We start from the raw sequence: 46,286 nt of genomic DNA, 5'->3' as shown, positions 1-46,286 counted from the left end.
GGGTCATCTTCTACTTGGTTTTTCTCGGGGTGTTTTTTTTGTTTTTCTTCGCGCTTTTTTGGGGGGGCCCCCCCCCCCCCCCCCCTGGGGGGGGGGGGGGGGGGGGCCCCCGCGATGGCCCCCCACCACCCCACAAAACTGCGACAGCTTCGGTTATCCTCAGGCCATTCCAGCTTCAGGAGCCAACATGTCTCTCCCTCGCCTGCTTGTTCCCGCCGCCCTGGCCCTGCTCACCGCCTGCGCCCAGCAACCGCAACGCACCGTCGAACTGGACGGCGAAAGCGAGTGCCCCAAGCGCCTGGTCGTCGGCCAGACCATGACCCTCACCCTGCCCAGCAACCCCACCACCGGCTACCGCTGGCTGCTGCAGAACCCGGCTTCGGAGATCCTGCGCAGCCTCGGTCCCGAGGTCTACAGCTCCCCGGAACAAGCCGGCATCGTCGGCAGCGGCGGGCTTTCCACCTGGCGCTTCCAGGCCAAGGCCGCCGGCGAAGGCCACCTGATCCTGGTCTACCAGCAGCCCTGGGCCCCTGAAGTGCGACCGGTGCAGACCTTCGACTGCGCCATCCGGGTGAAGTGAGCGCACGGCGCCGGTCAGCGAGTCATGCAAGCTTGCCGTGGTTTGGCTAGAATGCCGCCCCTGTAGATTGCCAGCCGCCTGGACCCGCCCGTGAGCAAACAACCCGACCGCCTTTTCGCCCAGCCCCTGGAGCAGGTGCCCGACTTCGTCTTCAACGAAGACGTGGTGCAGGTGTTCCCGGACATGATCAAGCGCTCGGTGCCCGGTTACCCGACCATCGTCGAGAACCTCGGCGTGCTGGCCGCGCGCTTCGCCCAGCCGAACTCCGTGCTGTACGACCTCGGCGCCTCGCTGGGCGCGGTGACCCAGGCGCTGCGCCGCCATGTGCGCACGGACGGCTGCCGGGTCATTGCGGTGGACAACTCCGCGGCCATGGTCGAGCGCTGCCGCCAGTACCTCACCGCCCAGGACTCGATGTTCCAGGAGCTGCTGCCGGTACAGGTGCTGGAGGCGGACATCCTCACCCTGCCCTTCGAACCGGCCTCGGTGGTGGCGATGAACTTCACCCTGCAGTTCGTCGCCCCAGAGCAACGCCTGGAGCTGCTCGGCCGCATCCATCAGGCCCTGTTGCCGGGCGGTGCGCTGATTCTCTCGGAAAAACTGCGCTTCACCGACGCGCAGGAGCAGGACCTGCTCAACGAACTGCACCTGGACTTCAAACGTGCCAATGGCTACAGCGAACTGGAAATCGCCCAGAAACGCAGCGCCATCGAGAACGTGATGAAGCCCGACACCCTGGAAACCCATGAGCAGCGCCTGCGCGCCGCCGGCTTCTCCAAGGTCGTGCCCTGGTTCCAATGCCTCAACTTCGCCTCGCTGATAGCCCTGCCATGATCGATCTGTCCCCCCTCGTCCGCCGCCTGGCGGGCACGCCCCTTGCCACCTGGTCCCAGGGCCTGCAGGCGCAACTCGAAGCCAAGCTGGAAAAGGGCCACGGCGACCTCGACCGCTGGCGCGGCGCCCTCGAGGCACTGCCGCGGCTGACCCCCAGCGAAATCGACCTGGTCGACGGCCTGCGCCTGGACTGCGCTTGCGACGACGCCACCCGGGCGCAGATGCGGCAGGCACTGATGGGCCTGTCGCCCTGGCGCAAGGGCCCGTTCGACCTGTTTGGCGTGCATGTCGACACCGAGTGGCGCTCGGACTGGAAATGGTCACGGGTCGGCCCACACCTGGACCTCAAGGGCAAGCGCGTGCTCGATGTGGGCTGCGGCAACGGCTACTACCAGTGGCGCATGCTCGGCGCCGGCGCCGACATGGTCATCGGCGTGGACCCCAACTGGCTGTTCTTCTGCCAGTTCCAGGCCGTGCAGCAGTACTTGCCTGAACTGCCGGCCTGGCACCTGCCGTTCGCCCTCGAGGAGCTGCCGGCCAACCTCGAAGGCTTTGATACCGTATTTTCCATGGGCGTGTTCTATCACCGCCGCTCGCCCATCGAGCACCTGCTGGCGCTCAAGGACTGCCTGGTCAAGGGCGGCGAACTGGTGCTGGAAACCCTGGTGATCGAGGGTGACGAAAACCAGGTGCTGGTACCCGAGGATCGCTACGCGCAGATGCGCAACGTCTGGTTCCTGCCGTCGGTACCGGCCCTGGAGCGCTGGTTGCGCCGCGCCGGCTTCAGCGATGTGCGCTGCGTCGATGTCAGCGTCACCAGCGTCGAGGAGCAGCGCAGCACCGAGTGGATGCGCTACCAGTCGCTGGGCGACTTCCTCGACCCGAACGACCACGGCAAGACCATCGAAGGCCTGCCAGCCCCGCGCCGCGCCACGCTGCTGGCACGCAAATAAAAAGGGCGCCCGTTCGGGCGCCCAGGCTCACCTGCGCCGAGGAGCTGTCGTGGCGCAGGTGTGTGGTACTCAGTCCTTGGCCAGTTCGCGGGCCTTTTCCTCGGCCTTGCGCTCGCGCTCAGCCAGCGCCTGCTGCTTGTCGCCGTACAGGCGCGCCTGGTCGTCGCGGAACGCTTGCCAGAATTGCTTCGAACGCTCCGCGCCTCCCTCGGCGAAAGCGCTGGTGCTGCCCAGGGCGAGAATCGCCAGCAGCAGGTACTTGGTCAGGTTCATCGTGCTTGCCTCGTGATAACCGTTTCGACAGGGCCATCATCGCAAGCGGGAGCTAACACCAAGGTGAGGCGGACATTACAGTCTTGCAAGAGAGCCGTATCGCGGGACAAGCCCGCTGCCACAGGATCACCCTGTCAGGCACATGACCCGCGCATTACAAATCCGTTATTCCCGCCGCTTGCCTATTCGCATCCAGTAACATCCTCGCCGCTTGACCCTGATGTCACTACAGGGTCGAGAATCGCCCCCTTTCCACACAGAGCCCGACCATGCGCCTACTGATCATCGAGGACGAACCCCGCACCGCCGACTACCTGCAACAGGGCCTGCGCGAGAACGGCTACGTGGTCGACTGCGCCCATACCGGCACCGACGGCCTGCACCTGGCCCGCCAGCAGGCGTACGACCTGGTGATCCTCGACGTCAACCTGCCCGGGCTCGATGGCTGGGGCGTGCTGCAGCGCCTGCGCGCCGAATCCTCGACGCGGATCATGATGCTCACCGCCCATGGCCGTCTGGCCGACCGGGTCAAGGGGCTGGACCTGGGCGCCGACGACTACCTGCTCAAGCCCTTCGAGTTTCCCGAACTGCTGGCGCGCATCCGCAGCCTGCTGCGGCGCAACGACCAGCACCTGCAGCCGAGCACGCTGAAGGTCGCCGACCTCGAACTCGACCCCGGCCGCCACCGCGCCTGGCGCGGCGGCCAGCGCATCGACCTGACCGCCAAGGAGTTCGCCCTGCTGCACCTGCTGATGCGCCAGAGCGGCGAGGTGCTGTCGCGTACACAGATCATCTCGCTGGTGTGGGACATGAACTTCGATTGCGACACCAACGTGGTGGAAGTGTCGATCCGCCGCTTGCGGGCAAAGATCGACGACCCGTTCGAGGACAAGCTGATCCACACCCTACGCGGCGTCGGTTATGTGCTGGAGGCGCGGACGTGAAGCGCCCCAGCCTGTCGCTGCGCCTGGGCCTGACCGTCACCCTGCTGGGGGCGGCGCTGGTCTTGCTGCTGGCGTGCCTCGCGGTATTCGCCCTCGATCATGAGCTGGACAGCCGGGCGCGCAAGGACCTGGCGCGCAAGATGCTGCAAGTCGAGCACAACCTGCGCGTCGATCTGCGAAGCGACGACCTCGGCGCTCGCGCCCACCCGCTGCTCGACCTGGTCATGGGCCATGACAACCTCAGCCTCAGCGTGATGGCCATCAACGGCCGCCACCCGGCCCTGCTCAGCCTGGGGCCGGCGCTGCAGTCGCAGCACCTGCTGGACCTGGAGGCCGACAACCGGCTGACCTTCCACACCTGGCGCGACGACGATGGCAACCAGATACTCACTGCCAGCCGCCTGATGCGCCTGCGCGACAACACCCCGGTCAAGGTGCTGATGTCGCTCAACCGCAGCGACGACAACAGCCTGTTGCAGGCCTACCTGCACTCCACCCTGCTGGCCCTGCCGCTGCTGCTGGTGCTGATCGGCATCGCCGCGTGGAAGCTGGTGCAGCGAGGTCTGCGCCCGCTGCGGCACTTTCGCCGGATCGCCGGGCAGGTCTCGGCCCAGGACCTTGGGCATCGTCTGCCGGACGAAGGTCTCCCTACCGAACTGGCCGATCTTGCCCGCGCCATCAACGTGATGCTCGACCGGCTCGACCAGGGCGTGCGTCAGCTGTCGCAGTTTTCCGACGACCTGGCCCACGAACTGCGCACGCCCATCGGCAACCTGATGGGCAAGGCCCAGGTCACCCTGGCCCGCGAGCGTGATGGCGACAAGTACCGCGAGGCGCTGGAAGACAGCGTCGAGGAGCTGACTCGGCTCAACCGCATCATCAACGACATGCTGTTCCTGGCCCAGGTCAGCCAGCCGCAGGCCCAGGTGGCCCTGGTTCCCGTGGCGCTGGCGGACGAAGTGGCGCGGGTGAGCGAGCTGTTCGCCTTCAGCGCCGAGCTCAAGGGTATCTCCCTGCACCTGCAAGGCTGGGGTACCGCGATGGCGGACAAGCTGATGTTCCAGCGGGCGCTGTCGAACCTGCTCAGCAATGCGATTCGCCATGGCCCTGAAGGCCAGCCAGTGGCCGTGGGCATCGAGCGAATCGGCGACCAGATCGGTGTGTGGGTGGAGAATCGCGGGCCGGGGATTGGCGAGGCATACTTGCCGCACCTGTTCGAACGGTTCTACAGGGCTGGGGCCGGGCGTTCACGATTGGAAGGCGGGACGGGGTTGGGACTGGCGATCGTCAAGTCGATCATGCAGCTGCATGGGGGACGGGTCGAGGTGAGCAGCCAGGTCGAAGGGCCGACTCGCTTTACCCTCCTCTTCAAAGCCGAATGACGCTGGGGCTGCCTTGCAGCCCCAGGGGCTGAATCAGCGCGAAGCGGCGACGATCAGCGCCTTCATCTCCGCCACCGCCGCCTTGAAGCCGACAAACAGTGCATGGGCCACCAGCGCATGGCCGATGTTCAGCTCGTTGATGCCCTTGATTGCCGCCACCGCCTCGACGTTGTGGTAGTGCAGGCCATGGCCGGCATTGACGATCAGGCCCTGGCCAACACCAAACGCCACGCCATCGACGATGCGCTTGAGCTCCTCGGCGACCTCGGTCGGCGTCTCGGCATCGGCATAGCGGCCGGTGTGCAGCTCGATGGCCGGCGCACCGACACGGCGCGAGGCTTCGATCTGCCGCTCGTCGGCATCGATGAACAGCGACACCTCGGCGCCGGTGCGCGACAGACGCTCGACCGCCGCCTTGATCCGCGCCTCCTGGCCGGCCACATCGAGGCCGCCTTCGGTGGTCAGCTCCTGGCGCGTCTCCGGCACCAGGCAGATATGCGCCGGGCGGATTTTCTCGGCGAAGGCCATCATCTCCTCGGTGACGCCCATCTCGAAGTTCATGCGGGTCTGCAGCACGTCCTTGAGCAGCAGCACGTCGCGCTCCTGGATATGCCGGCGGTCTTCGCGCAGGTGCACGGTGATGCCGTCGGCACCCGCTTCCTCGGCGTCCAGGGCGGCCTTGACCGGGTCCGGATAGCGGGTGCCCCGGGCCTGGCGCAGGGTCGCCACGTGGTCGATGTTGACGCCGAGAAGCATGCGGTTGCTGTGAGTCACGAAAGGGCTCTCCTGAAGATTTAGCCCCACAGCATACGTCGTGCTCAGCGCTTGCGAAACAGTTCCCGACTGACCAGCGGCTTGGGCCCCAGGTGAACCGCCAGGGCCTGGCGCATCAGGCGCTTGGCGGCGAGCAAGGCACCAGGCGCTTCCCAGTCGGCCTGGGCCAGGGCCAGCAGTTCGCTGCCCTTGAACAGTCCGGGCTGGAACAGCTCGACGCGCTCCAGGCCGGCGTCCACCTGCAGGCGATAGAGCCCTTCGGCGGCGACGGCAGTGTCGTTGACGTCATGATCCAGGGCGAAGGCATAGCCCAGCTCGTCCAGCAGGCGCCATTCGAAGGAGCGCAGCAGCGGCTCCAGCGGGCGTCCGGCGGCCAGGGCCTGCAAGGTCAGGGTGTAGTGCTCGAACAACGCCGGATGCGGCGCCTCGGCGGGCAGCAGGCGCATCAACAGCTCGTTGAGGTAGAGCCCGCTGAACAGCGCATCGCCATGCAGCCAGGCCGCGATGCCAATGCTGTCCATGCGACCGACGTTCTTCAGTTCGCCGCGCCCGCGCAGTTCGACTTCCAGCGGCACGAACGGCCGCACCAGGCTGCCACCCTTGCCTCGCGCCCGGCGCAGCACCGCCCGCACCAGCCCCTGGGGGGTGAGGAAGTCCACCAGCGCGCTGGTTTCCTTGTAGGCGCGGCTGTGCAGCACGTAGGCGGGTTGGGGGGTGGGTTGGTCCATTCGGATCTCTCGATGCCAGAAATGCCTGTGGGAGCGGGCTTGCCCCGAGATCGCCATCGCGGTGCAGGCCCGCTCCCACAGGAGCAAAAGCAGGGTTTGAGGCTTACAGGTCGCCGTAACCCAGAGAACGCAAGGCGCGCTCGTCGTCGGACCAGCCACCCTTGACCTTCACCCACAGGTTGAGCATGACCTTGGAGTCGAACAGCACTTCCATGTCCTTGCGCGCCTCGGAACCGATGCGTTTGATACGCTCGCCCTTGTCGCCAATGATGATCTTCTTCTGCCCGTCACGCTCGACCAGAATCAGCGCATGGATGTGCAGCACGTGGCCCTGCTGCTTGAATTCCTCGATTTCCACGGTGATCTGGTACGGCAGCTCCGCACCGAGCTGGCGCATGATCTTCTCGCGCACCAGTTCGGCGGCGAGGAAGCGGCTGCTGCGGTCGGTGATCTGGTCTTCCGGGAAGAAGTGCTCGTTTTCCGGCAGGTGCTTGGCGATCTGGGCTTCCAGCGCCTCGAGGTTGTGCCCCTGCTGCGCGGAAATCGGCATCACTTCGGCATTCGGCAGTTGTTCCTGCAGCCATTGCAGATGCGGGATCAGCTCGGCCTTCTCTTCCATGCGGTCGGTCTTGTTGACCGCGATGATCAACGGGCCAGTCACGTACTGCACCCTCTCCAGCACAAGCTGGTCCTCGTCGGTCCACTTGGTACGGTCGACCACGAAGATAACCACATCGACGTCCTTGAGGGCCGCTGAGGCGTTGCGGTTCATGTAGCGGTTCAGCGCCTTGTCGTTGGCCTTGTGCATGCCGGGGGTATCGACATAGATCGCCTGCACGTCACCTTCAGTCTTGATGCCGAGCATGTTGTGGCGGGTGGTCTGCGGCTTGCGCGAAGTGATCGCCAGCTTCTGCCCGAGGATATGGTTGAGCAGCGTGGACTTGCCCACGTTGGGGCGACCGACGATGGCGACATAGCCGCAGCGGGTCGAAGTGTTCTCAGTCATTGCCATTCTCCACGCCCAGGGCGATCAATGCGGCGGCAGCGGCGACCTGCTCGGCGATACGCCGGCTCACGCCCTGGCCGCGGCTTTTCTTGTTCAGCAGGACCACTTCGCACTCGACGAAAAAGGTCCGGCAGTGCGGTTCGCCCTGGATATCCACCACTTCATAGCGCGGCAGTTCGCAGGCACGCGACTGCAGGAACTCCTGGAGGCGGGTCTTGGGGTCCTTGTTGGTGTCGACCAGGGTCAGCCCATCGAACTCATCGGTCAACCAGGCCAGGATTCGCTCGCGGGCGGTCTGCATGTCGGCGTCCTGGTAGATGGCGCCGATCAGGGCCTCGAGGGCGTCAGCAAGGATCGACTCGCGGCGAAAGCCGCCGCTCTTGAGTTCGCCCGAGCCCAGGCGCAGGTACTCGCCCAGGTCAAAGCCGCGAGCCAGTCGGGCCAGGGTCTCGCCCTTGACCAGGCGTGCGCGCAGGCGCGACAGCTGGCCTTCGCGGGCTTGCGGAAAGCGCTCGAACAACGCCTCGCCGACCACGAAGTTGAGGATGGCATCGCCGAGGAATTCCAGGCGCTCGTTATTGCGCCCGGCATAGCTGCGATGGGTCAGGGCCAGCAGCATCTGGTCCTGGTTCTTGAAGGTGTAGCCGAGCTTGCGCTCCAGGCGGGCCAGGGAAGCGCTCATGGGGCCACCCGTGCAATGTTCAACGCGTTGTTCAAATCAACATCCTGAAAGACGGTTTGACTGCGGTCTGTCGCCGGAAACGGCGAAAGCTCTCGCTCCTTGAGAACACAGCCTATGTCAGAAATGCAATCGGCGCTGTCCGTGGACAGCGCCGTCGTTACTCAATGGATCAGCCCGACCCGCGACAGGTTCGGGAAGTGGCTGAGTTTTGGCTCGGGCCAGCTCATCCAGACCGCGAACGCCTTGCCGACGATATTGTGGTCCGGAACCATGCCATGCAGCTCCTTGGGAATGTTCGGGTCATCCCAGAAGCGGCTGTCGTTGGAGTTGTCGCGGTTGTCGCCCATCATGAAGTAATGACCGGCCGGCACGGTCCATTGCTGGTCCGGCGGCATGCGGTAGCGGGTCATTTCCTTGCGGATCAGGTGCTCGGCTTCACCGAGTTTCTCCTTGTACAGCTCGGCGCTGCCCAGGGTGCCCGGCTCGCTGCCGACCAGTTGCTCGGCGATCGACTGGCCGTTGACGAACAGTCGCTTGTCGCTGGTGTAGCGCACCACGTCACCCGGCAGGCCGACCACACGCTTGATGTAGTTGACATTGGGGTCGCTTGGGTAGCGGAACACCATCACATCCCCGCGTTGCGGATCGCCCACCTCGATGACCTTCTTGTCGATCACTGGCAGCCGAATGCCGTAGGAGAACTTGTTCACCAGGATGAAGTCGCCCACTTCCAGCGTCGGCTTCATCGACCCCGACGGGATCTGGAACGGCTCGACCAGGAAAGAACGCAGCACCAGCACGATGAACAGCACCGGGAAGAACGACTTGCCGTATTCGACGAGCAAGGGCTCCTTGTTCAGGCGTTCAACCACGGCCATTTCGGGCTGGCTGACGCTGCCCTGGTAGTTGGCGATCGCCGCACGCCGGCGCGGGGCCAGGAACAGCAGGTCGATCAGACCCAACAGACCGCAGACGGCGACGGCGATGACGAGCAACAGCGGGAAATTTAGCGACATAGGACCTAGCTATCCAACCTGAGCACGGCAAGGAAGGCTTCCTGTGGAATCTCCACGTTACCCACCTGCTTCATGCGTTTCTTACCGGCCTTCTGCTTCTCCAGCAGCTTCTTCTTACGGCTGACATCGCCACCGTAGCACTTGGCCAGTACGTTCTTTCTGAGCGCCTTGACGGTTGTCCGCGCGATGATCTGGCCGCCGATAGCTGCCTGGATCGCCACATCGAACATCTGCCGAGGGATCAGTTCCTTCATCTTTTCGGTCAACGCGCGGCCTTTATAGGCGGCGTTGTCGCGGTGCACGATCAGGGCCAGGGCATCGACCTTGTCGCCGTTGATCAGTACGTCCAGCTTGACCAGGTTGGCCGACTGGTAGCGATCGAAATGGTAGTCCAGCGACGCATAGCCGCGGCTGGTCGACTTCAGGCGGTCGAAGAAGTCCAGCACCACTTCGTTCATCGGCAGGTCGTAGCGCACCTGGACCTGGCTGCCGAGGAACTGCATGTCGCGCTGCACGCCACGCTTCTCGATGCACAGGGTGATGACGTTGCCCAGGTGCTCCTGCGGCACCAGGATGGTCGCGGTGACGATCGGCTCACGGAAGTCGTTGACCGCCGAGACGTCCGGCAGCTTCGACGGGTTGTCGACAGTGATGGTTTCGCCGGTCTTGAGTTCGAGCTCGTAGATCACGCTTGGCGCCGTGGTGATCAGGTCCAGGTCGTACTCGCGCTCCAGGCGCTCCTGGATGATCTCCATGTGCAGCATGCCGAGGAAGCCGCAACGGAAGCCGAAGCCCAGGGCGTCGGAGCTTTCCGGCATGTACTGCAGCGACGAATCGTTCAAGGTCAGCTTCTGCAGGGCGTCGCGGAAGTCCTCGAAGTCGTCGGAACTGACCGGGAACAGGCCGGCGTAGACCTGCGGCTGGATCTTCTTGAAGCCTGGCAGCACTTCGACTTCGGGGGTGTTGGACAGGGTCAGGGTGTCACCCACCGGGGCGCCGTGAATGTCCTTGATGCTGGCGATGATGAAGCCCACTTCACCGGCTTTCAGATCGGCGGTCTGGGTGTGCTTGGGCGTGAACACGCCGACGCTGTCGACCAGGTGCACCTTGCCGGTGGACTTGACCAGGATCTTGTCGCCCTTCTTGACGCGGCCGTGGCGCACGCGCACCAACGAGACCACGCCCAGGTAGTTGTCGAACCAGGAGTCGATGATCAGCGCCTGCAACGGCGCGTCGATATCGCCTTCCGGCGCGGGGATGGTCTGCACCAGGCGCTCGAGCACCTCGTCGACGCCCATGCCGCTCTTGGCGCTGCAGGCCACGGCGTCGGTGGCGTCGATACCGATGATCTTCTCGATCTCGTCCTTGACGCGGTCCGGGTCGGCCTGGGGCAGGTCCATCTTGTTCAGGACCGGCATCACCTCCAGGCCCTGCTCGATGGCGGTATAGCAGTTGGCCACCGATTGGGCCTCGACGCCTTGACCGGCGTCCACCACCAGCAGCGCACCCTCGCAGGCGGCCAGCGAGCGCGAGACTTCATAGGTGAAGTCGACGTGGCCGGGGGTGTCGATGAAGTTCAGCTGGTAGACCTTGCCGTCCTGCGCCTTGTAGTTGAGCGTGACGCTGTGGGCCTTGATGGTGATCCCGCGCTCGCGCTCGAGGTCCATGGAGTCCAGGACCTGGGCTTCCATTTCGCGCGCCGACAGGCCACCGCACATCTGGATGAAACGGTCGGCCAGCGTCGACTTGCCATGGTCGATGTGGGCGATGATGGAGAAATTGCGGATATGACTCAAATCACTCACGGGTCAACACTCGAAAAGGCTGCGAGCCGGACGCCCGCCGAAAAATAGCCGGGAATTGTACCTCAAGCCGGAGGGATATGGGAGAACCCTTGTCACCTGCCTATCGGTTAGCGTGGGAGCGGGACCATCAAGCCTGCTGCTCATGAAAAAGGGCAGCCGAAGCTGCCCTTTACCTACCGCACCACCCGCTTATTCAGCCAGTTTGAAGGTGATGAAGCTGGCACGCCCCTGTCGCAGCACGCGCATGGACACCGAACGGTTCTTCGGCAGTTCCTTGGCGATCTCGGTGAACTGCTTGGCCGAGGCGATGGCCTGGTTGTTCAGGTGGCTGATGACATCGCCCGGACGCAGGCCGATCATGGCCGCCGGACCATCCTGGACTTCCTTGATGACCACGCCGCCCTTGAGCTCCAGCGACTTCTTCTGCTCGGCGGTCAGGTCGGACACGGACACACCCAGGCGGTTGCTGCTGCGCTCTGCGCTGCCATCGGCACCCGCGCCCAGGCCGATGTCGGCGTCATCCTCGGGCAATGCGCCAATGGTGACGTCCAGGTTCTGGCGCTTGCCATTGCGGATGATCTCCAGCTTGGCCTTCTCGCCGTCCTTGAGGCTGCCGACCAGGTGCGGCAGGTCGGCGGACATGACGATCGGCTGGCCGTTCATGCTCAGGATCACGTCGCCCACCTGCAGGCCGCCCTTGGCTGCCGGGCCGTTTTCCAGGACCTGGGCGACCAGGGCGCCGGCCGGCTTGTCCAGGCCGAAGGATTCTGCGAGGTCCTTGTTGACCTCCTGGATCACCACGCCCAGCCAGCCGCGGCTGACCTTGCCGTCTTTTTTCAACTGGTTCGACACATCGATGGCGACGTCGATCGGGATGGCGAACGACAGGCCCATGAAGCCACCGGAACGGGTGAAGATCTGCGAGTTGATACCTACCACCTCGCCCTTCATGTTGAACAGCGGACCACCAGAGTTACCCGGGTTGATCGCCACGTCGGTCTGGATGAACGGCACATAGGTGTCGTTGGGCAGCGTACGGCCCTTGGCGCTGACGATCCCTTTGGTCACCGAATGGTCGAAGCCGAACGGCGAGCCGATGGCCAGCACCCACTCACCAACCTTGAGTTTCTCCGAGTCACCCAGCTTGACGGTCGGCAGGTTCTTGCCCTCGACCTTGAGCAGGGCCACGTCGGTACGTGGGTCGGTGCCCACCAGCTTGGCCTGCAATTCACTGCGATCGGACAGACGGACGATGATCTCGTCAGCGTCTGCGACCACATGATTGTTGGTCAGCACATAACCGTCACTGGAGATGATGAAGCCCGAACCCAGTGACTGCGCCTCGCGCTGGCGATCGCCACGAGGCGAACGCGGCTGCTGCGGCATGTTGCGCTCGAAGAACTCGCGGAACATCGGCGGCAGGCCTTCGAGGTCCGGCATCTGCCCGGCGGCGACGCGGCGGTCCGGCAGTTTCTGCTTGGTGCTGATGTTGACCACCGCCGGCGAGGCCTGCTCGACCAAGGTGGTGAAGTCCGGCAGGGACTCTTCGGCCTGCGCGGTGAGCACCTGGCCAAGCATGAGCACGGCGGCGAACATCGATAGGTAGGTTTTCAAGCGTGGTATTGACATACGGCTCCCGTCACAACGAGCGTAGTTAGCAGTAAGGTTCCCGCAGACGCAGGAAAGGCCAGACTCCGAGAAGCCTGACCTATAGAAAATTTGCGGCAGGATTGCAAATGACAATGCCTTAATTTCATGTCAGCTCTGTGTAACAAGAGCTGTCAGAGGGCGCGCCGTCATTGGCGCGCCTGGGCATCCTGGGCCCGCATCGACAGGGCGACACGCTCGGCGGTGCCCAGCGGGATCTCGCCGACCACAGTGACCATCACCTTGCCCTTGGGCGTGGTAAGACGCCGCGACACCGCGACGGTGGGGCCGAGCTGGGCACGGGTATCGACACCAGCCTCGTTGCCGATCGGCTCGAGGAACACCGAAAAACGGGCCAGGCCATCGTCATACATGAGGCTGCTGACGGTATTCTTGCGCTCCGGATCGCGGCGGACCGAACTGTTGACCAGCTCGAACCCCGGCGGCAGCCAGTCCGAACGCCACCCGGCGACGGTTTCGGCGGTGCCGGACTGCGTGCGCTCAACCGGCTTGCAGCTGGCGCTGGCGGCCAGTTCGGCGTCGGTTGGCGCAGCGTCAGTGTCAAGGCGGGTCATCTGGAAGCGCTCGAGCAACTGGCCCTTGTCGTTGAGCATCAACGAACGCAGGGGCAGGCCGGTGCGGCGGTCCAGATGCAATTCGAAAGCATAACGATGCTGGTCACGCGGTGTGAGCGCGACAATCACCGCATCGCGCCCGGCGACACGTGACTTGCCTGACACGCTCAGGTCGTACCAGCTCATCAGCTTCAGGGGGTCGAGCACCCGCGGGGCGCTGTCCGGTGGTGTGCCCACGCTACTGGCAAGGTTGCCACTGACACATTGCACCTTGCCGTCGACCCGCACGATTTCCTGGGCCGAGCCGTCGAGCTGCAGCAGCCGCTCGCTGACCTTGCCGTCCTGGACGCGATGCCAGATGTCATGGGATGAGAAGCTGCCGTTGCGTTCGTAGACGAAGGATCCCTGGTAACTCTGCTGCTGCTCGGCCCGTGCCAACTTGTTCAACCACTCGCTCGCCTCGGGCGAGGAATTGGCGGCCAGGGCCTGCACCGTCAGGCTGCTGCCAAGCAGCAGCGACAGGAGAGGTAGCGCGCGCATGATCCTCCTTAACTTAGCGATTTTCCAGGCTGGCGGCGCGGGCGTAAGGCAGCGCGGTCTCGTTGCCCTTCAGCGCGGACTCCTGGGCGTGCTGGCGCAGGTAGCCCGGCAAGCGTTGATCCCAGCCGGCCTGGTTCTGCAGCACACCGTTGGCCATTGGCCCGGTCGGTTGCTCGTTGCTTTCACTATAGCCTGCCAACACGGCCGGACCTTGCGCCTGCGGCATGCTCAGACCCTGCTGGGCAGGCTGCTGGGCGGCCAGTTCGGCACCGCTGATCTCGTCCTGGTTGTAGAAGCGCACGCCGGCCAGCACGGCAACGGTCACCGATGCGGCCACGGCCAGGCGACCGAGGCTGCGCCAAGGGCCCTGCTTGACCTTGGCCGGCACGGCCTCATCGGCCAGCGCTGCGGAAACCGCCGAGGCGATGTCCAACTTGGGCAGCAGCAGCTCCTTGTGCATGGCTGCGCGAGCAATCTGGTAACGCGACCAGGTAGCACGGGTTTCGGCATCGTCGACGGCATTCAGCACGCGACGCAGTTCCAGTTCGTCCGCTTCGTTATCCATCACCGCGGACAGCGATTCCTGCAAAGCTTCACGACTCATGGCGGTTCCTCTCTTGGCTGTCGCCGCTGTCTCAGGTTTCCTGCAACAAGGGTTGCAGGGCTTTGTCTATGGCCTCCCGAGCGCGGAAGATTCGAGAGCGCACGGTACCCACTGGACATTGCATGACGCTGGCAATGTCCTCGTAACTCAATCCATCGAACTCACGCAGGGTCAGCGCCGTACGCAAATCTTCCGGCAGTTGCTGGATGGTTCGATGGACGGTGCCTTCGATTTCATCCCGCAACAACGAGCGCTCTGGGGACTCGAGATCCTTGAGACCATGATCGCCGTCATAGAACTCCGCATCCTCGGAGCTCACATCACTGTCTGGTGGCCGCCTTCCGCGGGACACCAGGTAGTTCTTCGCCGTGTTGATGGCGATGCGGTAAAGCCACGTATAGAACGCACTGTCACCGCGAAAATTCCCAAGCGCACGGTATGCCTTGATGAAGGCTTCCTGCGCCACGTCCTGCGCCTCATGGGTGTCGTGTACGAAACGCACGATCAACCCGAGAATCTTGTGCTGATACTTCAGCACCAACAGATCGAAAGCTCGCCTGTCGCCACGCTGCACGCGCTCTACAAGCTGCTGATCCTCTTCCTGGGTTAGCATGAACACTCCTCAGTGATCTCGAAGGAGCGCTGCATCAGCCATCGTTCAGGCTTGCAACCATAGACTCGGGCTTTGCGCAAAAGTTCTCCCCCTCCAAGCAAGTTTCCTGCGGCCCTTGGTCGGCTCGCACGAAAGACGCAGCGCGGTCACGGCCGGCTGCGTCGATAATCTGGTTTCGTTACGCAGGTGTCAGCCCAAGATAGAGCTGCCGCCTTGCGTCGCCGCGGCAATCTGTGGCGTATGGGCAGCCTTCATAGGATTTCCAAGAGTATCGGAAAGTTCCTAAAAAGATCGCCACCACCCCGTATGCGCCATTGGAAATCAGGCGCCCGGGGCTGCTATAAAGGCATCCCGGCCAGGTTTCACGATAGTTTCACAGTGCCATCTGCGCTCGACTATTGTGCCGTGCCCCCTCCAAAGATTACTAGTGTCCCGACATGAGCCAACAATTCCAACATGATGTCCTGGTGATCGGCAGCGGTGCCGCCGGTCTCAGCCTGGCACTGAACCTTCCCCGCCACCTGCGCATCGCCGTACTGAGCAAGGGCGACCTGGCCAACGGCTCGACCTTCTGGGCCCAGGGCGGCGTTGCCGCGGTGCTTGACGATACCGACACCGTGCAGTCCCATGTCGAGGACACCCTTAACGCCGGTGGCGGGCTGTGCCACGAAGATGCCGTGCGCTTCACCGTCGAGCACAGCCGCGAGGCCATCCAGTGGCTTATCGAACAAGGCGTGCCATTCACCCGCGACGAGCACTACAGCGTCGACGACGGCGGCTTCGAGTTCCACCTGACCCGTGAGGGCGGTCACAGCCACCGGCGCATCATCCATGCCGCCGACGCCACGGGCGCGGCGATCTTTACCACCCTGCTGGAACAGGCCAGGCAACGCGCGAACATCGAACTGCTCGAACAGCGCGTGGCCGTCGACCTGATCACCGAGCGCCGCCTGGGCCTGGACGGCGACCGCTGCCTGGGCGCCTACGTGCTGGACCGCAACACCGGCGAGGTGGACACCTTCGGCGCGCGCTTTACCGTGCTGGCCACCGGCGGCGCGGCCAAGGTCTACCTGTATACCAGCAACCCAGACGGCGCCTGCGGCGACGGCATCGCCATGGCCTGGCGCGCCGGATGCCGGGTGGCGAACCTGGAGTTCAACCAGTTCCACCCGACCTGCCTGTACCATCCGCAGGCCAAGAGTTTCCTGATCACCGAGGCACTGCGCGGCGAGGGCGCCCTGCTGCGCCTGCCCAATGGCGAGCGCTTCATGCCCCGCTTCGATCCACGCGAAGAGCTGGCGCCACGGGACATCGTCGCCCGCGCCATCGACCACGAGATGAAGCGCCTCGGAGTGGACTGTGTCTACCTCGACATCAGCCACAAGCCGGCCGATTTCATCACCAGCCACTTCCCGACGGTGTACGAGCGCTGCCTGACCTTCGGCATCGACATCACCCGCCAGCCGATTCCGGTGGTGCCCGCAGCCCACTACACCTGCGGCGGGGTGATGATCGACGAGCACGGTCACACCGACGTGCCCGGCCTGTATGCCATCGGCGAGACCAGCTTCACCGGCCTGCACGGCGCCAACCGCATGGCCAGCAACTCGCTGCTCGAATGCTTTGTCTACGGTCGCGCCGCCGCCGCCGACATCGAGGCGCGCCTGGACCAGGTCGCCATGCCCCGCGCCCTGCCTTGCTGGGACGCAAGCCAAGTGACCGACTCGGACGAGGACGTGATCATCGCCCACAACTGGGACGAGCTGCGGCGGTTCATGTGGGACTATGTCGGCATCGTGCGCACCAGCAAGCGCCTTCAGCGCGCCGAGCACCGGGTGCGCATGCTGCTGGACGAGATCGACGAGTTCTACAGCAACTACAAGGTCAGCCGCGACCTGATCGAGCTGCGCAACCTGGCGCAGGTGGCCGAGCTGATGATCCGCTCGGCCATGCAACGCAAGGAAAGCCGAGGCCTGCACTACACCCTGGACTATCCGGGGATGCTGCCCGAAGCCCGGGACACCATTCTGGTGCCGCAGAACCACGAGTGAGGTTGCAGTCTGCGCGATCCCTGTAGGAGTAGCCTTGCATCCTGATCACACGAGCGTCGGGTCGATCACCAGCACCAGCTTGCCGGATACCTGGTTGCTCGCCAGCTCCGCATAAGCCGCCTCGGCGAAGGCTACCGGGTAGGTGTCGACCAACTGTGGCGACAGGCGTCCCTCGGCGAACAGCGGCCACACTTGCTGACGCAGCTCCTGTAACAACTGCGCCTTGAACGCGTCATCGCGATTGCGCAAGGTCGAACCGGTGATTTCCAGGCGCTTGCCCAGCACCAGCGCCAGGTCCAGCTCGACCTTGCGACCGCCCATCAGGCCGATGATCACCCAGCGCCCGTCACGTGCCAGCAGCTTGAGGTTGAGCGGGCCATAGCTGGCGCCCACCGGGTCGAGGATCACATCGAACGGCCCGAGCTGTTCCAGATCATCAAGATTGCCATTGCGTACCACGCCGCCCACGGCGCCGAGGGACTGACAATAGGCCAGGCGCTGCGGCGACCCGACACTGACCCACACCGGGTTGCCGAACGCCTTGCACAACTGGATGGCTGCAGAACCCACGCCACTGGCACCGGCATGCACCAGCACTTTCTCACCGGCTTTCAATGCACCCAGCTGGAAGATGTTCAGCCAAGCCGTGGCGTACACCTCGGGCACAGCCGCCGCCTCGTGCAGGCTCAGGCCTTCGGGCACCGGCAGCACGTGCCGGGCGTCGACCACGACTTCCTCGGCCATGCCGCCACCGGCCAGCAACGCGCATACCCGGTCGCCCACGCGCCAGTCGGCGCCGGCCCCGACCTGCTCGACGATCCCTGAGCACTCCAGGCCCATATAAGGGCTGGCCCCGGGCGGCGGCGGGTACAGCCCGGCCCGCTGCAGCAGGTCGGCGCGGTTCAACCCGGCGGCGGCTACGCGAATACGCACCTGCCCGGCATCACAGGCCGGGCGCTCAGCCTCAACCCACGCCACATGTCCGTCAACGCCTTGCAATGCCTTCACAGTGCCTCCATAGTTGAATCATATGACCGAGCCTGGGAACGCCAAGTCCCAGGCTTTTTGCAGTATGCGTCCGGCTCCGATGGAACCGGCGAACGGAAAAGACGGCCTACTATGCGTGATCAATTGCCTCCACGTCGAATCAGCATGAAGCATTTCCTCCCCAGCACCGCCCTCGCCCTCATGATCGGCCTGGGCAGCCTCACGCTCGGTGGCAATGCGGCCGCCGCCAACAAGTGGGACAGCCTGCAGCCGGACCGCGACGAGGTCGTGGCCAGTCTCAACATCGTCGAGCTGCTCAAGCGCCACCACTACAGCAAGCCGCCGCTGGACGACGCCCGTTCGGTCATCATCTACGACAGCTACATCAAGCTGCTCGACCCGTCGCGCAGCTACTTCACCGCAGCCGACATCGCCGAATTCGACAAATGGAAGACCCAGTTCGACGACTTCCTCAAGAGCGGCAACCTCGAACCTGGCTTCACTATCTACAAGCGCTACCTGGACCGCGTGAAGCAGCGTCTGGACTATGCCTTGGGCGAGTTGAACAAAGGCGTCGACAAGATCGACTTCAGCGTCAAGGAAGACCTGCTGGTCGACCGCAAGGACGCGCCGTGGATGAAGAACCAGGCCGAGCTCGACGAGCTGTGGCGCAAACGCGTGAAAGACGAGGTGCTGCGCCAGAAGATCTCCGGCAAGGAGCTCAAGCAGGTCCAGGAAACCCTGATCAAGCGCTACAAGAACCAGCTGGCGCGCCTGGACCAGACCCGCGCGGAAGACATCTTCCAGGCCTACATCAACACCTTCGCCCAGTCCTACGACCCACACACCAACTACCTGTCGCCGGACAACGCCGAGAACTTCGACATCAACATGAGCCTGTCGCTCGAAGGCATCGGCGCGGTGCTGCAGAGCGACAACGACCAGGTCAAGATCGTGCGCCTGGTGCCGGCAGGCCCTGCCGCCAAGACCAAGCAGGTCGCCCCGGCCGACAAGATCATCGGCGTGGCCCAGGGCAACAAGGAGATGGTCGACGTGGTCGGCTGGCGCCTGGATGAAGTGGTCAAGCTGATCCGCGGCCCGAAAGGCTCGGTGGTACGCCTGGAGGTCATTCCGGCCAGCAACGCGCCGAACGACCAGACCAGCAAGATCGTCTCGATCACCCGCGAAGCGGTCAAGCTCGAAGAGCAGGCGGCGAAAAAGTCGGTGCTCAAGCTCAAGCAGGACGGGCGTGACTACAAGCTGGGGATCATCGAGATCCCGGCCTTCTACCTGGACTTCAAGGCCTATCGCGCTGGCGATCCGGACTACAAGAGCACAACCCGCGACGTGAAGAAGCTGCTCACCGAGCTGCAGAAGGAAAAGGTCGACGGCGTGGTCATCGACCTGCGCAACAACGGTGGCGGCTCGCTGCAGGAAGCCACCGAGCTGACCAGCCTGTTCATCGAGAAAGGCCCGACCGTGCTGGTGCGCAACGCCGACGGCCGTGTCGACGTGCTCGAGGACGAGAATCCGGGCGCCTTCTATAAAGGCCCGCTGGCGCTGCTGGTCAACCGCCTGTCGGCCTCGGCGTCGGAAATCTTTGCCGGTGCCATGCAGGACTACCACCGCGCGCTGATCATTGGCGGCCAGACCTTCGGCAAGGGCACCGTGCAGACCATCCAGCCGCTCAACCACGGCGAGCTCAAGCTGACCCTGGCCAAGTTCTACCGGGTTTCCGGGCAGAGCACCCAACACCAGGGCGTACTGCCGGACATCGCCTATCCGTCGATCATCGACACCAAGGAAATCGGCGAAAGCGCGCTCCCCGAGGCCATGCCGTGGGACACCATCCGCCCGGTGGTCAAGCCTGCCTCCGATCCGTTCAAGCCGTTCCTGGCCCAGCTCAAGGCGCAGCATGACGCGCGCAGCGACAAGGATGCCGAGTTCGTCTACATCCGCGACCGCCTGGCGCTGACCCAGAAGCTGATGAACGAGAAGACCGTCAGCCTCAACGAGCAGCAGCGTCGCGCCCGCCACGACGAGATCGAGGCCAAGCAGCTGACGCTGGAGAACATCCGCCGCAAAGCCAAGGGCGAAGAACCGCTGAAGGAGTTGAAGAAGGAAGACGAGGACGCCCTGCCCGCCGAGCCGGACGACACCAAGCCCGAGGACGATGCCTACCTGTCCGAGACCGGTCGTATCCTGCTCGACTACCTGAGCCTCAGCACGTCGGTGGCCAAGCACTGAAGTGATGGCGAAATAATGTGACCTGTCATCAAACAGTCACTGGACTGTCGTGAAATGGAAGGGCCGGACGTGCAAGCGTCCGGCCTTTTTCACTTCAGGAAGCAGTCCATGACCGTCACCGAACAGCTCAGCGCCTTGAGCGCCATCCTGGCTCAACGCAGTATCCACTGTCTGTTCCAACCCATCGTCTGCCTCTCTGAAAGGCGCATCCTCGGCTATGAGGCCCTGAGCCGCGGCCCATCCAACAGCCCGCTGCACTCGCCGCTGAACCTCTTCGCCATCGCCCGCCAGGCCGGTCGCCTCGCCGAACTGGAGGTGCTGTGCCGTGAAACCGCCTGCCGCCGTTTCACCGAGCTGAACCTGCCGGGCCAGTTGTTCCTCAACGTCTCCCCCGAGTCCCTGGTCGAGCCCGACTACCCGTCCGGGCGCACCCTGAAAATGCTCGAACAGGTCGGCCTGGCGCCAAGCCGCGTAGTCATCGAGCTGACCGAGCAGACGCCTACCGAAGATTTCCAACTGCTGTACAACGCCCTGCACCACTACCGCGACATGGGTTTCTCCATTGCCCTGGACGACCTGGGCGCCGGTTACTCGAGCCTGCGCCTGTGGTCGGAGCTGCGCCCGGACTATGTGAAGATCGACCGTCATTTCATCGATGGCATCCACCAGGACCCGCTCAAGCGCGAGTTCGTCGGTTCCATCCTGCAGATCGCCCGGGCCTCCCGCGCTCAGGTGCTCGCCGAGGGCATCGAACTGGCCGAGGAACTGACAGTGCTGGGCGAGATGGGGGTGAACCTGGTCCAGGGCTACCTGCTCGGCCGCCCCCAGGAGTTTCCAGTTGCAGACTACCTAGGCTTGCCACCCCCGGCGCCAGACTCGGTTGTAGCGCTGGGCGAGGACAGCCGCGACCTCAGCGCCCTGCTTCTCCAGCAGCCTTCGGTCACCCTCGATACTGCCACGCAACAGGTACTGGACGCCTTCCGCCGCCAGGCCAACCTCAACTCCCTCGCCGTGCTGGACGAGCAAGGCAGCCCTTGCGGCATCGTCCATCGCCACTCGCTTGCCGATGCCCTGCTCCAACCCTTCGGCACCGACCTGTTCGCGCGCAAGCCGATCAGCCGGCTGATGAGCCAGGACTTTCTCGCCGTCGAGCGCGGCCAGTCGCTGCAGCAGGTAAGCCGCCTGCTTACCAGCCGTGCGCGCCAGCGTATCGAGGAAGACTTCATCATTACCCAGAATGGGCGTTACCTGGGGCTTGGGCGGGTGATCGACGTGCTCAAGCTGATCACCGAGCAGAAGATCCAGCAGGCAAGGCACGCCAATCCGCTCACGTTGCTACCGGGCAACGTGCCGATCCAGCAGTGCCTGGCGCGCCTGTTGCTGCAGCGGCGCGAGGCCGCCGTGTGCTACGTGGACATCGACAGCTTCAAGCCTTTCAACGATATCTATGGCTATGCCCGTGGCGATGAAGTGCTGTTGTGCCTGGCCCAGTGCCTGAACGACTGCGTGGACCCAAGCCGGGATTTCGTCGGCCATATCGGCGGCGACGACTTCATGCTGGTGCTGGGCTCGGCGGACTGGCGCGAACGTCTGCAATTGCTGCTGGAGACCTTTGGCCGGCAATGCCGGCGCTTCTACCGCAGCGATCATCTCGAGGCCGGTTGCTTCATCGCTCATAACCGCCAGGGGCAGCGGGAGACCTTCGCCTTGCTGTCGCTGTCAATCGGCGTGGTCTGGCTGGAGCCCGGCAGCAGCGACGGGCTGGATGCCGGTCAATTGGCCGAGCTTGCCTCCCAGGCCAAGCGTCAAGCCAAGGATGACGGTGGCTCAGGGCTGAGCCTGATCGATACAACCGTGCTGAGTTAAACCAGGGGACCGCTCTGCGGTCCTTTCGCCGGCAAACCCGCTCCCACAACCAAGCCTACAGCCACGATTTCAGGCCTCTTCCGGATAGCGATACTCGAACACCCGCACCACTTCAGAGGCATGCCAGGACGCCGCCTCCATGCCATCCACCGGTCCGGAAAACCGTCCCAGGCGCTCGACGCACTCGAAGAAGCCGGTGCGCGGCAGGCGGCTGGCCCCCTGGCTGATCACCAGCGAACTGCGCAGTGGCTGTTCGGCGCGGGCGTCAAGCGCCGCCAGGTATTCAAGCGCCGCGGTCAGGGTCTGCATCGCCGGACTGGGCAATTGCAGGCGCTCAAGCAGCGCACGGTACGTGAGCAGGTGGCGTTGACGGCGGGCCAGGTCGAGCTCGTTCAGCAGGTTCTGCCATTGCTGACGGCTGATCCTGACCTGGCTCATGACGGCTCGCTCCAGCCGGCCACGCCAAGGTGCCAGGCCAGGCTGCGCAGGATCGCAGCGTCCGGGCGGCGCTCCCCGGACTCGATCATCGCCAGGTAGGCCGGGCTGATGCCGACGCTGCGTGCCAGTTGCTCCGGCGCCAGCCCCTTGGCCTGACGCAAGGACGCCAGCTGGTCCAAGGAGGACAGGCTGGCGCTTGGTTGAGTGCTCTCGTTGTGACTGGTTGAGTCGGGAGCCGCGGCCGGCGCCTGGCCTGCGGCCGCCAGCAACTTCTGATATTGCTCCCAGGGAACCACTGCGTACTCGGGCTGACCGTCCCGGCTGATGACCTGAATACCCATACAACCCCCTTGACGTTGGATTACGGCATGTAATCCGTAGGCATAACCCTTATGCCAATTATATTACCAAGCTCGGGGGTCTGTGCGGAATCAGCTGCCGGGCCGCTCGAGACGCAGCGCCTCCGGGGTGTCCGGAAGGCGCTCGACCACCCGCAACCGTTCCGGCGACTGGGCGTCGCGCCAGGCCTTGAAGCGGCCCAGCTCATCGGCGACGGTCTTGAGCACCCAGCCCAGCACGGCGATGTCATCGAGCAGGCCGACGCCCAGCAGCCAGTCAGGGATCGCATCCAGGGGGCTTACGAAGTACAGCAGTCCGGCGACGATGATCACCAGTGCCTTGGGGCTGACGGCGCGGTACTCGCCACGCCACCAGGCCAGGCACAGCGCCTGCATCAAGCGCAGATCCTCGCACAACTGGCCCAGTTTCGGCCCCTTGCGGGCCACCGCGAACAACAGGGCCGGCAGCCGCCCGCGGCTGAGCAGGCGTTCGGCCAGGGGCAGGAAGCGGGCGAAATTCCAGGGTGCGCTCATGGGACCTCCAGAGGAGCAGGGGTTATCCACATTTATTGTGGATAACCTTGTGAACAGGGCGACATTGGCGCCGCGTGGTGCCCGCCGGGCAAGGGCCAGGTACGAATCGGGCGTTTTTTACACAACCGTTTCAATCGCGCAAACGTTTTGCGACACCGGCCCCCGTGTCTGCGTGGGTACTGCTTGCGACAGTGAATGACGCCGACGGTTCGCGTCAAGCCGGACTGAAAACGACGACGCCCCGTCGAAACGGGGCGTCGTCTTGCAACGGGCCGGGTATTACTTGGCCGGTGCCTGGTCGGCCTTGGCCGGATCCTTGATGGCAATCAGCTCCAGGTCGAAGACCAGGACCGAGTTGGCCGGGATCAGCGGGCTCGGGCTCTGTGCGCCATAGGCCAGCTCGGCCGGGATGTACAGCTTGTACTTCTCGCCGACGTGCATCAGTTGCAGACCTTCGACCCAGCCCGGGATCACGCCGCTGACCGGCAGGTCGATCGGGCTGCCGCGCTCGACGGAGCTGTCGAAGACCTTGCCGTCGGTCAGCTTGCCTTCGTAGTGGACGGTGACCACGTCGGTCGGTTTGGGTTGCGGGCCGTCGGCCTTCTTGACCACTTCATACTGCAGGCCCGAAGCGGTGGTGATCACGCCAGGCTTCTTGCCGTTTTCCTCGAGGAATTTCTTGCCGGCGGCGGCAGCTTCCTCGCTAGCCTTGGCCAGGCGTTCTTCGGCGCGCTTCTGCAAGGCGGTGAAGGCTTCGACCAGCTCTTCGTCCTTGATGCGCTGCTCTTTCTTGCCTACCGCGTCCTCGATGCCCTGGGCGACGGCTTTCGAATCCAGGTCGTCCATGCCTTCCTGGGCCAGGCTCTTGCCCATGTTCAGGCCGATACCGTAGGAGGCCTTCTGTGCCGGAGTCTTCAGCTCGACGCTGCTGGTCTGGGCGTCGCAGCCCGCGAGGACCAGGCCTACCAGGGCAACCGCGGCCGCCAAACGATGCTGTTTCATGTAATTTCCTTGTTCATGCGCCATGAGGGCAATCAGGGTAAAGCCGCGAGCTTAGCAGGCGGCCGCGACCAATGGCTACCGGCATAAGAGCGGGTTGCGCGCAGGAAGTTCCTGGGTGAAAGGTTGTTCATGGTCGCAGTTGCAGCCTATGGCCAGCATTGACGGCTCTTGCGCGGCGGGAACGAGCCGATGGAGACCGGATCATGCAATGCCAACCTGGTTGCGCCCGCTGTTCTTGGCCAGGTACAGCCCCTTGTCCGCCGCCGAGATCAGCTGACGGCAATGACTGCCGACACTCGGCGTCAAGGTCGCCAGACCGATACTCACGGTCAGCAGGGAGGCCGCCTCAGGCACGGTGTGGGCGATCTTCAGGCCCATGATGGTCTGGCGCAGCTTCTCCGCCACCAGCCGCGCACCACCAGGGGAGGTGTTAGGCAGCACCAGGGCGAACTCCTCGCCGCCATAACGCGCCGGCAGGTCGGTCGGCCGCGAGCAGCAGCCGCGAATGGCCTCGGCCACCTGACGCAGGGCCTCGTCACCGGCCAGGTGACCGAAGCTGTCGTTGAACGCCTTGAAGTAGTCGACGTCGACCATCAGCAGCGACAACTGCTGCTGTTCACGGATAGCCCGGCGCCACTCCAATTCCAGGTACTCATCGAAATGACGACGGTTGGACAGCCCGGTGAGACCGTCCGAGTTCATCAACCGCTGCAACATCAGGTTGGTGTCGAGCAACTGCTGCTGGCTCACCCGCAGTGCGCGATAGGCCTCGTCGCGCTGCAACAGCGTGAGGTACGAGCGCGAGTGATAGCGGATACGCGCCACCAGCTCGATGGTGTCCGGCAACTTCACCAGGTAGTCGTTGGCCCCGGCAGCAAAGGCCGCGCTCTTGACCAGCGGGTCCTCCTTGGTGGACAGGACGATGATCGGAATATCCTGGGTGGCCGGGTTGTTGCGATACTCGCGCACCAGGGTCAGGCCATCGAGGCCCGGCATGATCAGGTCCTGGAGGATCACCGTGGGCTTGATGCGCATGGCTTGGGCCACCGCCTGGTGCGGGTCGGCACAGAAGTGGAAGTCGATGTTCTCTTCGTGGGCCAGGCCACGGCGCACCGCCTCGCCGATCATCGCCTGATCGTCGACCAGCAGGACCATCGCCGCGCTTTCGTTGATGGTCGTGAAACCTTCGATCGGTAGATCATTCATCCGTAGTCACCCGTTGACCGCCGGCCACGCGGCGCGCCTCAATACATATCTTCATTTCGAAAAGATTTCCATCAGTCGCCCGGCAATTCGCTCCAGCGGACGGATTTCCACCGCCGCGTCGATCGCCGCGGCGGCCTTGGGCATGCCGTACACCGCGCAGCTCTGCTGGTCCTGGGCGATGGTGAGGAAGCCCTGCTGGCGCATCAGTTTCAGGCCCTGGGCGCCGTCGCGCCCCATGCCGGTAAGCAGCACGCCCACCGCGTCGCCTGACCAGTAGCGCGCCACGCTCTCGAAGAACACGTCGATCGAGGGCCGGTAGATTTCGTTGACAGGCTCGGCAGTGTAGGCCAGCTCGCCGTTCCTCAGCAGGCGGATATGGTGGTTGGTGCCGGCCAGCAGCACCTGCCCCGGCTGCGGAGGCTCACCCTCGCGGGCCAGGCGCACCGGCAGACCCGACGCTGTGCTGAGCCATTCGGCCATGCCGGCGGCGAACACCTGATCCACATGCTGGACCAGCACGATGGCCGCCGGAAAACTGCGCGGCAGGCCCTTGAGCAGCACTTCCAACGCCGCCGGCCCTCCGGCCGACGAACCGATGGCCACCAAGGCACGGCGCTGCGAGGTCTCGCGTAGCGGCGCGGCCACCGTACGAGCGGCGCTGGGACGCTGCTGGCCGATCAGCCAGCCAATATTCAAGATCTTGCGTAACAGCGGCGCGGCCGCTTCCCGGGCGTCACCCGCGCCCAGCGCCGGGGTATCGACCACATCCAGGGCGCCATGGCCCATGGCCTCGAACACCCGATGCACGTTCTGCTTGCGGTCCACGGTGACGATGACGATGGCGCACGGAGTCTCCGCCATGATCCGCCGGGTGGCCTCGACACCATCCATCACCGGCATGATCAGGTCCATGAGGATCAGGTCCGGGGTCTGCTCGGCGCACAGGCGCACCGCCTCAGCGCCATTGCCCGCCACCCAGATCACCTGGTGCGCGGGTTCGAAGGCCAACGCGCGGCGCAGGGCCTCCACGGCCATGGGCATGTCGTTGACGATGGCGATTCTCATCCCTGGGCACCTCCGATCAGCTCCACGACCGCCTCCAGCAACGCATCGTCATGGAAGCTGGCCTTGGCCAAATAATAGTCGGCGCCGGCATCCAGTCCACGACGCCGGTCTTCTTCGCGATCCTTGTAGGAAACCACCATCACCGGCAGCGATTGCAGGCGACTGTCGCGCCTTACCAGGGTAACCAGCTCGATACCGTCCATGCGCGGCATGTCGATGTCGGTGATCAGCAGGTCGAAATCATCACTGCGCAGGGCGTTCCAGCCGTCCATGCCATCGACGGCCACCGCCACGTCGTAGCCTCGATTGCCCAGCAGCTTGCGCTGCAGCTCGCGCACGGTGAGCGAGTCGTCGACCACCAGGATGCGCTTGCGCGCCACACCCTTGCCGCCCCGCCCGCCCCGTTCGATACGCTCCAGGCGGCCGGTGCTGAGCAACTTGTCCACCGAGCGCAACAGGTCCTCGACATCGACGATCAGCACCACCGAGCCATCATCGAGCAAGGCGCCCGCGGAAATGTCCTGGACCTTGCCCAGGCGCGGGTCCAGCGGCATCACTACCAATACGCGTTCGCCGATCAGGCGCTCGACCGCCACCCCATAGAGCTGTTCGCGCTCGCGGATCACCACCACCCGCAGGCTCTGCTCGTCGCCCTGCGCCGCCGGCCGGTTGAGCAACTGGCTGGCGGCCACCAGGCCGATATGCCGGCCTTCGTGCCAGAAGTGCTGACGGCCTTCGATCTGCACGATGGCCTCGGCCGGCACTTCGACGGTGCGCTCGATATGCGCCAGGGGGAAGGCATAAGCCTCGCCGCCCACCTCGACCACCAGGCTGCGCACCACCGACAGGGTCAACGGCACTTCCAGGTGGAAGCAGCAGCCCTGCCCCGCCACCTGGGTCAACTCGATGGACCCGCGCAGTTCGCGGACCATGTGCTGCACCGCGTCCAGCCCGACACCGCGACCAGACACCTCGGTGACCGTGTCGCGCAGGCTGAAGCCCGGCAGGAACAGGAACGTCAGCAGCTCGGCCTCGCTCATCTGCGCCACGGTCTCGGCCGGCGACAGGGCACGCTCGACGATACTGCGGCGCAGGCGCTGCAGATCGATACCGGCACCATCATCGGACAGTTCGAGGATCAGCAACCCGGCCTGGTGCGAGGCGCGCAGGCGTACCGTGCCCTCGCTCGGCTTGCCGGCCAGCAGGCGCTGCTCGGGCAGCTCGATACCGTGATCGACCGCATTGCGCAGCAGGTGCGTCAGCGGAGCCTCGAGTTTTTCCAGCACGTCGCGATCGACCTGGGTCTTCTCGCCCTCGACCAGCAGGCGCACGGGCTTGTCCAGCGAGCGTCCAAGGTCGCGGACCATCCGGCTCTGCCCGGTCAGCACATCGGCGAACGGACGCATGCGACAGGCCAAAGCCGTGTCGTAGAGCAACTGCGCGCGCTGGCTGGCCTGCCAGCCGAATTCGTCCAGGTCAGCCGCCTGTTGCAACAGGATTTGCTGGGTTTCGGCCAGCAACTGCTGGGTCTGGGCCAGGGCTTCGAGCACTTCTGGCCCCTGGCCGCTCTCCTCCAGCTGGGCCTTCAGCCCGTCCAGTCCCCGCATGCCCTGGCCATGCATGCGTTTCAGGCGCTGCAGGGTGGCCAGGTAGGGTTTCAGGCGCTGGGTCTCGACCAGCGACTTGCTCGACAGGTCCAGCAGGCTGTTCAGTCGGTCGGCGGTGACCCGCAACACCCGCTCGCCGCCCTCGCCACCGCGTTTTCCAGCCTTGCGGGCAGGCATCGGTTCCGCTTCGACGTCGGGCTCAGGTGGCGGCAGGGGCTCGGGCTCCGGCAGTGCAGGCTGGACGACAGGCGGCAGGCTCGGTGCACTCGGCTGTGCGTTGGCCAGCAAGGGCGCCGAGGGGTCGAGCAAGGCCGCCATCTGCGCCAGAAACACCGCCACGGCGGCTTCGCTTTCCTGATCGCCCGGCGTGGCGATGCGCATCAGCAGGTCGGTGCCCTGCAACAGTGCGTCGATATGCTCGGGGCGCAGCAGCAGACGGCCTTCCTGGGCTGCTACCAGGCAATCTTCCATGACGTGGGCGACACTGACCCCGGCGTCGATGCCGACGATCCGCGCCGCGCCCTTGAGCGAGTGCGCCGCACGCATGCAGGCCTCGAGCTGATCGGGTTGCGCAGGGTTGCGCTCCAGCGCCATCAGGCCCGCGCTGAGCACCTGGGTCTGGGCCTCGGCCTCCAGGCTGAACAGCTCGAGCAGCGACGCATCGCGCATTTGCTCCGGGGTCATGACAGGCTCCGCTTCACGGCTGACATCAAGTGTTTTTCATCCAGCACGCGCACGCTGCGCCCACGCCACTGCAGCACCGCCGCAGTGAAGTGCGCCGCATCGCGGCCGTTGTCCAGGCTCGCCGGGTCGAGGCGATGGATACCGTCTATCTCGTCCACCGGTACCACCACCGGCCCGCCATCGGCCGCCAGGATCAGCATGCGCGGCATGCTCCGCCCACCGCGCTCGCCGCCCGCCTCGACCGATACGCCCAGCAGGTCGGCCAGCGACAGGCAAGGCACCAGCGCCCCGCGCACATTGGCGACCCCCAGCAGCACTCGCGAACGCTGGTGAGGCAATGAGTGCACCGGCTGCGACGGGGCGATCTCGGCCAGGCAGGCGGTCGCCATGGCCAACCATTCCTCGCCCAGGCGGAACAGCAGCATCGAGCGGCCGACCGCTTCTTCCTGCACAAGTGGCGCCTCGAGCGGTTCATCCTGAATCAGCGCATAACGGTCGAGCAGGCGCGTTGCCGCCTCGGCATAGACCTCACAATTGCGGCAGTGCACATGCCGTGGCAGCAAGGGGCACTGCTTGTCGCCATGCACCCCGATACGATTCCAGCAGTCATCGATCTGCTCGTCATCGTGGGCGATCAGTTGCATATGGTATCCGCCGCTCATCGTTCAGACTCCCTGCCTGCCCGAGCGGCACGCTCCTGCAGGCGTCGCGCGCCCGCCTCGTCGCCCTGAGCGGCCAGCAGCATGGCCAGGTGCATCAGCGCCTCCGGGTGCTGCGGCTCGAGGTAGAGGGCCTTGCGGTAATGGGTGATGGCCTGCGCGGCATCGCCCTCGGTATCGCTGAGCAACCCCAGCCAGTAGTAGACCTGTGCCTTGGGCGCGAACTTGCGTAGATAGCGCTCGCAGCCTTCCCTGGCCTGGGCGCTGTCGCCGGCATTGGCATGCCGGGCGATGCTGGCCAGCAGTTGCGCGTCATCCTCGGCCGGCATCGCCCTGGTGGCTGGCGCGGCGTTCGACCTGCCGACCCGCGGCGGCAGAGCCACGATACGCGGTGGCACAGGCGGCGCGACTGCTGGACGGGCCACCGGCGCCGGCTTGGCAATGACGGCAGGCGGCGCTTGGTCCTGGCGCACGTAGGCGAACGACTGGGCGATCCCCAACGGCCGCATGCCCAGGCGCGCCAGCAGGCTGCCCTCTGCCGGCCCGATGAACAGCACGCCCTGGACATGGGTCATGTGCTTGAGCACCTCGAACACTCGCTGCTGGGTCGGCACATCGAAATAGATCAACAGGTTTCGGCAGAACACGAAATCATAGAGACCTTGGCGCGCCCGCAGCGCCGGGTCGAGCACGTTGCCCACCTGCAGGCTGACCTGCTGGCGCACCCGCTCATCCAGGCGATGGGCCTCGCCGACGGCGGTGAAATGCCGCTCGCGAAAGGCCAGCTCGCTGCCGCGGAACGAGTTGCGGCCATAGACCCCTTGCTCGCCCTTGGCCACCGAACTGGGGCTGATGTCGAGGCCGTCGATTCGGAATGCCCCAGGGCCCAGCCCGCCGTCGAGCAACGCCATGGCGATCGAGTACGGCTCCTCGCCGGTGGAACAAGGCAGGCTGAGGATCCGCAGCGGCCGGGCACCGGCCAGCTCCGCTACGCGTTTGTGGGCCAGGCCCGCCAGCGCGGTGAAGGATTCGGGATAGCGGAAGAACCAGGTCTCCGGAACGATGACCGCCTCGATCAGGGCCTGCTGTTCATCGGTCGACTGCAACAGGCGCACCCAGTAGTCGTCCAGGTTCTGCGCCTGCACGAGGGTGCAGCGTTGGCGCAAGGCACGCTCGACCATCGCCGTGCCGACCGACTCGACGTCCAGGCCGATGCGCTCCTGCAGGAAACGAAAGAAACGCTGCTCAGTCATGCCTGTACCTGCCCTGGGTCCAGCGGATAGAGCAACTCGCGCACCGCGTCCGACAACAGGTCGTCCACCTCGATGCGTTGCAGCAAGCCCCGGGCGTCCTGCCGCACGGGCCCGAGGTAACGCGCCTCGGCATTGTCCAGCCCGTAGGGTTGGAAGTCGTCAGGCGCGCAGCGCAGGGTGTCGGTGGCCTGCTCCAGGATCAGCCCCAGCTGCAACTGCGGACGCTGTGGATCGGCGCGGTAATGCACCAGCACCAGGCGCGTGCTGCTGCGCGACTGGGCCGGCGAGCCGAAACTGAGCGCCGACAGGTCGATCACCGGGACCAGCGCACCGCGATGGGCGAGCACGCCAGCCACCCAGACCGGGGCCTGGGCGATGGGCTTGAGCGCACGTTGCGGCAGGACCTCGATCACCTCGCGCACGTCCAGGGCGAAACGCTGGTCGGCGATGCGAAACTGCAGGTACAGCACGCCCTTTTCAGTGCTGGCGCGCGCCTCGCGGGGGGACATGTCGTTCATCGTCGTCAGACTTTGAACCGCGACACACCACCGCGCAGCCCGGCGGCCACCTGGCTCAGTTCGTCGATGGCGAAACTGGCCTGGCGCAGCGACTCGACGGTCTGGGTGCTGGCATCGCTTAGCTGGGCCAATGCCTGGTTGATCTGCTCGGCGCCGGTGGCCTGGGCCTGCATGCCCTCGTTGACCATCAGTACCCGCGGCGCCAACGCCTGCACCTGGTGGATGATCTGGCTCAGTTGCTCGCCGACCTGCTGCACCTCGAACATGCCGCGGCGCACTTCCTCGGAGAACTTGTCCATGCCCATCACCCCGGCCGACACCGCCGACTGGATCTCGCGCACCATCTGCTCGATGTCGTAGGTGGCCACGGCGGTCTGGTCGGCCAGGCGCCGCACCTCGGTGGCGACCACGGCGAAGCCACGGCCGTATTCGCCGGCCTTCTCGGCCTCGATGGCGGCGTTGAGCGACAGCAGGTTGGTCTGGTCGGCGACCTTGACGATGGTCACCACCATCTGGGTGATGTTGCTGGCCTTTTCGTTGAGGATCGCCAGCTTGGCATTGACCAGGTCGGCGGCGCCCATCACCTGGTGCATGGTTTCTTCCATGCGCGCCAGGCCCTGCTGGCCGGAGCCGGCAAGGCTCGAGGCCTGGTCGGCGGCGCTGGTGACTTCGGTCATGGTACGCACCAGGTCCCGCGAGGTGGCGGCGATTTCCCGCGACGTGGCGCCGATCTCGGTGGTGGTGGCGGCAGTTTCGGTGGCGGTGGCCTGTTGCTGCTTGGAGGTGGCCGCGATCTCGGTGACCGAGGTGGTCACTTGCACCGACGAGCGCTGGGCCTGGGCCACCAGGTTGGCCAGGGACTCGGCCATCTCGTTGAAACCACCCTCGATCGCGCCGAACTCATCCTTGCGGTCCAGGTTCAGGCGCATGCTCAGATCACCCGAGCGCAGACCGTCCAGACCGTGGACGATGCGTTGCATGGGTGCGGTGATCTGGCGCATGAGCAGCAGTCCGCAAACACCGGCGGCGATAATGGCCAGCAGCAGCGAGACGACCATGCTGCCTTTGGCGGTGTTCACCGCACTGACGATGTCGTTGGTGGCCTTGTCGGCGGACTCGCGGTTGCGCTCGATCACTTCGTTCAGGTGCTGGCGCCCTTCTTTCCAGGCCGGCGTAAGCACATCCATGATCAAGCGCTGGGCTTCGAGGTAGTTCTTCTGGCGGTAGGTCTCCAGGACCTGGTCGACGAGCTTGACGTACTCCTCCTCCAGACGGGTGAAGTCGTCGAACGCCGCCTGGTCGGCAGCGTCGCGGATAGTCGCCTGGTAGCTGGCCATGTGTTTCTTGAGGCGATCGTTGAAGCCCTTGAACAGCTCCAGGTCGGCCGAGGTGATCTCGCGGTGGTTCGACAGCCCCACCAACTGCTGGCTGGTGACGTAGCTGTCGACCCACGCACTGCGGATCATCGAGCTGTAGTAGACGCCGGGGATGCTGTCGGACCCCACGGCCTCCTCGCTGGACTCGATCGCCACCAGCCGCGAGTAGGCGGCCACAATCATCAGCAGCATGATGGCGATGATCACGGCGAAACTTGCCAGGATCCGTTGGCGCAAGGTCCAGTTCTTCACATTCAGCCCTCAGGAATTCGATACGAGCGGGAAAAATCGCCGAAGTATAGCCCAGGCTTCCCGTTCAATTGCGGCTGAATGCAGCGGTATTCAGGCGTCCGTGCCCGTTCAGGCGGCCAAATGCCGGTTCACTGACCTGCGGCAAGCCTGACCTGATTCTCCAGTTCCTGGCGCAGGTTCGGGTCGAGGCGCAGCTGGCGGGCCAGTTCATCGAGATAGGCACGCTCCATGAAGTTCTCCTGATCGACCATCATCACACTGGCCAGGTACATTTCGGCGGCCATCTCCGGGGTCTGCGCGGCGCGGGCCACCTCGGCCGGGTCCAGCGGCTTGTTCAGTTCGGCATGCAGCCAGTGCTGCAACTCACGGTCGCTGTCCAGGCGGGTGAACTCGCCTTCGATCAATGCCCGCTCCCGTTCGTCGATATGGCCATCGGACTTGGCCGCTGCCACCAGTGCCCGAAGCACGGCTTGGCTATGCTGCTCGGCCTGGGCCGGCGGCAGACGATCGAGGGTTTGCGGCTCGTGATTGCCCGCGCCCTGGCGCGCCTGCCAGTTGCCATAGGCCTTGTAGGCCAGCACGCCAAGTGCGGCCAGCCCGCCGTAGGCGAGTGCCTTGCCGCCGTACTTGCGCGCCTTCTTGTTCCCCAGCAGCAGGCCCATCGCTCCAGCCGCCAATGCGCCGCCGCCGGCACCGGACAACAGGCTGCCAAGGCTCCCGGAGCCCTTGTGACTGGTGCCCTTGCCCTGTTGGTTCTGCAGCATGGATTGACCGGTTTTCAATAGCTGATCGAGCAGACCACGGGTGTTCATCTGGCAGACCTCGCAAGCATCCAAAGTAGGTAGGACTGCAGAGTAGGCCGGCAAGCTGAAGCCACGCTTAACGCATTTGCATCCGGATGTTGCCCAGCTTGGTTTGTTCAGCCAATCGCTTTCGAGGAAGCCGTCGATGACTACCTCGAAACTTGCAAGCACCTGGGGCGTGAACCGCAGAAGACCTACTCCGGAACACTCAGCCTGCGCCTGGAGCCCACCCTCCACGCCAGCGTGGCGGCCGAGGCCGAGCTGGCGCAGAAGAGCATCAACCAGTGGGTCAGCGACATTCTCAGCCAGGCGGCCTGTCGCTGAATCAGTCGCGCAGGTCCGACTCGTGGATGGGGTTGGCCCGGCTGGTGGCCCGCTGATACTGCGCTGGCCAGGTCGCCTTGTTGCCGCCCAGGTCGTCGTCGGCATGCAAAGGCCAATAGGGGTCGCGCAGCAGCTCGCGGGCGAGGAAGATCACATCGGCCTGGCCGGTGCGCAGGATATGCTCGGCCTGGGCCGGTTCGGTGATCATGCCCACGGTGCCGGTGGCGATTTCCGACTCCTTGCGTACCCGTTCGGCAAAGCGGGTCTGGTAGCCGGGGCCGGTGGGGATCTCGGCATTGACCGAGGTCCCGCCTGACGACACATCGATCAGGTCGACGCCCAGGGCGCGCAGGCGACGGGCCAGTTCGACGGTCTCGTCCGGGTTCCAGCCATCCTCGACCCAATCGGTGGCCGACACCCGCACGAACAGCGGCAGTTCCTGCGGCCAGGCCTTGCGTACCGCCTCGGCAACCTGCAGGGTCAGGCGAATGCGGTTTTCGAAGCAGCTGCCGTACTCATCGCGGCGCTGGTTGCTCAACGGCGAAAGGAACTGGTGCAGCAGGTAACCGTGGGCGGCGTGGATCTCGACCACCTTGAAGCCAGCCTGCAATGCCCGCTCGGTCGCGGCGACGAACGCGGCGACCACGTCCTGGATCTCGTCCTTGGTCAATTCACGTGGTGCGGTGTGCTGCGGATCGAAGGCGATCTTCGACGGCCCGACCGGCTGCCAGCCGCCCTCCTCGATCTTGACGCTGCCTTGCTTTCCGAGCCACGGCCTGTGGGTGCTGGCCTTGCGCCCGGCATGGGCCAGCTGGATACCGGGCACGGCGCCCTGGGCGGTGATGAAACGGGTGATGCGTTGCAAGGGCTTGATCTGGTCGTCAGTCCACAAGCCGAGGTCCTCGGCAGTGATGCGCCCATCGGCGGTGACCGCGACGGCCTCGCTGATCACAAGACCCGCGCCACCGACCGCGCGGCTGCCCAGGTGGACCAGGTGCCAGTCGTTGGCCAGGCCGTCGACGGCGGAGTACTGGCACATGGGGGAAACGGCGATGCGGTTGGGCAGGGTCAGCTGACGCAGGGTGTATGGCTCGAGCAGCAGGCTCATGGGGCACCTCCCAGGGACTCCAATGGTTTCCGGGCCGGCGGTTGTAGTCGAGCGTGGGCCGGTACCGGTAGTTTCAGACTAGACCATGAAGATGGGAGGCGAGCCTGAGCGCCAAGTTCCGATGACGGGCTGCACCATGACCCAGGCATCCGTGCTTATGAACCCTTTGCAGCCTGCCGCTCTTCCTCACGCAAGGTCAGCACCTCGAACCCGCTCTCGGTCACGGCCACCGTGTGCTCCCATTGCGCCGATAGCGTGTGATCGCGAGTGATCACCGTCCAGCCATCGCGCAGACCACGGGTCCCACGCCCACCCTGGTTGATCATCGGCTCGATGGTGAACACCATCCCCGGTTGCAGCTTCATGCCCATGCCGCGCTGGCCGTAGTGCAGCACCTCCGGTGCCTCGTGCATCTGCCTGCCGATGCCATGCCCGCAGTATTCGCGCACCACGCTGTAGCCAGCGGCCTCGGCGTGGACCTGGATGGCATGACCGATATCACCGAGGGTCGCGCCGGGGCGCACCTGCTCGATGCCCTTCCACAACGCGGCATAGGTGGTATCGACCAGGCGCCGGGCCTGGTCGCCGATCTGACCGATGCCGTACATCTTCGACGAGTCGGCAATGTAGCCGCCCTGCTCCAGGGTGATATCGACATTGACGATCGAGCCTTCCTTCAACACCTCGTCGGCCTTGGGCATGCCATGGCAGACCACATGGTCCACCGAGGTGTTCAGTGAATAGGGGAAACCGTACTGGCCCTTGCTCGCCGGTCGGGCCTTGAGGGTTTCGACGATGAAGGCCTCGGCGCGGTCGTTGATCTGCATGGTGGTCACTCCGGGGCGGATGAAACCGTCGAGGTCGGCAAACACCCGGGCCAGCAGTTGGCCTGCGCGGCGCATCAGCTCGAGCTCGGCGGCGTCCTTGAGGATGACCTTGCTCATTGCAGAAGCGCCTTGAGGTTGGCCTGCTCCTGGCGCAGCAACTGGCGCAGCAGTTCCTGATAGGTGGCTTGCGGGTGCAGTTCGGCCAGCATGCCGAGGCGGATCCAGTGCTCGGCCTGGGCGTTGATCGAACGCGACAGCGCGGAGCTGGCCACGCGCAGGTCTTCGTGGAGGTCGTCGCAGATCTTGACGATACCCATGGTGTAGTTACTCGCATATATGAAACGTACGCGAATCATATATCCACCCGTATGCACGCGCCATCCGTTGGTGCGTGGTTCCCCGTATTGGTGCACGCCTTTGCCAAGCCAACCATCGAACCTGTGAGCGGGCTTGACCCGCGATGACATGGCCCGGGATTTGCTGCCTGGTTGCCATCGCGACCATCAACGCCGATGGTCCCTTTCATCACGACGAAGGCGCCGTGTTGCCCCGCTTGCCGCTTGCAGGCCGGGCAGCCGGCGCCTTTGTCGTTTCGTCAGCAGGAGATTGCCGATGAGCGACAGCCAAGTGCGCAGTGTTTGCCCGTATTGCGGGGTCGGCTGCGGCATCGTCATGCACGTGAGCGATGCCAAGGTGGTCAAGGTCAGTGGCGACAAGCAGCACCCGAGCAACTTCGGTCGCCTGTGCACCAAGGGCCTGAGCGCCCATGTGCCGCTACAGGCCGGGCGCATGACCCACGCCTTCGTGCGCGACCAGCGCAGCCAGCAGCCGGCGCGTTGTAGCCTGGACATGGCCATCAGCGAAGCCGCCGCGCGGTTGCGCGCGATCATCGACACCCATGGCGCGGATGCCGTGGCCTTGTACGTGTCCGGACAGATGTCACTGGAAGCCCAGTACCTGGCCAACAAGCTGGCCAAGGGCTTCATCCGCACCCGTCATATCGAATCCAACTCGCGCCTGTGCATGGCCAGTGCCGGCAGCGGCTACAAGCAGTCACTGGGTGCCGACGGACCGACGGGCAGCTACCAGGACTTCGAACGCGCCGAGGTGTTCCTGGTGATCGGCGCGAACATGGCCGACTGCCACCCGATCCTGTTCCTGCGCCTGCTCGACCGGCTCAAGGCCGGGGCCAGGCTGATCGTCGTCGATCCCCGGCGCAGTGCCACCGCCGACAAGGCCGACCTGTTCCTGCAACTGCGCCCGGGCACCGATCTCGCGCTGCTCAATGGCCTTCTTTACCTGCTGCATGTCAACGGCCACACCGACGCGGATTTCATCGCCCGCCACACCGAGGGCTGGGAGGACCTGCCGGCGTTTCTCGCGGACTACACCCCGGAACGGGTCGCGGCCATCACCGGGTTGAACGAGGCCGACCTCCACGAAGCCGCCCGCCTGATCGGTGAGGCCGGCGAATGGATGAGCTGCTGGACCATGGGCCTGAACCAGAGCATCCACGGCACCTGGCACACAAATGCCCTGTGCAACCTGCACCTGGCCACCGGCGCCATCTGCCGTCCCGGCAGCGGGCCGTTTTCGCTGACCGGCCAGCCCAACGCCATGGGCGGCCGCGAGATGGGCTACATGGGACCGGGCCTGCCGGGCCAGCGTTCGGCGCAGGTGGCGGCGGACCGCGCCTTCGTCGAGCGGCAATGGCAGCTGGCGCCCGGCACATTGCGCAGCGAGGGCGGCGAAGGCACGGTGGCGCTGTTCGAACAGCTCAAGAACGGCGAAGTGAAGGCCTGCTGGATCATCTGCAGCAACCCGGTGGCCAGCGTCGCCAACCGCCAGCAGGTGATCGACGGCCTGAACCAGGCACACCTGGTGATCAGCCAGGACGCCTTCCTCGACACCGAGACCAACCGCTACGCCGACATCCTCCTGCCCGCGGCGCTGTGGGCCGAGGGCGAGGGGGTGATGATCAACAGTGAGCGCAACCTGACCTTGATGCCACGCGCCGTCGAGCCGCCTGGCGAGAGCCTGGAGGACTGGCGCCTGATCGCGCGCATCGCCTGTGCCATGGGCTATGCGCACGCCTTCGACTACCCCAATGCCGAGGCGGTCTTCGATGAGATCCGCCGCTTCCACAACCCGGACACCGGCTACGACCTGCGCGGCATCGACTATGCCGGGTTGCGCGCCAGCCCCCGGCAGTGGCCCTGCGCGCCGGGGCGCGAGGATAACCGCAGCCCGCTGCGCTATCGCAACGACGTAGACGGCCAGCCAGCGGCGCTGAGCTTTCCGACTACCAGCGGCAAGGCGCGTTTTCATGCCCGACCCTGGCTGGCGTCCGCCGAGTTGCCGGACGATGCCTACCCCTTCATCCTCAACACCGGCCGCGTGCAACATCAGTGGCACACCTTGACCAAGACCGGCAAGGTCCCAAGCCTGAACCGCCTCGACCCCGGCCCCTTCGTCGAGATCCACCCCGCCGATGCCCGGCGCCTGGGCATCGGCGACAAGGACCAGGTGGCGATCCGCTCACGCCGCGGCCAGGCGCTGCTGCCGGCCCGCCTCAGCGACCGGATGCTGCCCGGCGGCTGCTTCGCGCCGTTCCACTGGAATGACCTGTTCGGCGAGCAGTTGGCGATCAACGCGGTGACCTGCGACGCCGTCGACCCCACCTCGCTGCAACCGGCCTTCAAGTATTGCGCCGTTACCCTGGAGCGGGTCGCGGGCGAACGCATCGAGGCCCTCGAGCTGAACGTCGCCCTTCCCGCGGAGCCCACCACCATGCCGACCGCTACCCTCGCCCGCCTGCTGGGCCTGGAGGCACAGCCTGCAGCGATGCTTGCCGAAGAGGAGCGGCATTACCTGCAAGGCTTCCTGCTTGGCCTGCAACACAGGCAGGCCGAGGGTGTGCCAAGTCTGCCGGTCAACGCACCGCTGGCACCGGCCCGACGCCTGTTCGTCGATGGCCTGCTGGCGGGGCTGTTGGCCCAACCGCAAGCACAGCCGACCTTGGCTTGTCATCGTGTGTTGTGGGCCTCGCAGACCGGCAACGGCGAGGCACTGGCCGAACGCTGCGCCCAACGCCTGCGCGAAGCGGGGCTGACGGTGGCGCTCAGCAGCATGGAAGGTGTCAGCCCGTTACAACTGCGCGGCTGCGCCAGCGTACTGCTGATTGCCAGCACCTTCGGTGACGGCGACGCTCCGGACAGTGGCGCCGCATTCTGGCAGGCCCTGCAGGGTGCGGGCGAAACCGATTGCGCCAAGCTGCCCTACGCGGTGCTGGCCCTGGGCGACTCCAGCTACGATCAGTTCTGCGGCTTTGGTCGCAAGCTCGACCAGCGCCTGGCGGAACTGGGCGGCCAGCGCCTTTTGGAGCGGGTCGAGTGCGAGGCGGACTTCGAGGCTGCATTCAGTACGTGGCTCGAGGCCCTGCTGCTGGCCCTTGGCACAAACACGGTCGCTACGCCGGCGCCACCGACTGCCAAGCCCCACGGCAGAAACCAGCCATGGCCTGCACGCCTGGTGGAGAACCGCCTGCTCAATGGCCCTGGTTCGACCAAGGAGACCCGTCAGCTGGTGTTCGACCTGGCGGGTAGCGGCCTGGACTACCAGCCCGGCGATGCGCTGGGCGTGTGGCCGCGCAACTGCCCGGCGCTGGTCGAGGAGTTGCTCGGCCTGATGCAGCTCGATGGCCAGGCCATGGTCGAGCTTGAAGGCCGCAAGCCAATGCCCCTGGGCCTGGCGCTGGAACGGCATCTGGACATTGCCCATGTCACGCCACGACAGCTCGAGGCGCTCAGCGAAAACGCGCCCTCTCTGCAGCAGCTGTTGCAGCCTGAATGCAAGACCGCGCTCAAGGACTGGCTGTGGGGCCGGCAACTGGCCGATGTGCTGCGCGAGTTCCCCCGGCAATGGCCAATGGCCCGCTGGCTGGCGCTACTCAAGCCCTTGCAGCCAAGGCTGTATTCGATCAGCTCAAGCCCCAAGGCGCATCCGGGGCAGGTGCACCTGACGGTGTCCACGGTGCGCTATGGCGAACGCAAGGGAGTCTGCTCGGCCTTTCTCGCCGACCGAGCGACGGACGTCGAAGTGGCCATCTTTGCACAACCATCGAAACACTTCCACCTGCCCGACGACGACGGCACGCCCATCGTCATGATCGGCCCCGGCACCGGCATCGCGCCCTTCCGGGCTTTCCTCGAAGAGCGCCAGGCACGCGCTGCAAGTGGCCGCAACTGGCTGTTCTTTGGTGAGCAGCACGAGGTACACGACTTCTACTATCGCGAGCAGTTGCTGGCCTGGGAAGCGCAGGGCCATGTACGCCTGAGCACCGCGTTCTCCCGCGACCAGCCGGAGAAGATCTATGTGCAGCAACGCCTGCTGGAACAGGGCGCCGAACTGTGGCGCTGGCTGCAGGACGGCGCGCATGTGTTTGTCTGCGGCGATGCCCAGCGCATGGCCCGGGATGTGGATGCGGCCTTGCGCCAGGTGGTGGCGCAGCACGGCGGCCTGGACGAGACCGCGGCAGCGGCCTATGTCGAAGGTTTGGGACGGGACAAGCGCTACCGGCGGGATGTGTATTGATGCACCACGGTGGTGAGGGCTGCACCCTGCTTGTGCGCCCGCACCACCTGGCCAGCACATGCCCAAAGCTGTAACCCTTGTGAAAGCGGGCTTGCCCCGCAATTAAAGGGAGCCTGGCACGCTCCCTGCTTCAAGCAATGCACAACAGCCCCAACGACCAACGGCGGTCAACAGGGGCCTCACACTGATGAGTACAGGCAAAGGCGCCTGGAGCTTCGGCTCCAGGCGCCTTTTTCGTTTTCCGTGATCGAGGATCGGCTATGCAGGCAACAGCGAACGGGGCACAACGAGCACGACTGGTCATCGTCGGCAATGGCATGGTCGGCCATCACTGCGTCGAGCAGCTGATCGAACGCGGCGCCACGGCACACTTCGAGCTGCATGTGTTCGGCCAGGAGCGCCAGCGCGCCTACGACCGGGTGCACCTGTCGGAGTATTTTACCGGTAGCTGCGCCGAGACCCTGGCCCTGTGCGCCCCGGACTACTACAGCCGCCACGGCGTGCACCTGCACCTGGGCGAGGCGGTGCTGGACATCGATCGCGAGCGCCGGGAACTGGTCACCGCCGAGGGCCGGCTGGGCTACGACCAACTGATCCTGGCCACCGGCTCCTACCCCTTCGTGCCGCCTATCGAAGGCTCCAGCGGCAACGCACGCCTGGTCTATCGCACCCTCGAGGACCTCGACACAATCCGCGCCGCTGCCACGGATGCCCGCCGTGGCGTGGTGGTCGGCGGCGGCCTGCTCGGCCTCGAGGCAGCCAACGCCCTCAAGTCCCTGGGCCTGGAGGCGCATGTGGTGGAATTCGCCCCGCGCCTGATGCCGGTACAGCTGGACAGCGAAGGCGGCGCGGCGCTCAAGGCGCGGATCGAGGCCCTGGGCGTGGGCGTGCACCTGTCCCGCGCGACCCAGTCGATCAGCGCTGGCGAGCAGTACCGCTACCGGATGAACTTCGACGGTGGCGAACACCTGGAGACCGATCTGATTGTCTTTTCCGCCGGCATCCGCCCACGGGACGCCCTGGGCCGGGCCTGTGGCCTGGAGATCGCCGCGCGCGGCGGCGTGGTGATCGACAGCCAGTGCAAGACCAGCGATCCACGGATCTTCGCCATCGGCGAGTGCGCGTCGTGGAACGGCAGCGTGTTCGGCCTGGTCGCCCCCGGCTACGCCATGGCGCGCAGCCTGGCCGCGCGGTTGCTGGGCGAGCCCGCGGACGACTTCACCGGCGCCGACATGTCGACCAAGCTCAAGCTGCTGGGTGTGGATGTCGGCTCGATCGGCGATGCCCATGGCACCACGCCCGGTTCACGCAGCTACCGCTTCAGCGACGAGGCCAACAGTGCCTACCGCCGGCTGGTGGTGGATGCCAGCGGCAAGCACGTACTCGGCGCGGTGCTGGTGGGCGACAACAGCTACTACGACACCTTGCTGCAGTATGCCCAGAACGGCATCGCCCTGCCGGCCGCCCCGGCCGCGCTGATCCTGCCGCAAGGCGGTGGCGCGCCGGCCCTGGGCGCCGATGCGCTGCCCGACAGCGCGACCATCTGCTCCTGCCACAACGTCAGCAAGGGCGCGGTGTGCGCCGCCATCGACAGTGGTTGCGGCGACCTTGCCGCCGTCAAGGGCTGCACCAAGGCCGCCAGCGGATGCGGTGGCTGCGCTGCCCTGCTCAAGCAGGTCGTCGAGCATGAGCTGACCGCCCGTGGCGTGACGCTCGACAAGAGCCTGTGCGAGCACTTCGCCTACACCCGCCAGGAGCTCTACGGGCTGGTGCGGGTGGAGGGTATCCGCACCTTCGGCGAACTGCTCGAACGCCACGGCAAAGGTCACGTGGGTTGCGACATCTGCAAACCGGCGGTGGGCAACATCCTCGCTTCATGCTGGAACCAGCCGATCATGGACCCGGCGCTGGTACCGTTGCAGGACACCAACGACACCTTCATGGCCAACATGCAGAAAAACGGCACCTACTCGGTGGTGCCGCGCATTCCCGGCGGCGAAATCACCCCGCAGAAGCTGATCGTGATCGGCCAGGTGGCGCAGAAATACGACCTCTACACCAAGATCACCGGCGGCCAGCGTATCGACCTGTTCGGTGCCCAGCTGCACGAACTGCCGCTGATCTGGGGCGAGTTGATCGCCGCCGGCTTCGAGACCGGGCACGCCTATGGCAAGTCGACGCGCACGGTGAAATCCTGCGTGGGCAGCACCTGGTGCCGCTATGGCGTGCAGGACAGCGTGGCCATGGCGCTGCGCCTGGAGGATCGCTACAAGGGCCTGCGCGCGCCGCACAAGCTCAAGTTCGCGGTATCCGGCTGCACCCGCGAATGCGCCGAGGCGCAAAGCAAGGACATCGGCGTGATCGCCACCGACAAGGGCTGGAACCTGTACGTATGCGGTAACGGCGGCATGCGCCCGCGCCACGCCGAGCTGTTTGCCACCGACCTGGACGACGAGACCCTGGTACGGCTGATCGACCGCGTGCTGATGTTCTACATCCGCACCGCCGACAAGCTGCAGCGCACCTCGGTGTGGCGCGAGGGCCTCGAAGGCGGGCTCGACTATCTCAAGCAGGTGGTGATCGACGACAGCCTGGGCCTGGCAGCCGAACTCGAAGCGCAGATGCAGCAGGTGGTCGAGCGCTACGAGTGCGAATGGGCCAACGCCCTGGGCGATCCGGAAAAGCTCAAGCGCTTCCGCACTTTCGTCAACGACCAACGCGCCGATCCGGATGTGCATTTCGTGCGCGAGCGTGGCCAACGCCGACCGGCTGCGCCGCTTCAGCTGATTCCCACCCACGAGGAGGCAATGTGATGAACCTGTCCAACACGGTTTCAGCCAGTGAAATCCGCTGGCAGGTGGTGTGCCAGGCCAGCGACCTCGTCGCCGACTCCGGGGTGGTAGTGTGGCACGAGGGTGAGCAGGTGGCGTTGTTCTACCTGCCGGGACAAGGGCGGGAGCTGTACGCCGTCGGCAACCGTGACCCACGCTCGGGCGCGAACATCATCGGGCGTGGGTTGGTGGGCAGCCTGGGCGCAACCGTTGTGGTCGCGGCGCCGCTGTACAAGCAACATTTCTGCCTGCAAAACGGCAACTGCCTGGAAGATCCGACACAGCGCTTGCCGGTGTGGCCGGTGCGTATCCGTGGTATGACGGTCGAACTGGGACAAAGACTCAGATGACAATCAGTTTGCCGGGAGCATGCCCAACCGGCCAGTGCCCGGCCAGGTACAGGTCGACCACCCGACGCCAGTGATCGCCCAGACCGAAGAACTGCTCGGTGGCGTACTGACGGAACGCGAAGGCCGCGCCGCCGCGAGCGGCCTCGCTGAAGTCGTGCGGGCGGCAGATGAACGGCGCCTTGTCGAGCGTGCGGGTGGCGGCCATAACTGCCCTGTTCAGCGCCATGCGCTGCTCGCTCAGCACTTTGGTCGTCTCTTGCCGCGGGTAGTACGGATCGTCTTCGCCCGCCGAGGTGGGGAGCCATTGAGTGGCATCGTACAAGCCCTGGAACGCCTGGTCCGAGGGGGTCACGAACACCGCCTCGACCGAGGCGATGAGAATCACCTGCGGATCCTGGATGTCAGGCTTGCCCAGATTGCCGAAGAATCGAGTCTGCCCGATCTGTTCGAGCGTGTGTTCCAGGTCGATCATGTTACAGCCTCAAATCGGTGATGGTCTTGGGTGGCAATGCCTTGCGACCTTGCTGGATGGTGGTGCGAAGTACACCTCCGGCGGCATGCGGGCCGGGGATACCGGGCAACGAATGGTTGGGCAGCGTGCCGTGGGTCGGCATCAGGTTCCACCATTTGTTGGCGCCACCGCTTTCCAATGGAATCACATGGTGGGCCGTGGCGCCGTCTGGCCAGGTCCGGTTGGTGTTCTTTTCCCACTGTTTGATCAGGCCTTTCTCGGTTTTCACGAACTCCTTGCGCATCGCCTGGTTCTGCGCCGCGTTGCGCCTCTGCACCACCGGCAGGTTGCCGCGCAGGATCTGGGCCTGCCGCGCGGTCACTTCGCCACCGGGTGAAGCGACCTTGTTGGCGTCTTGGATGATACGGTCGAGAAGCGAACATTCCGACAAGCCCAGCGGGTCGATCCAGGTCAGTGGATTGGGAGCATAGGCATACAGGTTGATGCTGCCTTCCAGCCCCAACGGGTCCTGCTGGGTGAAGCGGCCGATGTCCGGGTCGTAATAGCGGAACGTGTTGTAGTGCAGGCCAGTCTCGCGGTCAAGGTACTGCCCCTGCATCCGCAGGTTCTGCTGGCGGTTTTGGTCGGGCGCGTGCCACTCTTCGCGGCTGCGGCCCCACAACAGGTAGTCGCTGTACCAGACTGAATTGCCCTGTGCGTCGGTCAGTTGCTCGGGCAGCCCGGCAATGTTGGTGTGGAAGTACTGCACCACTTCCTGGCCAGGTGCGCCGTCGATACGCGCCAGCGGCTCGTGGCTGCCAGGGTCGGCATACAGGTACAGGCTCGATTTGCCGTCCTGCACCTCCTGCAGTAAACGCAGGCCCTGCCAGAGGAAGTCGGTGCGACTGACGGGTTGCTCATGGCCGCTGCGGTAGAGGCGCTTGCCGATGCGCCGCCCCAGTGGGTCGTAGCTGAACTCAATCCGCTCGTGCACGGTGCCGCGTTGCTGGTTTACGCGGACCAGCCGATGCTCGGCATCGTACTCGAAGCGCTGTAACAGCCGGCTGCCGCTGCGCTTCTCGATCATGCGGCCGAAACCATCGTAGCGGTAGCGTTTGTCCTGATGCACCGTGACCCGGTTGTGCCGCACATGAGCCTTGGGCTGGTAGCCTTCGATCAGGTTACCAGCGCGGTCGTACCCATAATGCTCGACGATCGGCACATCTCCCAGCGCCAGGCGGCGGGTCACACCATAGATGCGTTGGCTCGGCCCATAGTCGTAGCTCACCGAGCCCTGGCAGCTGCCATTGCCGAGGCCAGCACTGTGGAAGCGCAGCGCATGCTCTTGCTGGGCCGGATTCCCTGTGCCGGGTCGCTGGGTCTGGGTAAAGGTTTCGCAGACCAGGTTGTCGCCGTCGTCATAGCGATAGTCCTTTTGCAACAACGCCAGCGTCATGCTCGAGGCGTCCCGGTAATGGATCGCCCTCTGTTGCAGGCGCCCACAGCTGTCATAGCGGGTGCGGGTCTGCAACTGGCCCTGGGTGCGCAGCACTTCGTCATGCAAGCTGTCGCGCTCGAAATCGCAGATCACCCGCCCGTCGAGATTGAGCTGATGCAGGTGGCCGCTGCCGTAATACAGGTGGTTTATCCGGCGTTGATCGGGCAGGGTCAGGCTCTGCAGGTTATTCAACTCGTCATGCGCATAACCCACGGTACCGGCAGCGCTGGTCTCGCTCAGCAGGCGGCCCATGCGGTCATAGCTGAACGCCAGTCGCCGGGCATTGCCCTGCTTATCGGTGAAAGTCACCGACAGCAGGTTGTCGCCCTCGTCGTGGACGTATTCGGTGCAACCATCGGTGGTGTGCTTGCGTAGCAAGCGACCAACGGCATCGTGCTCCAGTTGATGGATCTGTATGGCCGTGTCGTGAGCCTGATCCGGGACCGGGTGGTGGGCGACACA

The 46,286-nt window shown here is 65.0% G+C and carries 40 protein-coding genes and 1 pseudogene (1 of these 41 only partly in view); 12 read left to right on the top strand and 29 right to left on the bottom strand.

The features are described from left to right. Positions 1–187: 187 nt before the first annotated feature. The 3 genes from ACVWZ5_RS07225 to cmoB all read left to right on the top strand — a co-directional run bounded on the left by ACVWZ5_RS07225 (position 188) and on the right by cmoB (position 2,367). Positions 188–580 carry a protease inhibitor I42 family protein gene (locus ACVWZ5_RS07225; RefSeq protein WP_028690114.1) on the top strand — a complete coding sequence of 131 codons (393 nt, stop codon included), beginning with the start codon at positions 188–190 and terminating at the stop codon, positions 578–580. 90 nt (positions 581–670) lie between these two features. Continuing rightward, complete coding sequence (gene cmoA / locus ACVWZ5_RS07220; RefSeq protein ID WP_028690115.1) at positions 671–1,414, top strand: carboxy-S-adenosyl-L-methionine synthase CmoA; 744 nt, start codon at positions 671–673, stop codon at positions 1,412–1,414. Then, on the top strand, positions 1,411–2,367 hold the full coding sequence (cmoB, locus tag ACVWZ5_RS07215; protein WP_062573023.1) for a tRNA 5-methoxyuridine(34)/uridine 5-oxyacetic acid(34) synthase CmoB: 957 nt from the start codon (positions 1,411–1,413) through the stop codon (positions 2,365–2,367). The genes cmoA and cmoB overlap by 4 nt, the downstream gene beginning before the upstream one ends. 69 nt (positions 2,368–2,436) lie before the next feature. Here the strand turns inward: cmoB and ACVWZ5_RS07210 are convergent, their stop codons facing one another. Further along, positions 2,437–2,640, bottom strand: coding sequence for a hypothetical protein (locus ACVWZ5_RS07210; RefSeq protein WP_028690117.1), 204 nt, complete (start codon positions 2,638–2,640; stop codon positions 2,437–2,439). Between the two features lie 269 nt (positions 2,641–2,909). On the opposite strand from ACVWZ5_RS07210, the gene ACVWZ5_RS07205 reads away from it, so the two are divergent. Together ACVWZ5_RS07205 and ACVWZ5_RS07200 are read left to right on the top strand one after the other, a co-directional pair. After that, the gene (locus ACVWZ5_RS07205) at positions 2,910–3,584 is read left to right on the top strand and encodes a heavy metal response regulator transcription factor (protein ID WP_050703990.1); all 675 of its coding nucleotides are present in this window, start codon (positions 2,910–2,912) and stop codon (positions 3,582–3,584) included. Further along, positions 3,581–4,966, top strand: coding sequence for a heavy metal sensor histidine kinase (locus ACVWZ5_RS07200; RefSeq protein ID WP_457340498.1), 1,386 nt, complete (start codon positions 3,581–3,583; stop codon positions 4,964–4,966). Before ACVWZ5_RS07205 ends, ACVWZ5_RS07200 begins: the two co-directional genes overlap by 4 nt. 33 nt (positions 4,967–4,999) lie before the next feature. Here ACVWZ5_RS07200 and pdxJ read toward each other — a convergent pair whose 3' ends face one another. The 10 genes from pdxJ to rpoE all read right to left on the bottom strand — a co-directional run bounded on the left by pdxJ (position 5,000) and on the right by rpoE (position 14,956). Continuing rightward, the gene (gene pdxJ, locus ACVWZ5_RS07195; protein WP_189656959.1) at positions 5,000–5,722 is read right to left on the bottom strand and encodes a pyridoxine 5'-phosphate synthase; all 723 of its coding nucleotides are present in this window, start codon (positions 5,720–5,722) and stop codon (positions 5,000–5,002) included. Between the two features lie 62 nt (positions 5,723–5,784). Further along, complete coding sequence (gene recO / locus ACVWZ5_RS07190; RefSeq protein ID WP_186599341.1) at positions 5,785–6,468, bottom strand: DNA repair protein RecO; 684 nt, start codon at positions 6,466–6,468, stop codon at positions 5,785–5,787. A gap of 103 nt (positions 6,469–6,571) precedes the next feature. Next, positions 6,572–7,474, bottom strand: coding sequence for a GTPase Era (gene era / locus ACVWZ5_RS07185; protein ID WP_028690122.1), 903 nt, complete (start codon positions 7,472–7,474; stop codon positions 6,572–6,574). After that, the gene (gene rnc / locus ACVWZ5_RS07180) at positions 7,467–8,156 is read right to left on the bottom strand and encodes a ribonuclease III (RefSeq protein ID WP_028690123.1); all 690 of its coding nucleotides are present in this window, start codon (positions 8,154–8,156) and stop codon (positions 7,467–7,469) included. The genes era and rnc overlap by 8 nt, the downstream gene beginning before the upstream one ends. A gap of 161 nt (positions 8,157–8,317) precedes the next feature. Further along, positions 8,318–9,172, bottom strand: coding sequence for a signal peptidase I (gene lepB / locus ACVWZ5_RS07175; RefSeq protein ID WP_028690124.1), 855 nt, complete (start codon positions 9,170–9,172; stop codon positions 8,318–8,320). 5 nt (positions 9,173–9,177) lie between these two features. Then, positions 9,178–10,977, bottom strand: coding sequence for a translation elongation factor 4 (gene lepA / locus ACVWZ5_RS07170; RefSeq protein WP_028690125.1), 1,800 nt, complete (start codon positions 10,975–10,977; stop codon positions 9,178–9,180). Positions 10,978–11,166: 189 nt separating this feature from the next. Then, positions 11,167–12,573, bottom strand: coding sequence for a DegQ family serine endoprotease (locus ACVWZ5_RS07165; RefSeq protein WP_374119862.1), 1,407 nt, complete (start codon positions 12,571–12,573; stop codon positions 11,167–11,169). A gap of 200 nt (positions 12,574–12,773) precedes the next feature. Further along, positions 12,774–13,739: a MucB/RseB C-terminal domain-containing protein gene (locus tag ACVWZ5_RS07160; RefSeq protein ID WP_062573019.1), complete on the bottom strand. Its 966-nt coding sequence runs from the start codon at positions 13,737–13,739 to the stop codon at positions 12,774–12,776. Between the two features lie 13 nt (positions 13,740–13,752). Then, positions 13,753–14,343 (bottom strand): sigma-E factor negative regulatory protein, encoded by a 591-nt coding sequence (locus ACVWZ5_RS07155; RefSeq protein WP_028690128.1) that lies wholly within the window; start codon positions 14,341–14,343, stop codon positions 13,753–13,755. A 31-nt stretch (positions 14,344–14,374) separates the two neighbouring features. Beyond that, positions 14,375–14,956 carry an RNA polymerase sigma factor RpoE gene (gene rpoE / locus ACVWZ5_RS07150; protein WP_003252049.1) on the bottom strand — a complete coding sequence of 194 codons (582 nt, stop codon included), beginning with the start codon at positions 14,954–14,956 and terminating at the stop codon, positions 14,375–14,377. A gap of 437 nt (positions 14,957–15,393) precedes the next feature. On the opposite strand from rpoE, the gene nadB reads away from it, so the two are divergent. Beyond that, on the top strand, positions 15,394–17,007 hold the full coding sequence (gene nadB / locus ACVWZ5_RS07145) for an L-aspartate oxidase (protein WP_084941885.1): 1,614 nt from the start codon (positions 15,394–15,396) through the stop codon (positions 17,005–17,007). 45 nt (positions 17,008–17,052) lie between these two features. Here the strand turns inward: nadB and ACVWZ5_RS07140 are convergent, their stop codons facing one another. Further along, a complete protein-coding gene (locus ACVWZ5_RS07140; protein WP_062573017.1) occupies positions 17,053–18,015 on the bottom strand; it encodes an NAD(P)H-quinone oxidoreductase in 963 nt (320 codons plus the stop codon). A 144-nt stretch (positions 18,016–18,159) separates the two neighbouring features. Between ACVWZ5_RS07140 and ACVWZ5_RS07135 the strand changes: the two genes are divergently transcribed. Both ACVWZ5_RS07135 and ACVWZ5_RS07130 read left to right on the top strand, forming a co-directional pair. Continuing rightward, positions 18,160–20,241 (top strand): carboxy terminal-processing peptidase, encoded by a 2,082-nt coding sequence (locus tag ACVWZ5_RS07135; RefSeq protein WP_167388397.1) that lies wholly within the window; start codon positions 18,160–18,162, stop codon positions 20,239–20,241. 108 nt (positions 20,242–20,349) lie between these two features. Continuing rightward, positions 20,350–22,107, top strand: a complete 1,758-nt coding sequence (locus tag ACVWZ5_RS07130) for a bifunctional diguanylate cyclase/phosphodiesterase (protein ID WP_062573015.1) — start codon at positions 20,350–20,352, stop codon at positions 22,105–22,107. Positions 22,108–22,176: 69 nt separating this feature from the next. Here the strand turns inward: ACVWZ5_RS07130 and ACVWZ5_RS07125 are convergent, their stop codons facing one another. The 12 genes from ACVWZ5_RS07125 to ACVWZ5_RS07070 form a co-directional block, all read right to left on the bottom strand. Next, positions 22,177–22,545, bottom strand: a complete 369-nt coding sequence (locus ACVWZ5_RS07125) for a hypothetical protein (protein WP_186599339.1) — start codon at positions 22,543–22,545, stop codon at positions 22,177–22,179. Then, on the bottom strand, positions 22,542–22,886 hold the full coding sequence (locus ACVWZ5_RS07120; protein ID WP_062573013.1) for a helix-turn-helix domain-containing protein: 345 nt from the start codon (positions 22,884–22,886) through the stop codon (positions 22,542–22,544). Before ACVWZ5_RS07120 ends, ACVWZ5_RS07125 begins: the two co-directional genes overlap by 4 nt. A gap of 90 nt (positions 22,887–22,976) precedes the next feature. Further along, a complete protein-coding gene (locus ACVWZ5_RS07115; RefSeq protein WP_457340497.1) occupies positions 22,977–23,417 on the bottom strand; it encodes a YkvA family protein in 441 nt (146 codons plus the stop codon). A 279-nt stretch (positions 23,418–23,696) separates the two neighbouring features. Then, positions 23,697–24,419 (bottom strand): FKBP-type peptidyl-prolyl cis-trans isomerase, encoded by a 723-nt coding sequence (locus tag ACVWZ5_RS07110; protein WP_028690136.1) that lies wholly within the window; start codon positions 24,417–24,419, stop codon positions 23,697–23,699. A gap of 201 nt (positions 24,420–24,620) precedes the next feature. Next, positions 24,621–25,625: a response regulator gene (locus tag ACVWZ5_RS07105; RefSeq protein ID WP_028690137.1), complete on the bottom strand. Its 1,005-nt coding sequence runs from the start codon at positions 25,623–25,625 to the stop codon at positions 24,621–24,623. Positions 25,626–25,676: 51 nt separating this feature from the next. Then, a complete protein-coding gene (gene cheB, locus ACVWZ5_RS07100) occupies positions 25,677–26,690 on the bottom strand; it encodes a chemotaxis response regulator protein-glutamate methylesterase (RefSeq protein WP_062573011.1) in 1,014 nt (337 codons plus the stop codon). Next, on the bottom strand, positions 26,687–28,981 hold the full coding sequence (locus ACVWZ5_RS07095) for a hybrid sensor histidine kinase/response regulator (RefSeq protein ID WP_062573010.1): 2,295 nt from the start codon (positions 28,979–28,981) through the stop codon (positions 26,687–26,689). The genes cheB and ACVWZ5_RS07095 overlap by 4 nt, the downstream gene beginning before the upstream one ends. Next, entirely contained in the window at positions 28,978–29,643 is a 666-nt protein-coding gene (locus ACVWZ5_RS07090) for a chemotaxis protein CheW (RefSeq protein WP_062573009.1), read from the bottom strand. Before ACVWZ5_RS07090 ends, ACVWZ5_RS07095 begins: the two co-directional genes overlap by 4 nt. Further along, positions 29,640–30,893, bottom strand: coding sequence for a CheR family methyltransferase (locus tag ACVWZ5_RS07085; protein WP_062573008.1), 1,254 nt, complete (start codon positions 30,891–30,893; stop codon positions 29,640–29,642). Before ACVWZ5_RS07085 ends, ACVWZ5_RS07090 begins: the two co-directional genes overlap by 4 nt. Beyond that, complete coding sequence (locus ACVWZ5_RS07080) at positions 30,890–31,411, bottom strand: chemotaxis protein CheW (RefSeq protein ID WP_457340496.1); 522 nt, start codon at positions 31,409–31,411, stop codon at positions 30,890–30,892. Before ACVWZ5_RS07080 ends, ACVWZ5_RS07085 begins: the two co-directional genes overlap by 4 nt. 5 nt (positions 31,412–31,416) lie before the next feature. Continuing rightward, positions 31,417–33,039 (bottom strand): methyl-accepting chemotaxis protein, encoded by a 1,623-nt coding sequence (locus ACVWZ5_RS07075; protein WP_062573006.1) that lies wholly within the window; start codon positions 33,037–33,039, stop codon positions 31,417–31,419. 128 nt (positions 33,040–33,167) lie between these two features. Further along, entirely contained in the window at positions 33,168–33,851 is a 684-nt protein-coding gene (locus ACVWZ5_RS07070; protein ID WP_062573005.1) for a tellurite resistance TerB family protein, read from the bottom strand. Positions 33,852–33,968: 117 nt separating this feature from the next. On the opposite strand from ACVWZ5_RS07070, the pseudogene ACVWZ5_RS07065 reads away from it, so the two are divergent. After that, a pseudogene (locus tag ACVWZ5_RS07065) lies at positions 33,969–34,166 on the top strand (type II toxin-antitoxin system HicB family antitoxin); the annotation flags it as partial. A gap of 1 nt (position 34,167) precedes the next feature. Here the strand turns inward: ACVWZ5_RS07065 and ACVWZ5_RS07060 are convergent. The 3 genes from ACVWZ5_RS07060 to ACVWZ5_RS07050 all read right to left on the bottom strand — a co-directional run bounded on the left by ACVWZ5_RS07060 (position 34,168) and on the right by ACVWZ5_RS07050 (position 36,418). Beyond that, entirely contained in the window at positions 34,168–35,274 is a 1,107-nt protein-coding gene (locus tag ACVWZ5_RS07060) for an NADH:flavin oxidoreductase/NADH oxidase (RefSeq protein ID WP_028690145.1), read from the bottom strand. Between the two features lie 155 nt (positions 35,275–35,429). Next, a complete protein-coding gene (map, locus tag ACVWZ5_RS07055) occupies positions 35,430–36,218 on the bottom strand; it encodes a type I methionyl aminopeptidase (RefSeq protein ID WP_028690146.1) in 789 nt (262 codons plus the stop codon). Beyond that, a complete protein-coding gene (locus ACVWZ5_RS07050; RefSeq protein WP_062573004.1) occupies positions 36,215–36,418 on the bottom strand; it encodes a ParD-like family protein in 204 nt (67 codons plus the stop codon). The genes map and ACVWZ5_RS07050 overlap by 4 nt, the downstream gene beginning before the upstream one ends. A gap of 295 nt (positions 36,419–36,713) precedes the next feature. Between ACVWZ5_RS07050 and ACVWZ5_RS07045 the strand changes: the two genes are divergently transcribed. The 3 genes from ACVWZ5_RS07045 (at position 36,714) to nirD (ending at position 43,875) form a co-directional block, all read left to right on the top strand. After that, positions 36,714–40,694 (top strand): molybdopterin-dependent oxidoreductase, encoded by a 3,981-nt coding sequence (locus ACVWZ5_RS07045; RefSeq protein ID WP_457340495.1) that lies wholly within the window; start codon positions 36,714–36,716, stop codon positions 40,692–40,694. A 260-nt stretch (positions 40,695–40,954) separates the two neighbouring features. Continuing rightward, positions 40,955–43,507, top strand: coding sequence for a nitrite reductase large subunit NirB (nirB, locus tag ACVWZ5_RS07040; protein ID WP_457340494.1), 2,553 nt, complete (start codon positions 40,955–40,957; stop codon positions 43,505–43,507). Then, positions 43,507–43,875 (top strand): nitrite reductase small subunit NirD, encoded by a 369-nt coding sequence (nirD, locus tag ACVWZ5_RS07035; RefSeq protein WP_069016072.1) that lies wholly within the window; start codon positions 43,507–43,509, stop codon positions 43,873–43,875. Before nirB ends, nirD begins: the two co-directional genes overlap by 1 nt. Here the strand turns inward: nirD and ACVWZ5_RS07030 are convergent. Together ACVWZ5_RS07030 and ACVWZ5_RS07025 are read right to left on the bottom strand one after the other, a co-directional pair. Continuing rightward, entirely contained in the window at positions 43,868–44,347 is a 480-nt protein-coding gene (locus tag ACVWZ5_RS07030) for a hypothetical protein (protein WP_062364169.1), read from the bottom strand. The two genes, nirD and ACVWZ5_RS07030, sit on opposite strands and share 8 nt — an antisense overlap. 1 nt (position 44,348) lies before the next feature. Beyond that, positions 44,349–46,286, bottom strand: partial view of an RHS repeat-associated core domain-containing protein gene (locus ACVWZ5_RS07025; RefSeq protein WP_457340493.1) — the final stretch only. It continues 2,676 nt past the right edge of the window; only the last 1,938 of its 4,614 coding nucleotides appear in the window; the start codon falls outside the window, past its right edge; it ends in the stop codon at positions 44,349–44,351.

Source organism: Pseudomonas sp. TE6283, assembly GCF_054060555.1.
This window is presented reverse-complemented; position numbering and strand designations above follow the sequence as displayed.

What these genes read in the sequence shown, in the direction of transcription:
- ACVWZ5_RS07225 (WP_028690114.1), top strand. Translation starts at nt 188, where the DNA reads ATGTCTCTCCCTCGCCTGCTTGTTCCCGCCGCCCTGGCCCTGCTCACC.
- cmoB (WP_062573023.1), top strand. Translation starts at nt 1,411, where the DNA reads ATGATCGATCTGTCCCCCCTCGTCCGCCGCCTGGCGGGCACGCCCCTT.
- ACVWZ5_RS07210 (WP_028690117.1), bottom strand. Translation starts at nt 2,640, where the DNA reads ATGAACCTGACCAAGTACCTGCTGCTGGCGATTCTCGCCCTGGGCAGC.
- ACVWZ5_RS07205 (WP_050703990.1), top strand. Translation starts at nt 2,910, where the DNA reads ATGCGCCTACTGATCATCGAGGACGAACCCCGCACCGCCGACTACCTG.
- pdxJ (WP_189656959.1), bottom strand. Translation starts at nt 5,722, where the DNA reads ATGCTTCTCGGCGTCAACATCGACCACGTGGCGACCCTGCGCCAGGCC.
- recO (WP_186599341.1), bottom strand. Translation starts at nt 6,468, where the DNA reads ATGGACCAACCCACCCCCCAACCCGCCTACGTGCTGCACAGCCGCGCC.
- era (WP_028690122.1), bottom strand. Translation starts at nt 7,474, where the DNA reads ATGACTGAGAACACTTCGACCCGCTGCGGCTATGTCGCCATCGTCGGT.
- rnc (WP_028690123.1), bottom strand. Translation starts at nt 8,156, where the DNA reads ATGAGCGCTTCCCTGGCCCGCCTGGAGCGCAAGCTCGGCTACACCTTC.
- lepB (WP_028690124.1), bottom strand. Translation starts at nt 9,172, where the DNA reads ATGTCGCTAAATTTCCCGCTGTTGCTCGTCATCGCCGTCGCCGTCTGC.
- ACVWZ5_RS07165 (WP_374119862.1), bottom strand. Translation starts at nt 12,573, where the DNA reads ATGTTCGCCGCCGTGCTCATGCTTGGCCAGGTGCTCACCGCGCAGGCC.
- ACVWZ5_RS07160 (WP_062573019.1), bottom strand. Translation starts at nt 13,739, where the DNA reads ATGCGCGCGCTACCTCTCCTGTCGCTGCTGCTTGGCAGCAGCCTGACG.
- ACVWZ5_RS07155 (WP_028690128.1), bottom strand. Translation starts at nt 14,343, where the DNA reads ATGAGTCGTGAAGCTTTGCAGGAATCGCTGTCCGCGGTGATGGATAAC.
- rpoE (WP_003252049.1), bottom strand. Translation starts at nt 14,956, where the DNA reads ATGCTAACCCAGGAAGAGGATCAGCAGCTTGTAGAGCGCGTGCAGCGT.
- nadB (WP_084941885.1), top strand. Translation starts at nt 15,394, where the DNA reads ATGAGCCAACAATTCCAACATGATGTCCTGGTGATCGGCAGCGGTGCC.
- ACVWZ5_RS07135 (WP_167388397.1), top strand. Translation starts at nt 18,160, where the DNA reads ATGAAGCATTTCCTCCCCAGCACCGCCCTCGCCCTCATGATCGGCCTG.
- ACVWZ5_RS07130 (WP_062573015.1), top strand. Translation starts at nt 20,350, where the DNA reads ATGACCGTCACCGAACAGCTCAGCGCCTTGAGCGCCATCCTGGCTCAA.
- ACVWZ5_RS07125 (WP_186599339.1), bottom strand. Translation starts at nt 22,545, where the DNA reads ATGAGCCAGGTCAGGATCAGCCGTCAGCAATGGCAGAACCTGCTGAAC.
- ACVWZ5_RS07120 (WP_062573013.1), bottom strand. Translation starts at nt 22,886, where the DNA reads ATGGGTATTCAGGTCATCAGCCGGGACGGTCAGCCCGAGTACGCAGTG.
- ACVWZ5_RS07115 (WP_457340497.1), bottom strand. Translation starts at nt 23,417, where the DNA reads ATGAGCGCACCCTGGAATTTCGCCCGCTTCCTGCCCCTGGCCGAACGC.
- ACVWZ5_RS07110 (WP_028690136.1), bottom strand. Translation starts at nt 24,419, where the DNA reads ATGAAACAGCATCGTTTGGCGGCCGCGGTTGCCCTGGTAGGCCTGGTC.
- ACVWZ5_RS07105 (WP_028690137.1), bottom strand. Translation starts at nt 25,625, where the DNA reads ATGAATGATCTACCGATCGAAGGTTTCACGACCATCAACGAAAGCGCG.
- cheB (WP_062573011.1), bottom strand. Translation starts at nt 26,690, where the DNA reads ATGAGAATCGCCATCGTCAACGACATGCCCATGGCCGTGGAGGCCCTG.
- ACVWZ5_RS07095 (WP_062573010.1), bottom strand. Translation starts at nt 28,981, where the DNA reads ATGACCCCGGAGCAAATGCGCGATGCGTCGCTGCTCGAGCTGTTCAGC.
- ACVWZ5_RS07090 (WP_062573009.1), bottom strand. Translation starts at nt 29,643, where the DNA reads ATGAGCGGCGGATACCATATGCAACTGATCGCCCACGATGACGAGCAG.
- ACVWZ5_RS07085 (WP_062573008.1), bottom strand. Translation starts at nt 30,893, where the DNA reads ATGACTGAGCAGCGTTTCTTTCGTTTCCTGCAGGAGCGCATCGGCCTG.
- ACVWZ5_RS07080 (WP_457340496.1), bottom strand. Translation starts at nt 31,411, where the DNA reads ATGAACGACATGTCCCCCCGCGAGGCGCGCGCCAGCACTGAAAAGGGC.
- ACVWZ5_RS07070 (WP_062573005.1), bottom strand. Translation starts at nt 33,851, where the DNA reads ATGAACACCCGTGGTCTGCTCGATCAGCTATTGAAAACCGGTCAATCC.
- ACVWZ5_RS07060 (WP_028690145.1), bottom strand. Translation starts at nt 35,274, where the DNA reads ATGAGCCTGCTGCTCGAGCCATACACCCTGCGTCAGCTGACCCTGCCC.
- map (WP_028690146.1), bottom strand. Translation starts at nt 36,218, where the DNA reads ATGAGCAAGGTCATCCTCAAGGACGCCGCCGAGCTCGAGCTGATGCGC.
- ACVWZ5_RS07050 (WP_062573004.1), bottom strand. Translation starts at nt 36,418, where the DNA reads ATGGGTATCGTCAAGATCTGCGACGACCTCCACGAAGACCTGCGCGTG.
- ACVWZ5_RS07045 (WP_457340495.1), top strand. Translation starts at nt 36,714, where the DNA reads ATGAGCGACAGCCAAGTGCGCAGTGTTTGCCCGTATTGCGGGGTCGGC.
- nirB (WP_457340494.1), top strand. Translation starts at nt 40,955, where the DNA reads ATGCAGGCAACAGCGAACGGGGCACAACGAGCACGACTGGTCATCGTC.
- nirD (WP_069016072.1), top strand. Translation starts at nt 43,507, where the DNA reads ATGAACCTGTCCAACACGGTTTCAGCCAGTGAAATCCGCTGGCAGGTG.
- ACVWZ5_RS07030 (WP_062364169.1), bottom strand. Translation starts at nt 44,347, where the DNA reads ATGATCGACCTGGAACACACGCTCGAACAGATCGGGCAGACTCGATTC.